Source organism: Tunturibacter psychrotolerans (genome assembly GCF_040359615.1).
Taxonomy (GTDB): domain Bacteria; phylum Acidobacteriota; class Terriglobia; order Terriglobales; family Acidobacteriaceae; genus Edaphobacter; species Edaphobacter psychrotolerans.
The window spans coordinates 4,255,797-4,313,467 of record NZ_CP132942.1 but is presented as its reverse complement, the minus strand read 5'-3'; the positions used below and the strand labels follow the sequence as shown (position 1 = coordinate 4,313,467).

The window sequence follows — 57,671 nt, the reverse complement described above, 5'->3', positions numbered from 1 at the left end:
GTAGGCGCGCAGGATGTCGGCATCTCCGTCCCTGAGTGGAGAGACCTCGAGAGTGCCGGGATATTCCAGTCCGTGTCGGTTTCCGGCACCGGCGCAGACGTGAACCTGACCGGCAGTGCACAGCCCGAACGTCTCAGCTATAAGCACGCTACGCCGAATTACTTCACGGTCCTCGGTGTAGACGCGCAGTTGGGTCGAACATTCGATCCGCACGATGCGACTCCCGGCTTCAACCTGGAGGCCGTGATCAGCGATGGGCTCTGGAGGAGGGAATTCGGAGCCGACCCGCACATTGTCGGCAAAGCGCTGCGCCTGGACAACGACGTTTATCACGTCGTGGGCGTCATGCCGCGCGGCTTTCGCGATTTGGGCTCAACCAGCGAGGAGCGGAATACGGAAGTATGGCTGGGAGCCGGCATGGCCGGTCTGCCGTTTCCGCCCCCACGGCGTGGTTTACGTCTGCAGAGTCGAGCGGTCGCGCGCCTGAAGCCCGGTCTCTCGATTGCGGCCGCACAGGAGCACCTCGATGCGCTGGTTGAATCGCTGAAAAAGCAATATCCGGAGGAATATCCGTCACAGGCTGCGTGGACCGTGCGCCTGACTCCGCTGAGCGAAAGCGTGGTCGGCAGCGTTCGACAATCTCTCATTCTGCTGTTCGGGGCCGTAGGATTGGTCCTCCTGATCAGTTGCGTCAACGTCGCCAATCTCTTGCTCGCCAGGGCCAGCGTGCGAGGCCGCGAGATCGCGGTTCGCCACGCTCTGGGAGCGCAAAGAACGCGCCTCATCCGTCAACTTCTGACCGAGAGTCTGCTGCTCTTCCTGCTTGGCGGGATCGCCGGTTGTGCGATTCTCTTCTTCACGAGGAAATTCCTGCTGCAGTTGGTTCCGGAGAGCCTCCCGCACATGAATGACATATCGATCAACTGGGGCGTTCTGGCGTTCGCTCTCGCAGTCTCCGTCGCGGCAGGAACCATCTTCGGGCTTGCTCCCGCCTGGCTTATGAGCAGTGTCGATTTGATCGGTACCCTCAGGCAGGAAGGCCGCGGCTCCGTAGGTTCACATGGACGCACACGCGCCCGCCAGATTCTGGTCATCAGTGAATTGGCGCTCTCGCTGGTGCTCATGGTCGCCGCGGGTCTTCTACTGCGCAGCTTTTGGGACTTGTTTAAGGTGCAGCCCGGTTTCAATCCTGACCGCGTTGTGGCCATTCAAACCTGGCTTCCGGGGCCTAACGATCCCAGTCAGGATATCTACCGAACCGCGACTCAGGAATCGGTCTTGCTGCGCGAGGTTCTTCGCCGCAGCCGAATCCTGCCGGGCGTAGAAGAGGCGGCCATCGGCGACGTGGATGCTCTTCCCCTGGGCCACAGCAATCCAGGCACGCTGCCATTGATCCGCGAAGGCATCGAGACGATGGACAATCAGGCTCCTGTGATCCATAGTCCCATCGTTTCGCCCGAATACTTCCACCTGTTAGGCATGCCGCTGTTGCGCGGACGCCTTTTCAGCGACCAAGACCTTGAGGACACGCCCCAGGTTGCGGTCATCAATCAGGCCGCGGCTCGCACCTACTGGCCAAACCAGGACCCGCTTGGCAAACGCGTCCGCTTGCACTTGGATGCCCGAGAGCTGTTGAACTCTGCCAAGCCAGCCTGGACCACGATCGTCGGCGTGATTGCGGATGCCCGCACGGAATCGTTGGCGGACGTGGCAACTCCGCAGATCTACCGCAGCGTATACCAGCACCCAGCCAAAAGCCTGGCCATCTTTCTTCGCGGACAACTCGATCCCAGCACCATCCTCGAACAGGAGCGAAGCCAGGTCCAAGCTGTCGATCCGGAACTTCCGGTCTTCCGTGCGGAGGCGCTGGGTGACGTGCTCTCCACCTCGCTCTCCGTTAGGCGATTCTCGATGGAAATGGTTGCGTTTTTTGCAGCGACTGCCTTGCTGTTAGCCGGGCTTGGAATCTACGGGACTATTTCCTATGTTGTGAATGAACGAAGACGTGAGATCGCCGTTCGTCTCGCGCTGGGAGCTCAAAGAGGCAATATCCTCAAGATGGTCCTGCGCCGTGGACTCGGTCTAGCCGCCGCTGGCGCCGGGCTGGGTGTGGCCGGTGCGCTCATCGTCTCTCATCTCATGACCGGACTGCTCTACGGCGTGTCGCCTACCGATCTGCCCACCTTCGCTGGCGTCACCCTTGTCCTTACCACTGTCGCGCTCGCCGCAAGTTATATCCCGGCGCTGCGGGCCATGCGCCTCGATCCAATCACTACACTCCACTCCGAATGACTTCTTGGCACTCCTCCGGACTTGTCTTCGCAGGACCTCGGCCGAGATGTCCTCAAGTATTGACGGGTATGCCATCGTCGCCTCGACGAGAGCCGGACATGCTGTCTTCGACAATCTGCTCTAGAATCTCTGGCGAAGGAGGACGAGCAGTCAGATTGCCACTGCCAAGGTCTTAAGAACGTTCTCACGATTGTCGTACGCATGAAGCTGTCCTTGACGCATCTCTTCAGGATTGCCCCGAGGCGTTGGCTTTGCAGGAGCCACTAGAATGAGGCCTGAAAGACCCTCCGGCCTCCGCGATGCGGCGAGCTACGCGACCTTGCCTCCCATCGAATGTCCAACCCGGACATATTGTTTGATTCCCAGCGCTTTGACGAGTGAGAGAGCTTCGTCCGCAAGATCTGCCAGTTTGTAGCCAGCTAAGGTCTTGTCGGACTTCCCCCAGCCACGCGCGTTATAGGCCACTGTCCTGAACTGTCCCTCAAGTTAGGCGGTAACCTCACGCCATGTGCGTGAAGAGACGAGCCAATTACGAGTGAAAGTTGCTTCATTGTTCTATGCATTCATTTTTCCTTGCCGACCGAACTGCGGTGCGGATGAGTTCGGCAGATGGAATGCCACTCCGTACCTCCGACATACATCAAACCAAAGTGTCGCCGGTTCGAAACCCCGGCTCAATATCGATGCCCACTGCCAGGGCTCTCAAAGTTAAGTGCTTCCTCAGCGGGGATGAGGAACGTCAATTTGTCGGTAGAATCTATTGACTGAATAAGTCCTAAGAATCTTCCTTCACGATCGACAAGGAGGTGCCGCTGGAGCCCAGCTCGATACCTGGCATTGAAACCGCAATGCGACTTAGGGATTCTCCCTGCGGGCCACGTTGCTCCATGACTCCGACAAACGTACCAAGCTGCAGCCTGAAGTTTCCATCGAGGTCATATAGTAACGCCACCACTGCGTCTCCAAGATCCGGCTTCGCGGGACTGAGATCGAGCGCGGCAAATGATTCTCCAGTATCGGTGGCGAGCATAGCCATATCGCTGACCGGGTCCGATTTCACAAGCTTTGCAGGCACCATTCGCCCACTTGGAGGAAGACGAGGCGACCCGCCTGATGTGTCCAACCTGCACCTTAGTATTGATCGATATTTTCGTCCAATAGATTTTATCGTCGCGCTTCTGTCGTAATCGAGTTGCCCGTGATCTAAGCAATGAAGATAGAGCGCCTGGAGATTTTGCCGACGCTTTTCGTCTTGCTCTTGGATCAAAGAGGAATCGAAGGAGGAACTCAATGAATGATCTCGGTTTGAATGATTCAGGTTTGAGGGAGAAGAAAAGATGTTGAACGGCAGGATAGTCATCTATGGGCGCGCGAATTCGGCCGCGGGTTACAAGATACGCGACTTCTTGACCCGTAACTGCACTGAGTATGACTGGGTCGAACTGAATACGGATGAGGAGGCCCGGAAGCTGGCAGGAATCTCAGGCGCCACAGACCCTCGACTTCCTGTCTGCGTTCTTAGTCAAAATACGAAACTCTATTGTCCTAGTCTGCGCGACCTGGCGATGGCTCTGGAGTGGTTCAAAGGACCTAAGTACGAGTGCTACGATCTGGCGATCTTTGGTGCGGGACCGGCGGGTCTGAGTGCCGCTCTGTATGGGGCCTCTGAAGGGCTACGCACGATAGTTGTCGAGAAGATCGCCGTCGGTGGGCAGGCTGGCAGCACCTCGAAGATTGAGAACTATATGGGGTTTCCGGATGGGATCAGCGGATGGGAGCTTGCAAGCAGGGCACGTCAACAGGCAATAAAACTGGGAGCAGAGATCATCGTAGGCCTCGAAGGAGTAGCAGGAGAGCATCAGGACGGCTGGCAGTTTAGCTGGTTCGCCAGTGGCGAGCAGATCGCTTCGAAGGCTACGATCTGCGCCACTGGCATCGAGTACTCACGACTTGGCCTTGAACGAGAGGATTATTTTCTGAATCGCGGTCTCTACTACGGTGCGGGCTCCAGCGAAGCTGAGATATGCAAGGGGCATGTGGTGATTGTGGGTGGTGGAAACTCTGCTGGGCAGGCTGCATTGAACTTCGCGCGGCAGACGCGGGTGACAATGCTCGTCCGAGGGGAGTGCTTGAAGGACACGCTTTCGACGTACCTGCTGGAGCGCATCGAAAACACCTCGTCGATTACGGTGCTGACAAGGACCAAGTTAACTAAGCTCGAAGGAGATGATGCGCTGGAGAGAATTATGTATCGCGATGAAGCTGGCAACACTGCATCCATCGAGACGAATAGCGTCTTCGTTTGTATTGGAGGCAAGCCTCGCCTCGACTGGGCAAAACCTGGGGTGCTCCATTGCGACCCAGCGGGCTACATTCTAACGGGCCCGGATCTGGACCGGTCGAGCCTGTCAGCGGAGATGTGGAGGGATGGTCGAGCGCCACTCTTCATGGAATCAAGCATTCCAGGCCTGTTTGCTGCCGGAGATGTCCGCCATAACTCTACGAAACGGTGCGCTGCAGCAGCGGGAGACGGTGCAGCCGCAGTTTCTATGGCTCATCAATTTCTGATCTCCGTGAAACACCAACCTCTAGGGCGATAGTGCGTAGTCTAATGACACATTAACTAACCAAGCCCTGAAATCCTTATACATCATGGGCATGATGATGATGTAGCAGTACTTTAACTCCGTGCTTCTAACTGCCTTCAGAAATCGGTCAGGCGAGGCGGGCTGGAGTTCCCACGGATTACGAGTGTAGGCGGCGTTGCTTCTTCCGACCAAATTCGCATTTCGAAACGGCAAGCATCGCAAACAGACCCGAGGGTTGAAGAAATTGTCGAAAGTATCCATAGTCAGAGTTTTTTCAATTTCGAACCGCGTCATTTCAATGGTTTAGAGCAGAGAAATATCCACAATAGTTGTCATTCTTAAGGCGCCACAATAGTGGCACGAATAGATATCTGGTGGCTCAAATAGATGTTCAGTGGCCCGAGTAGATGTGCGGGATCAAGCTGCAATCCGCCGCCTGTCACCGGCCCAAAGACCAGCATGCCGGAGGTCGAAGCCGAGACCGACACCAGCACATTGCCCGACGCCTGCGGCAGCGCCCGAAACGGACTGCCATAACCGCCAGTCGAATAAGTAACGCTGGAGGCCGTCACCACCGGCGTCGCCGCTCCTGAAGCCAACACCGTCACATTCGTGGTGCCCGCCGCGTTCAAGTACGAAGCCGTATTCGCAGGCGTGAAATTGGCCGTCAAGGTATCCGTTCCTGCCGTCAGCAGCCCCGCAGGCACGCTCACCACCGCCTGTCCGCCACTTACCAAAAAAGGAAACGAAGTGTAGTTTCCGCTGCTCAAAACCACCGAGCCCGCAGGCACCCCTGCACTCGACGCCACCGCAACCGAGACGCTCAGAGGCTGCGCGGTGCTGATGCTTCCTGAAGGCGACGCCGAGACTGTTACCGTCGGAGTCACCGCTTCCGTCATCGGTGGGGTTGTGCTGCCACCCGAGGAGGTTCCACTCGCGCAACCTGTTATGAGAGACAAACCGAGGGACACAGTTCCAAGCAGAAAAGCGCAGCGCCCCATTTTCGTCAGAAGATTATCTATGGCATTTCCGACCCGATTGTCACGAACTGCTTTAGGGGGAAGTGCACGCTGACCAACCAGAAGCCATGTCCAAGTCATAGGCGAGACACACGGCGAACAAACGCAGCAATCAAAAGCACGCATAGGACGGAGTGTGTAAATGAAGAACATAAAAGAGTCGTGTCGAGGGGGGCAGAAATGGCGCAGCAGACATCTCACGTTCGAAAAACCTCAGGGAACCGAAAATTGAAACGTAACACGCCTAAAGACAGGCCAAAGACAAGAAGTGGAAAACTGGGAGACGAACCCTAAAGTACACAACTCCCGCAAAAGTGCAAAGAGTCCGCGAACGATTTTTTGGGAAACAATTTTCACGCGTGATAATCCAAGGAAATATGTTACGGTCCACGGACATCACAGCTCTCTTCAACAATAGGTATTCCCAACAAGGGATAAACCCAACATTGCTGTCACCAGGGGCGATGGGGTAGTTTCCCAAAGCCCCGTAGCCGACGTTCCGCTCCGGATGGAAGGGAGCAAACAGGAGCAGCTCGTCCGCCTTTGTTTTGCTCCCTCATGACTGGCGCGGTTTAGAGATTCGGGTGTAGATCGCGCACAGGGCTAGCCTGCTCCAGAAGCGAAGCGATGTGAAGAATCGTGGACTCGGTTTGCCAGCTGCCGACGATTTGTACACCGATCGGCATTCCTTCCTTGCTCGTGCCGAACCGCATGGAAACGCCCGGCAGACCGGTAACGCTTAAGTGCGATGTGATATTCATGATGCCCATGGCGCCAATAGTCTGACCGTTGATCAGCAACTCTTCCTGGCCATGCTTAAAGGATGGAGTTGGAAGTACTGGGGTGAGCAATACGTCGTGCTTTTGGAAGTACTCGGCATAGCCATCCTTTAGCCGCTCCGCTCCCTGCACTGCATCGATGTAGTCCGCCGCCGGTGTATCGGGCAGCCCGAGCATGAATTTGGCCATGTAGGAGATCTCATCCTCGCTACGGCCGGCCGTAGCCTTCACGAATCCAGGCTTCATCTCCAGGACATGTAGACGGCTGAACACCTCGAGCCCAAAGTCGCGCTCAAGTGCAGGGATGCGTATGGACTCGACGGTGTGACCGAGGCCTCTGAGTGCTTCCGCGGCAGCTTGCACCGTTGAAGTAGTCTCCGGGTCGATCGGTCCAAAGCCGGGCTCTACAAGCCAGCCCACACGAAGAGGACGCTCGTTGGCAATACCAACTCCGGCATCAAATGGGACGGCGCTGCTGGAGTAGCCGTCCTGTCCGTCGGGCCCAGCGAGCTGCGAAAACGCCAACGACAGATCGCGAATACTCCGGGCCATCGGGCCCACATGCCAGAAGCGGCGCGGCTCACGCGGCCAGATGCCTGTCATGGGCACGCGTCCGTGGGTCGCTTTGAGCGACACAACGCCGGTGTGGGCAGCCGGACCACGGACGGAGATTGCAAGATCGGTAGCAAGACCAAGCGGAGACATGCCCGCCGCGATCGCCGCCGACTCACCACCGCTTGAGCCACCCGGCGTCAGGTCCAGATTCCAGGGATTCTTCGTCCGACCGGTGAGCAGGTTGTCGCTTTCAATCCCGTAGGAGAACTCAGGAAGGTTGGTCTTCGCAAGCAGAAGAGCCCCTGCTTTCTTCATGCGCGCGACGCTGGTCGCATCGGTCTCGGGCGTGCGTCCTTTGAAGATCGGCGATCCACGTTGGGTCAGTATCTTCGCGGTGTCGATCGAATCCTTCACAGTGAAGGGCACACCGTGAAGGGGGCCGAGTTCATCCCCCCGTAGTACCGCCGCTTCTGCATCTTTGGCGGACTTCAGGGCACCATCAGCAATCGTAACGATCGCATTCACCTTGGGGTTGACGGCCTCGATGCGATCAAGGTGTGCCTTCATGACTTCAACCGGAGAGACCTCGCGTGTGCGGATCAGTTCGGCCAGCTTCGTTGCGTCGGAATAAATCAGTTCAGTGCTCATTGTGTGCCCTCTCTACCTGCCGCTTGGTAGGTATATAGTTGAGATTCTACCTGCCACATGGTAGATTCAGAAATCGAGAGATTTTTTCAACTATTAGTGGAGGAGTGTGGTGAGTGCAAACGCTCGTGAAGACATCCTGGCCGCCGCGAAGCTTGTTGCTCAAGCTCACGGTTATGCAGGGTTGAACTTCCGTGATTTGGCTGAACAGGTCGGCATCAAAGCCGCAAGTATCTACTATCACTTCCCGAGCAAAGCCGAACTGGCTACGGCGGTGGCGAAGCGCTATTGGGAGGATGCTGCAGCTTATCTTGAGTCTCTGCTGCAGAACTCACCGAAGCCGCTGGATGCGCTGCGGCGTTATCCGGAGACCTTTCGCTGGGCTCTAGAGAACGACAATCGCATTTGCCTTTGCAGCTTTATGTCTGCGCAATTCGACGACCTGCCTGACGTAGTGAAGACGGAAGTTCAAGCTTTCACCGACGTCAACGTTGCTTGGCTAAGAAAGACATTGGTCGCCGCTAAGGTTGCTAGCCCCAAAGAAGCCGAGAAACGAGCACGTGCGATCTACTCTGGAATCGTTGGTGCTCAACTGATGGCAAGGAGCCGCGCAGATATCTCTCTCTACGACAGCCTGATTGACGGCTACCGTGCCGCAGGATTGCTTCCCGCGTGAAGGCACATTCGTACTGAGAAACGCGCTCGTGTTTAGTTATTGAATCGGAGTTCCCTAGAAGTCGGGTTTCGCATGTTCGATGGTTTAGGCGTTTCCGGGTCCACAGGACGTGGTCAGATCAGGCGCTGGAAGGGTAAGGTGCGGTACGCCAACAATCGCGTCGAAGCCTCGCATCAGCCGACGGGCCAACGGCACGGCCAATGCGCCGATTCAAATCTGCCAGGCACGCACAACGTTTTCTCTCCCTCCATGATGCCGTCCAAAATCTGTTCCGAGTGGGCCGACACTTATTGAGGTCTAGCAATCACCGGCTCCTGCGATCGCGATCATTCGCCGCGGCTTAAGCGAGCGCAAGACACGCAGCCTTCCCAGTTCAGGATGTCCCTCAACGTCTTAAGTTGACGATGCCCTCTGGATGAGTACTTTCACATCTGCGCGGCGGGATTATGGTGCGCCGCTTGCTCCTGCAGAGTGAACCTGACGGACTGCCGCAGTTTGTCGTGAAAGGAGCCCACGTTTTGCCACAATCGCCTACGCCCACGCTGCAATCAGAGATACCGACCGACGAGACCGCTGTCCGGCAGCCTGTGGAGCGTGTGCTTCAGCAGGCGATCGATCATCATCGGGCTGGCAGCCTCCTCAAAGCGGAGCGCTGCTATCGCGCCATACTCTCCCAATGGCCCGATCACGCGGATGCCAACCACAACCTCGGCGTTCTGACCATCGCGACCGGCCACGCCGCCGCGGCGCTGCAGTATTTCCAGGCAGCGATTCGGGCTGACCCCGGCCAGGGCCAGTTTTGGCTGAGCTGCATCGACGCCCTCATCCAAATCGGCCAGGCAGAAGCAGCACGACAGATGATGAATATTGGAGTGCGAAGCGGTTTGCGCGGCGACGCCGTCCACACGCTGCGCGACCGCCTGGAGCACATCGCGTCAGAGGCATCCGCCGGATCGGATGCAGCACCGATTGCCGCATTAGACGCTAAATCATCTGACGGGCCAGACCGAACACCTGCTGGTGGCAAGGGCGCAAGGGGACGGAGAGCCGCACAGTCCGCGAAGAACGGACAGAAAAAGGCCAGCTTCAATTCAGACGTTCCCGAACCGGCCGAGACCGCCTTGTTGCTCTCCCTCTTCGAGCAGGGCCGTGAGCAGGAGATGGAGAGCCTTGCTCGGTCGTTCACAGAGCGCTATCCGAAGTCCGGCTACGGCTGGAACATGCTTGGCGCGGTGCGGCAGCGAAAAAGCAACTTCTCCGATGCGGCGACCTGCTACCGGCGAGCCCTTGAGGCCGACCCCGATTGCGTCGAGGCCTGCTTCAATCTCGGGCGCATACTCCAGGAACACGGGGACCTCACAAAAGCCGAGGGCTGCTATCGGCGGGCGCTCGAACTCTATCCTGGCTTCCTCGCAGCCCACTACGGCCTCGGGGAAGTGTTCGATCTGCAGAGCCGCTTCGCGGAGTCGGAGGCGTGTTATCGACGGGTGATCGAGATTCAGTCCGACCTGGCGAAGGCGCACAACAATCTGGCGGTTGCACTCACGCGACAGGAAAGACCGGGGGAGTCGGAGGCCAGTAGCCGCCGGGCACTCGAACTGACCCCTCGTTTTGCGGAGGCCTTCTGCAATCTTGGAGCCGCGCTTCAGGATCAGGGGCGGCTGGCGGAGGCGGCAGACAGCTACCGCGGCGCGCTCGAGATCCGGCCCGATCTTCAGGTCGCACATCACGGCCTGCTCTTCTGTCTCAGCCACAGCGACGGGGTCGAGCCCGAGGCTCTCTTTGCTGAGCATCTTCGCTTCGCCGAACGCTTCGAGACCCCGCTGCGTTCCGCATGGCCGCGCCACCAAAACTCCCGTGAGCCCAACCGTCGTCTGCAAGTCGGCTTCGTCTCCGGCGACCTTCGCCAGCACGCTCTGGCCTACTTCATCGAGCCTCTGTTTTCACACTTGGCGGCCGATGACGGGCTGTCGCTCCACGTCTACTCCAATCACGCCGCCGAAGACACCGTCACCGATCGGCTGCGCGGCCACGTGCCCCATTGGAACCGGATCTTCGCCCTCTCCGACGTTGCTCTGGCCGCGAAGATCAGCGCCGACGGCATCGATATTCTGGTCGACCTGACCGGCCACACCGCCCGCAACCGCCTGTTGGCCTTTGCCCGCAAACCCGCGCCGGTGCAGTGTGGCTGGATCGGGTACCTCGGCACCAGCGGCCTCCGGAGCATCGACTACTACCTCGCCGACCGCGATTTTCTTCCACCCGGCGAGTTCGACCGCTACTTCACCGAGAAGATCGTCTACCTGCCGGCGGTCGCGCCCTTCCAGCCCAATCCGGACGCGCCTGCCGTCAATCCGCTCCCGGCGCTGGAGAGCGGCCACCTCACCTTCGGCAGCTTCAGTCGCCTCTCCAAGCTCAGCCGCCCCGTTATCTCTCTATGGTCGCAGCTGCTACGCGGCCTGCCGGAGTCGCAGATGCTCATCGCCGGAATGCCCCGCGACGGCCGCTATGAATCGCTCAGCGGCTGGTTCCATGACGAGGGCATCGCCTCCGAACGCCTACAGTTTCACCCGCGCTGCGACAGCCGGAGCTACTTTGCACTCCATCATCAGGTTGACCTCTGTCTGGACCCCTTCCCCTTTACCGGAGCCACGACCACCAGCCACGCCCTGTGGATGGGCGTGCCCACCCTGACCCTCACCGGCCAATCCGTGCCGGGGAGACTCGGCCCCGTTCTGCTTCACCACGCTGGTCTCGGAGACTTTGTCGCCCGCAGCCCGCAGGAGTTTGTGGAGAAAGGCATTTATTGGGCGCGGAATCTGGAATCGCTGGCCCGGCTCCGCGCAGGTCTGCGGGAACGCTTCCTCCAGTCGCCGATCGGCCAGCCAGCCATCGTCGCCCAGGGCCTCTCCGTCGCCTTTCGCCAGATGTGGCGAAGCTGGTGCGCCGCAGCGCTAGAACCGGAAACCGGGGTCCCATTGAACGAGGAAATCCGTTGAGCGCAGCTCCCTGAAAGTCGGGTTTCTATGAGCAGGTCACTGGCGTCAAGTGGTTTTTGTTTTTCCCTTCATAACGTCTTTGCCTTTGTTGTTGTTTGTTATGGTTGTTCCGCGTTTTTATTCTCCGCCGTGTTTCTATTCGCACTTTGAGTGAGCCGTTCCTGGCTCTGTGTCGGGTTGGGGTCGGAAGGAGAAGTCGATGCTGCCTGTTTTCGGCTTGCGTACCTTAGCCTGCAGCGGCGAAGATGGGACATCCGGTATTGGTGATTGGGGTTATAGGCTTGAGGTGCCGCGGTTGCGGTTCGATCAGTACGACGTCCGGTTCGCTCAGGAGAGTAAGGTGCGGTTTGCCGACTAACGCAGGAGTTGGTTACGGGTCCACGATAGCCGGTTAATCGCCCATGTGAAATGACGATTTGTAAACAAAAGCCGAGTAAGCCAGCGTAAGGCCCTTCTAACGCCGCGATTAGGGCGTGTTCCCCCTGCAAAGGGCTTCGATGATGAGGGCGAAGTTGAGGAATCCGAGGAAGAGGACATCGAGTTTCTGGAAGCGAGAGAAGGTCTGCGGAAGCCTTTGAGTCGATTTCGTTGCGCTTCTTGTAGAGAGCGCGGTCGTATTCCCCGGGCTCGATGCCGGAAAGCTTGCCGTTGTTGATGGATCGCGCCCACGAGGGGGGGACCAAAGCAGGCAACTGGCGCTTGGCATGGGCCCGGTCGTTCCGCCAAAGTCCAACCGCATCGGGCCGCAGTTCGGCCAGCAGAGAGCACCTTCGGGAACATCGTGCGCATGGCCGGGCACAGCGCGAAGGTCATGCCTTCGCGGCAACCAGATGAACCTTGGTGTTCCATCCGCCGCGCGACTTGCCCATGGCTTGAGATCCGTTTCCTTTAGAGCGCCGGTGCCGTCCGGATGCATCTTGATCCGCACGGTCTGCTCCGACTGCAACTGCCTAAGCGCACATTCCCACGCTGCACCGGCAAGCATTCTTGATCCGCTCATACTGCTCTTCTGTAATCTCCATCCTGTCTTGAGATCAACAAAAGATCCTTGCAAGAGTGTGACACGCCTTAGATTCGTCATTAGCTCTGCGACATTCGCGTGGTGCCACTGCGGTTCCATTCGCTAGATTGGAGAATGGCCTGTAATCTCCGTGGCCCTGCCGTTGATTTGTGAATAAACAAAGTAACAACGGTGTTTCATCTACAAACGAAAGAGAGCATATGAAAAGAAGCCGGTTGCGGTGGAAGTTTGTATTTGGATACATCTTCCTGATGATGGCCGACGTTATTATCCATTAACGAACGGTTTTTAATCGATTCGTTAGACCCCGTTTGGAAACGCTACGAACCATTCAAGTGGTGGCATCTGGTATCCGCAACTCCGTCCCATGGTTCCTGACGACTCTGATAGCGATACGTGCCTCGCACCATCCGAAGAACCCGGCAGGCATGTCGCTCGCTCGCCCGATACCGGTCGCGTAAATGATCGACCATCGGACGGCACCCCCGAGGGCTTCAGAACTTTTCTCAGCACATGCTGCAGCGTTGTCTTATCCAGGCTCAAATCTGCAACTAGTTGTTTCAACCGGCTGTTCTCTTCCTGCAGTTGCTTCATCTGCCGAGCCTGATCGGTCTCCATGCCAACGTACTGCTTCTTTCATCCACAAAAGATCTGCTCGCTGATCACAACCTTGCGAATCACCTCCGCCACAGGCACTCCCAGTTTTGCCTGCTTCAGTACGGGCACAATCTCTTCACCGAAAAGCTTCTTCTCATGCAAAATCTCCCTTGAGATTTTGCCGAAGACTAACATTTCTCCTGGCTCAAAATTACCGGGGCCGATCAAAAGAGGCCGCGAACGTGAAACGCAGGCGCGTAGGTTAGCGACTCTGAATTCCGGACTTAGATATCCGAGCGGAATGTCGAATTATCATCAGAACACCGCTATAGTTTTCCCATAGATCGCATCGGCATTCCCAGGCGACGCGTATATATATGTCTGGCGTCTGAGAACAACGCTACGACAATCCAAAAACCTGGTGCGGTAACTAGTAGATTGTGTAATCTTTTGCTTACGGAGTGACGTTTTTAGGTCGATCCCGTGGCCCTCTGCATTTCTGCCACTCGGAAAGAGGAATGGGCTTCGCTAAAAGTCAAAATATTGCGAACATTGGGAGGAATATGAAAGCTGGCCCTTGCACTTCCTCCTTCAAGAAGCACCGATCGAGTATCCTTCTCGTGTTCGTCAGCGCCCTTCTCTCTGCCTGCAATTCGAGTAGGGTACCTCCCAAGCCAAATGTTCAAATCACTCTAGTCCCCGCCGCCAATCCTGGAGGTCCGGTACAACTGGAATTCATTGAAGGACGGGCGAGCGGCGTGGAGCCCGGCCAACGAATCGTCCTTTACGCTCGCAGTGACATTTGGTGGATTCAACCTTTTGCGAATCAGCCTTTTACGGAAATTCAGCCCGACTCGACGTGGAGGAATTCGACCCACCTCGGCACTGATTATGCAGCCTTGCTAGTTGAGCCCGGCTTTCACCCTGCTACAAAGCTTCCGACTTTGCCCGCAGAAGGCAACGGCGTGATTGCCATCGCTACTTCGAAAGGTAAGTTTGTTGCACCTATCGTTCCTAAGGTCATTCACTTTAGTGGATATGACTGGAGGGTGCGTAACGCTGCAAGCGACCGAGGAGGGGAACCCAACTCCTATGATCCCTCAAATGTGTGGATCGATAAGAACGGCTATCTGCACCTTCGTATGGAAGAGCATGACGGCGTATGGACATGTGCGGAGGTGAGCTTAACCCGCAGTCTGGGTTATGGTTCGTACATCTTTGTCGTTCAAGATATTGGTCATTTGGGCCCGTCTGCTGCTCTAGGATTGTATACAAATGACGACTTTCGAACGGATGACATTCGCAGTGAACTTGACATCGAATTGAGCCGTTGGGGAATCGCAGACAATAAGAATGCACAATATGTTGTCCAACCTTTTTATATCCCTGAAAACGTCTCTCGATTCATGGCCCCCGCCGGAGTGCTGACCCATATGTTACGTTGGGAGTCCGAGCGCGCTTCCTTCAAGACGGTTCGCGGATCGATGGTCGGCCCAGGGTCAACCATCAGTGAACATATCTTTACCTCAGGGATTCCGATTCCCGCCAAAGAAACGGCTCACATGGGTTTGTACAGTTATCGACACTCGAAGAGCTCATCTCAACAACCGGTCGAGGTTGTGATTGAAAAATTCGAATTCCTACCGTGAAAATATGGTGCAGAGGCATCGGCTATTTAAAAGACTTATAACTGGAATCGCGCTCTTGTGTCTCGTGAATGCTGCTTTTGGATTAGACCCTGCCCGAAAAATCTCACAATACGTACATGACAAATGGGGAGAGGACAAAGGGTTCCTTGGAGGAAAAATCTACGCCATTCGTCAATCGGCCGATGGTTATCTGTGGATTGGAACCGAAAGAGGTCTGGTCCGTTTCGACGGGTCCAATTTCACCCTGATTAAGCGGCCTCTTCCGAACTCGCCTTTGATTAATCGCGTCCGCGGTCTTGTTACCGACGCCAGCGGGAAACTCTGGATTCGTCTCGAGGGCCCCCGCATGCTTCTTTATCGTGACGGGAGGTTCGAGGATCCATATGCGCGGTTCGATCTCCAGGACATCACCTTCACAGCGGCCATTTCCGACTATGAGGGCGGCGTCATTCTCTCCGGACTAGGGGACCGGACATTCCGATACCAGAATGGACGCATGGAGACGATAGTCAGCGCAGAGCAAAGTCCCGGCAATGTCATTTCACTTGCTGCAACGCGAGACCAGAGTATTTGGCTCGGCACACAAGACAACGGTCTGTTTCGCCTGAGCCAAGGGCACATTTCAAGGGTTGCCCAAGAACTCAAAGATTCTAAGATTAATGCCCTTTTGCCCGCGGAGAGCGGCGGCTTGTGGATTGGAAGCGACGATGGGATTCATTTGTGGGAGGGCGGCGTACTGGCCACGCTCAATCTGCCTTCTTCTCTTAAGCAACTCCAGATCCTGACGATGGCCAGAGACAGTGCCGCGAACATCTGGGTTGGAACGAACCATGGCATCGTGCGCATCACTCCATCCGGCGCTGTTTCGCTCGACCAACTCAACCCAAAACCTGGGTTCGAGGTAACAGCAATCTATGAAGACCTTGACGGAGATATTTGGTTCGGCGGCTCGCGAGGAATCGAGCGACTGCGAAATGGAACGCTCACGACGTATTCGACTTCTGACGGTCTTCCTTCAAGCGGTATTGGATCAGTCTATGCCGACTCTACGGATCGGATTTGGTTCGCGCCGCTCTCCGGTGGTCTCTACTGGATGAAGGAAGGGCAAGTTGGCCATATAACTGTCGATGGACTGGAGCACGATGTTGTGTATTCCATCAGCGGGGGCAATGGTGAAGTATGCGTTGGGAGGCAACATGGCGGTCTCACGGTGCTGACCGGAAAAGGCGATTCATTTACAGCCCGGACCTATACACAGGCGGATGGCCTTGCGCAGAACAGTGTTTATTCCGTGCACCGTGATCGCGATGGGACGATCTGGGCTGGGACTGTGAGCGCTGGCGTAAGTAGACTGAATGGCGGGAAATTTACCAACTATTCGGACTCCAGCGGACTCCCGTCAAATGGTGTTAATTCCATAGTCGAAGGTTTCGATGGGACAACATGGGTGGCTACTCCAAGCGGTCTGGCTTCGTTCGCGAATGGACATTGGAAAAATCGCACAGCTAGTGATGGCTTACCCTCGTCAATCGTAAGAACGATTTTTCAAGATACAAAGCATGTTCTCTGGATCGTAACCTCCGACGGTCTGGTGTACCTATCCTCTGGAAAGATCAGAGTTCCAGTAAGGCTGCCGGAGGCATTACGGGAACAAATTCTGGGAGTTGCAGAGGATGGGATGGGTTCGTTGTGGTTCATCACTTCCGATCATGTACTTCGGGTGAACCACGATCGGCTTCTGAGCGATTCGCTTTCTGAAACAGATGTTCAAAGCTACGGAATCGACGACGGCCTTCCGGGAGTGGATGGCGCGGGTCGCGACCGCCCTGTAGTGGCAGATCGTGAAGGCCGCATCTGGATCTCAGGCAAGTCGGGCTTGTCCATGGCCGATCCGATCGTTATCTCCAAAAATTCGACTCCAGTCACGGTGCGAATCGAATCTATGTCGGCCGGCGGAAGTCCGGTGAATGCGCAGAACTCCATCAAGATTCCCTCTGGAGTTCAGACCATTACCTTGAACTACGGGAGCACGAACTTGGCTGTGCCGGAGCGCATCCGTTTTCGCTATAAGCTCGATGGCTCCGATCAAGGTTGGAGCGACTCCGTTGCGTCTAGGCAGGTTGTCTATAAAAATCTGGGTCCTGGTACATATCTTTTCCGTATTGTTGCTTCGAACAATGTCGGCCTGTGGAATGGCCCGGAGACGTCAGTACCTTTCGTCATCGAACCCGCGTACTGGCAAACGTGGTGGTTCCGAATTGCTTGTCTTGCAGGATGTTGCCTGATGATTCTTGCCGTTCATCGTTTGCGTATTCATCACTTGACGAAACGATTGAATGTTGGTTTCCAAGAGCGGATCGCTGAGCGTACGCGGATTGCGCAGGAGTTGCACGACACGCTGCTGCAAGGTGTTTTGAGCGCCTCTCTCCAGCTTGATGTAGCGGAAGATCAACTCCCAGAGGATTCTCCTACCAAACCCCTCTTGAAACGGATTCTGCAGTTGATGGGTACAGTCACGGAGGAAGGTAGAAATGCGCTGCGCGGGCTACGCACAACGGAGTCGCCCGACCAGAACCTTGAGACGGCCTTCTCCCGACTGCGGCAGGAGTTCCCCCTCGACGGAAACACTAACTACCGCGTTATCGTTGACAGTGTTACGCGTCCTTTGCGGCCGCTAATCCGCGATGAAGTCTACCGCATTGGCCGCGAGGCTCTATTGAATGCATTTATGCATGCGCATGCGAACCGTATCGAAGTCGAAGTAGAATATGCGAGCAGACATCTTAGAGTATTGGTGCGCGACGATGGCCGTGGAATCGATTCTCGGGTGCTACATTCAGGTCTTGAGGGGCACTGGGGACTCGTCGGCATCCGAGAGCGCTCGAAAAGAATTGGCGCTAATTTAAGACTTCGGAGCCGTATTGGCGCAGGAACTGAAGTGGACCTGACCGTTCCAGGCTCGATCGCATTCGAAAAAGGTTCGAATGACCCTATATCGCGGTGGTTCCGTTGGCTCAGCCGAGAGAGGCTCGAGACGCCGAAGCATGAAAAAGAGAAACGAGTACATAAATGAGCGCGCCCCCCAGAATTCGAGTCTTCTGCGTTGACGATCATCCTCTCATGAGGGAAGGCATTGCGACCGTCATCAGAAATGAACCCGACATGCAATTGGTTGCGGAGGCGTCAACTGGACACGATGCCATCCGGGGATTTCGTGAACATCGGCCTGACGTGACACTTATGGATGTCCGGATGCCGGATATGGGGGGCATCGACGCATTGCACTCCATTCGCACAGAGTTCGCGAATGCCCGTGTGATCATGCTCACGACGTTTGAAGGAGACGCCGAGATTAAACGCGCTCTGGAGGCGGGAGCGCAAGGCTACATGCTCAAAAACATGCCCCGAAAACAGCTCGTAGATATGATCCGCAAGGTGCATGCGGGGCAGAAACAGATCCCTACCGAGGTCGCAGTTCAGCTCATTGAGCATCTTGGGGCTGAAACGTTGAGCAAGCGAGAGGTTGAGGTCCTTCAGAAGGTCGCCGGAGGAAATCGAAACAGCGACATCGCAGCACTCCTTTTCATCTCTGAGGAAACAGTAAAGGGACATATTAAGCACATCATGGAAAAACTCGGTGCAAGCGATCGCACCGAGGCCGTCGCTATCGGAATTAGACGCGGAATAATACATCTCTAGCTAAACCCACACTCCAGAAAGAAAGTACGAAGAGTCTGCGAGTAGTCCAAGAAAAGCACTCGATCTGGGGGTCCAATTCGCGGCGAAAGAAGCTAGTCTCTTTGCTGGCACGTTTTGTGTCCCGAGGAGGCATCCGCTGCAAAGACTCTTTTCCAGCTTCCCGGAGGGTTGGCCAGGCATCGGTCTCATCTTTCTGCGGCTTACAGTTGCTGTCAATGCAATCATTTTCGGAATTGACGCGCTCGATGGACCCAACAGTCACTCGATTAGCGTTTGGGCAGTTGGATCGCTCGCAATCGCTGTTGGATCGGCGATTTTCGTCGGCTTTCTTACACCTGCTGCAAATGCCGCGGCGACAGTTGGTTATCTCATGACGGGAGGTTCTTCATTTTTGATGACTAAAGCCAACAACCACCACATCAGTGCGTTAGCTGCCTTCAATCTGGCTGCGATATCCGCCGCGCTTGTCTTGCTTGGCCCGGGCGCCTTTTCACTTGATGCGCGGCTCTTCGGTCGTCGCGAAATCATTATTCCTGAGGGCCGCGTTCACCTCGTCCATGATTCCAACGAAGATTCCGCACTTCATTGAGATTGCACGCAACAGTTGTGCATACCCTTGGGGCATTAAATCCTCCCTCAATAGTGGTGTCGGATGCGGACCAGTTACTAGCGTTGAAAATACCTTCCTTTGCGGGATGCAATCATCCGAGTCTTCCTTCATAGTCACTTCAACAGGATCGAGCACGGAAGACGGATCAGAGACTTACGAATCACTAATTCTCTGAATCGGAGGAAGCTTCAATGGGAGGTTCGGTTTTTGCGATGTTCCATTTGGGCTATCTTTCTTGTTTCCTCACCATCCTAGCGACAATCTTGCTCGCGCGAAAATCCTGGATCGGACTCCTTGTCGCAATTGTCAACAGCTTGATCGTCTGTGCAATCGGATTGCGAACGTCACAGCTTGGCTTTATCCGGCAAACTTGTTTTGCATCTGCGTATACGCGTTCAGCATGCGGCCGTGGTTCAAGGAACAAATACACACAAATCGAGATCAGGCGCCGAGACAGGATAGTGGTTCGGTCGCGGACGGCCCTCGGATGAGCCCTGCTATGCAGCATCCTACCGCTGCTGCTGGTATAAGACGCTTCCCAAATGATCTCGGCAAATCTATTGGAATAAACACGGCGGTAGACGGGTTTACTTATCTCGACCCCACGCAGTTACATGATTACTTTGCAGCCGATCTGCCTGTTGAGCCGGCTGCCTTTATGGTCTCGAACGGTGGCCTGTCGTACGAGCCGGAAGCCACACAATTGAAGTAGTAGGCGCCAGTCCTTCGATCTACGTTTTCAGATCATAGGGGTAACAGTGAGAACACACCGTAGGAAAACAAAGGTTCAGGCCGCGGCAATATCCTCACGTTTGAAAAGGGTGTTGATTTGGATGAGAGCCTCATCAGCAGTGACGGTTCTTGGCCTTTGAAACGCGCTGCGGAATTACAAAGCTAGGAGTGACAACCATGGTAACTTCATTCGCATCTGTATCATTTACCCCATCACCGCGAAGCGCATCATGGTGCTTCCTGCTGCTCGAGCACTTGGATGAATTCGCGACGCTGGCATGGTATCTCGTAGCAGATGGCAAGCTCGTCGAAGATACGCTCGTGCGCACGATAGCGAAGCTTTATATGACTGCATTTGAATCTTCCATTCCCGCACTCGCTTACAGTCAAGCTAAAGATGTTCTCATCGCGCAGGCGATTGCTGTACTGTCGGACGCGCGCAGAGAGGAAAATGAGAACCGTTTTTTTCGGCCGGAGCCCTTTGGCAGTTTGCCCGATCACCCCCGCCTGGCATTCATGCTGAGATTGATAATCCGTTCATCTGAAGCCGAGGTTGCAAAGTTTCTCGGCGTATCACCATCTGAGGTGAAAGGACTTGTCAAACATGCGATTGATCGTCTCAGCGTTGTTCCGCCTATCTCAGAAGCGACAGGTTGTTATGACGCATAGGTATCTTTAGTCTGGGAGAATCGCCAGAAATAGTACAAAGACCCGCGAATTTCATGGTGGCCCAGCCACGGATAAGATTGCGCGAGCTTGTATTTGTAGCCGATTTGCTTGTTGAATCGGCCGTCTTTATGACACGAAACGCAGGTATTCAACGCAGCTAGCAATTTTAAAGCAGTCATGACTACGCCTGCGTGGAGGAGCAAGCCGAATTAGATGGTTGTAGCGAAAAAAGATAGAACGGTCGACCCGACCTTGAACGGTGGCCGCACGCGCCGGGAGCCTCACAATGGAAGTCGCAGGCGCCAGTCCTTCGATACCTATGTCACTAGAACGCAGGGGGAACAGTGAGAACGCATCGTAGAAAAACAAAGAGTTCGGATCTCGGCAATGAGAAAGACGTTGATCTGGACCTGCGAGACGACCCTCAGTGGCGTGCACCAAGCCAACCGATAGAGGCAGAGAGGATGTCGGCAATCGGTAGGATGGCGTGTTCGATATCACACGATATGCGCCACGCGCTCGCGGCGATCTACGCGAACGCCGAGTTCCTCGAGCGCCACGATATCTGTGCGAGTGTGCGGGCCGATCTGCTGCTCGAAATTCAAGAAGCAGTGCTCGAGATGACAGAGCGCATTGATTCACTACTGCAATTCGGTAGTAGCGGACGGAAAAGCCCGCTTGTCCATGAGCGCGTTTCTCTGGTTGTTGATAGAGCCGTTGCGGCAGTGAAGTTTCATCCAGATGGGCGGAACGTGTCCATCACAGTCGGCAAGTTCCCGCCGGCGGAAGCAGACATCGATACGAGGAATCTTGAAAGTGCCATCTATAATTTGCTGCTCAATGCCTGTCAGGCTGCGACACACTCGACTCGCGTGCCTGAGGTGAAGGTCCACCTTACGGAGGTCGATGAACGGATCTACGTCACAATTGTGGACAATGGCCTCGGTATACCTGCCTCTGTCCGGAGGACGTTGTTCGAGCCGTTCGTGACCGCAGGAAAACCGAACGGAACAGGCCTTGGGCTCACCCTCGCTCGTCGAGTGGCTGAAGAGCACGGTGGCAGCGTCCGCCTCGAGAAATCAAATCGAGAAACGACAGTATTCACGCTGACCCTAACGAAAAACAGATCTTTAATTTTAGAAGACCTAAGAGTAGTAGAGCCGGCTTCGAGATCTGTGGCAATGGATCTGCGAACTGCTCATAGATAGGCGCTCCTGAAATGTCTGGAGGCAGAAATATCCAACATTCAGGAGGCGGCTCTATGCCATTGTTTACCGTAATGATGAAGTCCAACGGATCAACCAACGAGAAAGACCTCCTTTCCAGAGCCATCCATGCTGCAAAACATTGCTGTTGGATATCCAAAGGACGACCTTTTCCAAATTTTCCTTTCGTTGGGAACAAGCAACTTCAGAGTTGATCTGTCCCATCCCAAACGGCGCAGCGACTGCTTTCATGCGCGATCGCAGCTACCCAACGCCGCGGACAATTTCAAGGCAGTCATCACCTCCCCTGCATGGAGAGAAAAACCGAGTTGCATGGTCGTCGCCGGGGCGGATAGAGCGATCAACCCCGACCTCGAACGATGGTAGCGTTACACATCGTCTACACCTAAAGAGTTCCAGAACTCTTGCCCCGCATTCGCAGACATCCTTGCTGGGCTGAGCGAATGGCCCGGTAACTACGTCTTCGATCTCGCTGGCGCGGTTGAGGCTTCGGCGGCGTAAAGTTGTCCGTCAGGGTCAAATTCGAGGCCACGCGGCCCGTCAATCCGGACGCGTAGACCTGGAACTTGGAGGAAAGCTGCGCGTGGGACCCTCGCCGGCACTATACTGGCGAGGCCTGCGGCGCAGGCGACAGCCAAACAGCGCTCTTGCCGAGATCCGCTATGCAATTTATTTGACTGTAAGAACTCGCACTGAGGAGGCCATTGCCCACATGCGAAAGGCAGTGGAATTGGATCGGCTATCATTCTTTGCAAACCGGTACCTGGGGAGTACGCTCTATTACGGCCGACACTACGACGAAGCGCTGGCAGCGCTAGTGCGCGCAAGTGAAATAGCGCCAGACGGGGTGAGTAACGTTCAAGGCTGGGTGTCCTACGTTTATGAAGCTGAGGGCAAGTACGATCAGTCGGTCGCTGCTGAACTCAAGGGAATCGAGACGCATGCCTCTCCGCAGCAGGTCCATCTTTTGCGCTTGGAGTACGAGAAGAACGGGTGGAAGGGCTATCGTGAGGGCCACCTTCAGTATTCACTCTCACATAATGGCTATCCCTGCACTTTGTATGACATTGCAGAAGACTATCGGGTAGTACTTGGCAGGGTGAATGAGGCGTTCGATTGGTTCGATCGTGCATTCGAGAAGCGCTGCATCTTCATGATGACACTGAACGCAGATCCGAGACACGACGAAATCCGTAGCGATCCTCGCTTTCACGAACTTTTGCGGCGGATGAATCTAGTGCAGTAGACCCTTGGCATGGATTCTGTCCATGGAACGCGAGATGCTTCGAAGGGCGTAGTTCTGTGATGCGGCATCTGCGGTCAGGGGTCCCCGGACGGCAATCAGCCGGAAAGGCCCAAACCGCAGATGAGGACTTACCAAAGCCTACCTTGGGACATCGACACGAAGAACCTGACCCTTCCCTTGGTCCAAGGTCGCCATTGTTCGTGATATACAGCGAGTAGTCTGGACCGAAGGCCATGCTTCCGGGCAGGGTCAGACCTGTGACCACGGTCTGGATGCTGCCATCGGCGTTGATCCTCAGGACCTTGCCGTCGCCGGGATTCGGAAAACCCCCGGGAGTGTCGGAGAGCTCCAGGGCATAGAGCAGGCCATCGGGGCCAAGTTTCAGCGCGACGACGGTAGTAGATCCTGCCCGGGATCCTGCGATACGGAGCTGATTCAGGCCCTCCGGTCTGTTGCCCAGGCCGGGTGTCGGATCGTGGAATCCGATATCCCAGGACAGCGTGGTGACGCGTTCCCACTGGGAGGTGATGGGAAATTGCCCAAGGTTGCCGATGAATAGACTGTTTTCATTGGCCGCGATCGATGTGGGAACGACATGTCCGAAGGTCGCTGTGATCGTGCCATGGTTGGATTCAACCACGCCATCAAGCGCGACCTCCGAACCGGCATGCGCAGCGCGGACAGCAACTGGGACTTCTGGACAAACCTTCCGGAGGCTCTGCATCAGGTCACCGTTGTCATGAGCGATCGTGGAATCCCACGCTCCTTCCGCCATATGCACGGCTTTGGCAGCCACACGTATAGCTTCATCAATTCTGAGAGCAAGCGCTTCTGGGTGAAGTTTACTTTCAAGACCCAGCAGGGCATCCAGAACCTCACGGATCAGGAAGCCGAAGCCCTGATGGGCAAGGACCGTGAGACTCATCAGCGCGATCTGTACGAGGCAGTCGAGAGGGGCGACTTCCCCCGCTGGACGCTGTATGTGCAGATCATGAATGAGGAGGATGCGAATACCTACCACGTCCATCCGTTCGATCTCACCAAGGTCTGGCCTCACGCCGACTATCCTTTGATCGAAGTCGGCGTCCTCGAACTGAATAGAAATCCCGAGAACTTCTTCGCGGATGTCGAGCAGGGCGCCTTTGCTCCAACGAACATCATCCCGGGAATCGGCTACTCACCGGACCGGATGCTTCAGGGACGCCTGTTCTCGTACGGCGACACACAGCGCTACCGCCCGGAGTCAATCACTCTTTGATTCCGGTCAGCGCGCCCAAGTGCCCGTTCCACTCCTACCATCGCGACGGCGCGATGCGCGTCGACGGAAACTATGGCGGCACCACCAGCTACGAGCCCAACCGTCATAGCGAGTGGCAGGAGCAGCCCGATTACTCGGAGCCGCCATTGGCCATCAGCGGAGACGCACAGAAGTTTGATTTTCGTGAGGACGATCACGACTACTACTCGCAGCCGGGCAACCTCTTCCGTATGTTCAGCACGGAGGAAAAGCAGCGTCTGCTTGAGAACACCGCTCGAGCTCTCGGTCCGGCCTCTAAAGTTGTCCGGGATCGCCATGTTGCGAACTGCACCAAGGCCGATGCGGCTTACGGCGAAGGTGTTGCAAGGGCTCTTGAAGCTTTCCTGGCGGAGCACAAGTAACGCGGCGGCGATCTCCTTTATCCGGTAAATTGCCGAATGTGGCTCCGTAACAAGTCTGTCGCGGAGCCATTATTCATTGAGATCTATAGCCTCGACGCGACTGCAGGCCTGCTCAAAAAAGTCTCGCGAGTTCCCAATCGCTAATTCGCCAAATTGCATAGACCGAGATCATAGAAATGCGATGGAACTCCAACAACTAAGGTCCTTTTGTTCGGTCGTTCGATATGGCAGCTTCACCAAGGCTGCGGAGCAGGAAGGGATAGCTCAGCCGACGCTCTCTCTACAGATTCGCAGATTAGAAAAATCGGTTGGATCTACCCTTTTTGTACGGCTGGTCAGGTCAGTACGGTTGACTCACGCCGGTGAAATCTTTTACTCGCACGCAAAGGAAATACTCAACAGATCCAAGATTGCTGAGTCGCAAGTTCGGCAACTGGAAGATGGCATCCGTGGACCGCTTCGGATCGGTGTTATCTCGACGGTCCTTCCATACCTGCTCGCGCCACGCCTTCCCGAATTCTGGATCCTGTATCCAGAGGTCGACATTGTTCTGACGGAAGACGTCACAATGAAGCTTGTCGATAAGCTCCGGGCAGGCGATATAGACGTGATCATTGTGAGCCTGTAGCGAATTATTACGTGAGCCACTCGTTCTTGTTGCTCCAAAGGACCACACACTTTGTCAGGCGCAACCCGCCACACTAGATCTTTCCGGTGAGCGGCTACTTCTTTTGAAGGAAGGTCATTGTTTCAGGGACGACATGCTGATCGCCTGCAGGAGAGGCCGCGCGAAGATGACACCCGTCTTCGAGTCCGATCACTTTGGATCCATCTTCCCTCTGGTAGCGTCGAGAGCCGGAATAACCTTCGCGCCACGAATGGCGGCAATCCATGCAGACCGCTGTGCTGTCATGCCATTGCCTAAGGAGCAATCGAGGCGCATTGGCTATGCACGCCTGAAGAGCAGCGCCAGGTTCAAGACGCTGATCGCATTTACAAAGTGGTTGCGAACCGTAGCGGAACAGATCGCAAAGCTAGACGCATAGAAACTAGCGTCAATTGCGCACTTCGCAGCTATTCTGAAAATGCAATATCAACTATAGTCCGCACGATCTACCTCTACGCTTGCTGAGACGATACGCTCAAGATGTTTCGTTGAACCACGCAGAGCCGACGCGAAAGTGGAGAATAGGATGAAGACAAAATTGGCGGTTGCACTTCTTTTTTCTGGAAGCCTCGTTTATGGACAGCAGCAGACTAAGACTCTCACCACAAACGCAGGCGCTCCGGTAGCTGATAACCAGGATTCTCTAACAGCCGGTGAGAATGGACCGGTCTTGCTGCAAGACCTCCATCTGATCGACAAGCTGCAAACATTCGATCGTGAGCGCATCCCAGAGCGCGCGGTCCATGCTCGCGGCGTTGGAGCACATGGTGTCTTCGTCTCCTACGGCGATCAGTCGCAGTACACGAAGGCCGCCTTCCCGAATCAAAAGGGCAAGGAGACTCCTGTCTTCGTTCGCTTCTCGACAGTGATGCCCGCCACCGGCTCGCCGGAGCAGGGCACTCGCGATCCGCGTGGCTTCGCGACAAAGTTCTACACCGAGCAGGGTAATTACGATATCGTCGGCATCAACCAGCCAGTGTTCTTTATCCGCGATGCGATCAAGTTTCCGGATTTTGTCCACGCGATGAAAGCTTCGCCGGTGACTAACCGCCAAGACCCGACTCGTCAGTGGGACTTCCTCTCGTTGGAGAAGGAATCGACCAACATGATGCCTATATGTACCTCGATAGCGGCACGCCGCAGAACTATCGCCAGATGGACGGATATGGCGTACACGCGTTCCGCTGGGTGAATGCACAGGGCAAGGTTATGTTCGTCAAGTACAAATGGACCTCGATGCAGGGGTATCTGAACACCAACCCGCGCACCGTTGCTGCCGAGTTGGTGAAGGACCCCAGGGAGCCACAGACAACCTATATCGCGAGGTCGGCAAGGGTAACTTCCCCGCGTGGGAGTTGAGCGTGCAGATCGTGACCCCGGATCAGCATCGGACCTAACTTCCAGCAGCTGCCGATCAGCCGGCCGGTCTCGCCGGTGAACAGCTACAACCAGAACGGACAATGGACACCCGCGAGACGCACGGAGAAGATAACTACCAGCCGAACCGCTCGCCGAACACGATGGTCGAGAACCCGGCTTTCGACTACTCGCAAGCGGCACTGGGCGCAACCACGGTGCATCACCCCATCCGCATCAGGGACGAGTATCGTCAGGCGGGCGATTTGTATCGCTCCGTCAGCAAGCAGGATCAGGACGATCTCATACGAATCTCTTAGGCGACCTGTCGCAGGTGACCAACCCAGACACTGTGTTGGAGATGGTGAGTCACTTCTACAAAGCGGATGTCAGCTACGGAACCCGCCTCGCCCAAGCTTTGCACCTCAACCTGCAACAGATTGAGGCGCGCGCCGCCAAGCTGTAGACCGAGTGGTGCGGGTTTCACATGGAACCCGCACCTCGCCTCTGGAGTATGTTATGAAGACTAAACTGCTGATTATTTTCGTTGCTGTGGCCAGCGCATTAAACTTAGCCTCCGCATAGACTCTCAACCTCTTTACTGCGGCGCGCCATAACGATGTGAATTTGGCGAAGGCGCTACTCAGTGCAAAAGCTGACGTGAATCAAACGGACGATGAGGGCTACACTCCTCTCATCCTTGCAACCTACAACGATAACTTCAAGGTCGCCCAGCTCCTTCTGAAGCACGGGGCGAACACAGATCAAAGACCACTCAGGAGGGACAGCTTTGATGGGTGCTTCCTTCAAGGGTAATGAGAGAGACGTCAGACTTCTTCTCGACAACGGAGCAAACGCCAATGCGGTCGATTCCAAGGGGCTGACCAGCGTGATGTATGCGGTCATGTTCGGGAGGATCTCGGTCATCCGTGTGCTTCGCGCAGGGGGGAGCGGCAAAGTCGACGACAACACAGGGTTCAAGTACCAAGTAAGAGTCGCAGCCAGAGGAGAATCTCACGATGAAAGTCAGACTAATTGCCGTCCTCTTCGTCATGATTGCGTTGACCTCGTTCCTGCATGGGTAATCTCAGGATCTCTATCACGCGGCGAGGAGCAACAAAGTCAAGATCGCCCAGACTTTGATCGACCAGAAGATCAACATAAACCAGAAGGACGAGCGTGGATATACCGCGCTCATTCTTGCGACCTACAACTAGAGCCCCGACGTCGCTGAGCTGCTGCTGAAACATGGCGCAGATGCTGAGATTGGAGACGCGACTGGCCGCACGGCCCTGATGGGTGCGTCGTTCCAGGGCGACGAGCAGTGTGCCGCCATCCTCCTCGATAACGGTGCAAAGATCAATGGCGGACGTGAATGGAGCAACTGCGCTCATCTACGCCGTGCAGTTTGGCCGCAAATCGGGGGTCAAGTTACTGATCGCAAGGAACGCCGATCCCAGCATCAAGGACATGCGGGGCTTCGACGCCTTCTATCTTGCCGAGCAATTAGACGATCCGGAGATACTCGGGATTTTGAAGCAGACCCCGAAGGCCGATTGAAGATGCGACTGTAGTAAACGGTATGCACCGAGCTCGTGGTGAAGGGAGTTGAGATGAAAAAGGAAAATGAAGCTAACGCTAAAGAAGCTGTCCTGTTGCTCGCGCACGGAACACCAGACGTGCTCGGAGAGATGGAAGAATACCTCCGTCTTGTCATCGGTGGACGCGGTGTTCCGCCTCAGGTAGTGCATGAGCTTCAGGAACGCTATGCCGCAATCGGGCTGCGTAACACACCCTCGATCGCAGGTCCGCATCTGACACGCTGGCCGATGCGGCAGGCAGGCCGTTTACGTGAGCGCATGGACTGCCCGGTATATGTAGGAATGCGGAATGGAAGCCGTTCATCCGCGACGTCGTCGATGACATTAGGTCGGTCGGGATCGAAAATATAACGGCGATTTGCCTGGCGCCTCAGAACTCGCGGACCAGTGTCGGTCTGTTCAAACGTGCAGTCGAGAATGCGGTTGCTGGATCGTTCCACGTCGACTTTGTCGCAGGATGGGCCGACCACCCGATGCTCATCAAAGCCTTCGCGCAGAGAATGCAGGCAGCGTTGAGTACCGCCCGATCGAAACGTAGTGGCCGTGTCGCCGTGTTGTTCATCGCGCACTCAGTTCCGGCGCGCACTATTGAACCCTCCGAGTCTCCAGTTGAATACCACGGGATGATCCTCGCGAACGGTCCCGACTGCTATGCGGATGACTGCAAAGAAACAGCACCGTTGGTCGCCGGAGAGTTGAAGGATAGCCTAAGCCCCGATGGCTGGTACTTTGCGTTCCAGAGTCAGGGCATGAGCGGCGGCCCGTGGATTGGTCCCACCGTCGAGGACACCTTGTCGCAGCTGAAGGCCGATGGTTATGGAACGGTTGTAATCCAGCCCGTCGGCTTTCTCTGCGATCACGTTGAAGCCCTCTACGACATCGACATCGCGTTCCAGTAGACAGCAAGAAACCTCGGATTGAAGTTGATTCGCGCTGAGAGCCTTAACGACTCCAGTCTTCTCATCGATGCGCTGGAGGACCTTGCGCTGCGCGGCAAGGATGATCCGACATTCCTCTGCCGAAATGCCAGTAGCCGCCGCTTGAATGAGCTCACTGCCTGACACTCGGGCAGCGGCCGAGATCTGAGAGATGCGACTTGGGCCGCACTCGAAGTATTTTCGGCCTCGCGTTTACAGTCTTCTGCGTGCGAGTGGAAGGCTTTAATCCCGGTCCAAGCGATCTGCACACCGGAAAAAGGACGACAAATGCGTGATCACCGTCATCCCCCGTTGCTCCTAGGATTCGCGCCAGCCGATCGGTAAATCCATAACAGAGCAAGATTCTGATCGCGATCAGAATCAATCCAAAGAGTGCCGCCAAGATTGTCAAAAGAATGGTACGGCTGATGGTGAGCCGCGTTCTCGCCCAGCGTAATCGCCGCGGAGATTGATCCAGGGCCTACGGTCAATGGCAATGTCAAGGGATAAAATACCCGGCGGATTGTGTCCTGTGGCTGGACGGCTTTCTGTACGTCCTGTTTTTCGTCGTCTCGCTGCTTTAGCAGCGTCCATCCTGTCGCAATGACGATCAGACTTCCGCCCACCTGGACTCCTGGCGGCGAAATCCCAAAAAAGGCGAGCACGTAAGTCCGGACAAAATACGTCGCAACCAGCAAGAAAAACTGTTGACGGCAATGCGCCAGGACAATGTTTTCGTGCTTCCGATGAGTATTCCCTGGTCAGCGCCAGAAAGAAAGGGTTGCCTCCGAGCGGGTCCACGATGTGCAGATGGTCGATTGTGGGCAACCAGCACGACTACGGCGAGGACGCTCTTGGCGTATCCAGCCTCACCCGGTTCCATACCGACGACAGCGTCCAGTAAAGTACTACCAGAGCACCAAATCATTTATCAGCATGGCAGCCGCATCCCTCACCGGCGACGCGGGTTGCGAGAGCGGCGGAGTCAGTTGTTTCGGCAACGGCAAGTCCCACTCAGCTTGGTGATCTCCTTTATCAAGAGTGGCTTCAGGTAAGCGTAGTTGCAATGCAGCAGAAGCTAGGTTTCCTCTACAATCGGCATTACTGACGAAGGGTCGCACAGAAGGATATCCAAGATCACGCGAAGATTAATTGCTGTGTTCGAGGTCAGTTGTTGGTAGACTGACGATCTCGACCCGAAGCGTAAGCAGCTGGATGACTTCTCCCTAAGGCCGAACGACGGCTCAGATGATCGAGAACGAGACCCGCCGCAATCTTGTAATTCTGCTCGGCCCGGTTGGGCAGCAACATGGCTTCGACAACGTCATCCACGGGATAGCCCCTCGAGATGAGATAGTTGCTGTGACTCTCATGCTGGAGCGGACGTTCTTTCTCCTCGGTTACTTCGCTCCGATCTGCCGCAAGAGCTGCCAGCATATCGGCAAACGTCACCAAGCCAGCAGCGAACCATACTCATCTACGACAAACATGTGAGTGGTTGTGCTCTTCAGCCGCTCAAAGAAGCGCAGCGCGCTGGCGTTCTAGGCGACATACCTGGGATTCTGCATCATGTTCAAGGCCAAAAACTCGCCTTTCATTCAAACTTCTTACACCATCTCCCCGCTCCGGCGAAGGCTTCCCGCGTCAAATCCAGCTTCAACCCCGCACCTTGAAGCTCCGTGTACTTCGCGCGCACCTGATCCAATCTCATTGCAACTCCCTGCAATCTAAATTCACCTATTGGGTCCTTTCTATTCTCGCCCAAATGCCAACCTAACCCGAGGTTGCGACCTAACTCGTCAGATAATCCGACAAGCGGTGCCTAATTGATGCGGCATTTGCCGAACGCTAGTCATTTTGACGCAGATGCAGCACTCAGACCGCCTGAAACAGCCAAGGCAGTGTACGCGAGGCTTCAATGATCGGCGGTTGCCTCCTGTCCTGAAGGCTGCATATGCAGAAGGGCTACCCTGTGGTAGCCCCCTTTATTTGCGGAGTTGAGGTACAACCGACGAACTACGCTTTGCGCAGGTCGTAGCGGTCGAGGTTCATGACCTTGTTCCACGCACTAACGAAGTCCTTCACAAACGATTCCTTCGAGTCGACCGATGCGTAGACTTCTGCCAGGGCCCGCAGCTGAGAGTTGGAACCGAAGATCAAGTCCACACGGGTGGCAGTCCACTTGATGTCCCCGGTCTCGCGATCTAAACCGTCAAACAAGCCTTCCGAAGTAGAAGATGCCTTCCACTCCGTCGCCATATCGAGCAAGTTCACGAAGAAGTCATTCGTCAGAGTCTCCGGCTGAGTGGTAAAGCCACCATTTTTCGAGCCTCGAAAGTTAGCGCCGAGAACACGCAGGCCACCAACGAGAACAGCCATCTCAGGAGCGGTCAGAGTCAGCAACTGGGCGCGGTCGACGAGCAAATCCTCGGCTCGCACGGTGTGGCCGAGACGGAGGTAGTTGCGAAAGCCGTCGGCGGTCTGTTCGAGCGGCGCGAAGGAGGCAATATCGGTCTGCTCCTGCGAAGCGTCCGTGCGGCCTGGCGTGAAGGGAACAGTAACGTCGTATCCAGCCTTCTTCGCAGCCGCTTCAACCGCAGAGCAACCGCCCAGAACGATCAGATCGGCGAGTGATACCTTCTTGCCTGTCGCGTTGAAGTCCTTCTGAACTCCCTCGAGCGTGCTCAGAACCTTCGCGAGCACGAGAGGTTGATTCACTTCCCAGTTCTTTTGCGGTTCGAGGCGAATACGTGCACCATTCGCTCCACCACGCTTATCAGAGCCACGGAAGGACGACGCCGCTGCCCAAGCAGTCGAGACGAGCTGCGAGATTGAGAGACCTGATGCGAGGATCTTCTGCTTCAGTGAAGCGATTTCAGCTTCGCTGATAGGTTTATGATCGACAGCGGGGACGGGGTCCTGCCAGATCAACTGCTCCTTGGGAACCAGAGGGCCAAGGTAGCGAACGAGGGGACCCATGTCGCGATGTGTGAGCTTGAACCATGCGCGAGCGAAGGCATCGGCGAACGCGGCGGGGTCCTTCTGAAAGCGCTTGCCGATCGTCTCGTAGGCGGGATCGAACTTGAGCGCGAGGTCCGAGGTGAACATCATGGGTAGGTGCTTCTTATCCTTGACGTGCGCGTCGGGGATGTTAGCTTCCTCGTTCACGGCGTACCACTGCCAGCCGCCGCCGGGGCCTTTCTTCAGGGCCCAGTCGTAGTTGTAGAGGTTGTCGAGGTACTCGATGTCCCACTTAGTGGGGTTGCTGGTCCAAGCGCCCTCGAGGCCCGAAGAGATGGTGTCTTCCGAGTGTCCCTTGCCTTTGCCGTTTTTCCAGCCGAGCCCCTGCTGCTCGATGGGTGCGCCTTCTGGTTCGGGGCCGACGTTAGGACCGGGGTCGTATGCGCCATGGCCTTTTCCGAAGGTATGGCCGCCGGCGATGAGGGCGAAGGTTTCTTCGTCGTTCATGGCCATGCGACCGAATGTCTCGCGGATATCACGCGCGGAGCCGACCGGGTCGGGCTTGCCATCGGGGCCTTCCGGGTTTACGTAGATAAGACCCATTTGCACGGCGGCGAGAGGATTGTCGAGATTACGCTCCCCCTGGTAGCGATCGCTACCGAGCCACGTGTGCTCCGAACCCCAGAAGATATCTTCCTGTGGAACCCAGACGTCAGCTCGCCCGCCGCCGAAGCCAAAGGTCTTGAAACCCATCGAGTCGAGCGCGACGTTGCCGGCAAGGATCATGAGATCGGCCCAGGAGATCTTCTTGCCGTACTTCTGCTTGATGGGCCATAGCAGGCGGCGAGCCTTGTCGAGGCTGACGTTGTCCGGCCAGCTGTTGAGGGGCGCAAAACGCTGCGTTCCCATGCCTGCTCCGCCGCGGCCATCATGGGTGCGGTAGGTGCCGGCGCTGTGCCATGCCATGCGGATGAAGAACGGGCCATAGTGTCCGTAGTCCGCTGGCCACCAACTCTGCGAGTCAGTCATCAAGGCATGGAGGTCTTTGATGACGGCGTCGAGATCGAGGGTCTTGAACTCGACTGCGTAGTCAAAGTCCTGGCCCATGGGATCGGCCAGCTTGGTGTTCTGGTGCAGGACGGCGAGGTCGAGGCGGTCAGGCCACCAATGCTCGTTGCGCGTGATCTTGCGTGAGTTGAGAGTTACGGCACCATGCATGGGCGAGGCCGTCTCTGTACTGGTGGATGGGTTGCCGCCGTGCGGCACTGGGCATTTCGCTTCATTCGACATTTCCACTCCTTCGTTCTCATTGCCGGGGAAACCTATCCCCGATTGGGCCGCGCAGGCCGACGGTTGGCGAGTTCTGTTTGTCACACCTAGGGGCAGGTGTCGGTTGTCAAATATTTCTTTTGTAGTATTCGCACATCGTGCAACTTATCCAGTTCGGTTAGCGAGTGGACGGTGTTAGCTGCGTTCTGCTTTCTGACACGCGGCACAGATTCCAATAACGTCGATAGCGTAGCGTTCCACCTGAAAGCCCCCGGGCAACCGTTGTAGTGTCGGGAGGACGCCAAGATCCTTTTCCCTGATGTCGGTGATGGCCTTGCAATGCGAGCAGACCATGTGGTGGTGGGGATGGTTATTCAACTCGACTCGAAGGGAACCGTGATGCATGCTGACTTCTTTTAGCACGCCCCGTTCAACGAAGAGATGAATGTTTTTGTAAACCGTCGCGAGGGAGATTGCGGGTATGCGCTTTTTGACTCGCACGTAGACCTCTTCCGGGCTGGGGTGGCCAGGCATCGTCTGCATGACCTCGTAGAGAACTTGGCGCTGATGGGTCGCGGTAAGCCCATGATCCGCGCAAAGTTCACGGAAGGGACGAGTCTCGACGCTGGGAGAGTGCTGCATCAAGAACTAGTAAACGATAATAATTCTCGTTCGTCAAACGGCGAAAATTTGGAATGGAAGGGACTTTGCGCATCCGGTCATTGAGCGCGCTATCAAACTCTCGCACTATTCTGCGTCACTCAGTAAATATCACACTTGCTAGCCGCTGCCATATCTCCAGCTTGGAGACTTAGAGGGCAAAAGTCGTAACACGATGGATGCGTTACGTATTTAAGAGCTACCAACAAAGATCGCAACTTAGTGAGACCTTTGAAAGCTCGGAAAGGTTAGCTAGTTTTATTAGGAGTTGTTAGTCGAGTAAGAACCAAAAGTGAGAATGGCCATGTCAAAGTAATCCAACGTGGACCTGTGATTTCGCGGAGACTGCTTCTAAGGTTGATTCGTGCTTATCGAGAAAAGAGTCTCTCGCAAAAGCACTGAGGATATTAACTATGAAACGCAGTCTGATGAACCGCATAGGCCAGTGCGGACGCGCGATGTTCGAGAAAGGAAGCCGATTAGGTTTCCTACTAACATTTTCATTACTCTTCACAATTCCCGCTGTAGGACAGCTCACAACCGCCGACATTCTCGGAACAGTGACTGATAGCACTGGCGCTGTTGTGCCAAACGCAACAGTGACCCTGAACAACCTCGGTACAAATGAAAAGCGCACTACACAGTCGAACAGTTCTGGCGATTACAACTTCACGCTCCTTCCAGTCGGACATTACTCCGTCACCGTAAAGGCAGGAGGTTTTCAGGTGTCTATCACCAGAGATCTGGCAGTGGAAGCGGGCGACCGCGCACGTGAAGACGTTCATCTACAACTCGGATCAGAATCGACCACTGTCGAAGTTACCGCCAGTACTCCGTTACTCCAGGCTGATAACGCAACAGTCAGTTCGACCGTTACTGCCAAAGCGGTGCAGGACCTCCCACTCAATGGCCGTAACTTCGTTCAGCTCGTTCAACTTGTTCCGGGCGCTAACGAAGGTCCAGGTAATGGGCTGAGCAGCGGTGGCCGCCCTGATGACCGCCGAACAAATGCTGCCGGTCTTTCCGTTAACGGTCAGGACGATACCCTCAACAATTGGGTGGTCGATGGAGTCGATGACAACGAACGCATCATAGGCACTATCGGAGTCAAGCCGAATGTAGAAGGTATTCAGGAGATCACTGTTCAGACGAATAGCTACGCTGCAGAGGCTGGACGTACTGCCGGCGGTGTCATCAACATCGTCACTCGCTCTGGGACGAACCAGTTTCATGGCTCCGTATACGAGTATTTTCGTAACGATATCTTTGACGCTCGCAATTTTTTTCAGTCGACAGGCAACAAACCCGAGTTGCGCCAGAATCAATATGGTGCCAGCATTGGCGGCCCAATATTCCGGGACAAAACTTTCTTCTATTTTGATTACGAGGGATTTCGGCAGGTTTCGGGTGTGACCGACACCGGCACCGTTCCGAACATTACTGCGTACGATGACATCAACAGTTTGAACGGCGGTTCGCCTCAGGCATTGCTCTCCGCGAGTAACGGCACGGTTGGCCGACCGATCAATCCAATCGCATTAAACTACTTAAAATTATTCCCAGCTCCTACGAACACAAATCCTTCTGTGCTCAGCAACAACTTCACCATCAGTCCAAACAAGACCCAGAATGCCAACACGTACGATGCCCGAATCGACCACAAGATCAACGATAGAAACCTTCTCTTCGGCCGCTTCTCGTACAACACTGTTGATACTTTCACGCCGCCAAACTTTGGGGTTGTGAATGGTCTGGAAATAAGCGGAGGCAGGTTTAACTTCGACGGACCGGCGACCGATGTGGCTCAACAGTACGTATTGGGTTACACGCATATCTTCACTCCGAGCCTTCTGCTCGATCTAAGAGCAGCGTTCACTCGTATCAACAATCTCTCTCTTCCACTCAACTATGGGAAGAATGCCGATCAGGCTATCGGCTTTCCTGCGAGTATGACCGCGTTCAGTCCTTTTGCCGACTCTTTAACGCCGATCAATGTTGGCCCCTTCGGCGATATCGGAGATGGCGCGTTTGTACCTCTGCAGGACATTGACAACACCTTCCAGTACTCCGGTACGGTTAGCTGGACCAAAGGAAATCACAACATCAAAGCCGGCTTAGCTTTTCTTCGCAGACAGGCTCGTAATGTTCAAAGCGCTTCTGCAGTCGGTTTCTATCAGTTCAATCTGCCAAGCGATAGTTCTCCTGACCCATTGACGCAACAGAACAATAACCTTGCCTCGACTCTAGTCGGCGCGTTCGCAGGAGAACAACGAAACTTCAACCTCTTCCCACCCGACTACCGCAGCTACGAGCCAAGCGGCTTTGTACAGGATAGTTGGAAGGTGAACCAAAGGCTTACGGTACTCGCTGGAATTCGTTATGACGTCTTTACTCCCTTCACCGAAGCACACAATCACATCTCGAACTTCGACTATCTGCAAGCGCTCACGTCTAGTCCCGCTACGGTTTCCAGCGCGCTGAAGGTAGCTGGCGTCAATGGTGTCAATTCGCAAGTGGACATCCCAACTGATTATTCCAATGTCGCACCACGCATTGGTTTTTCAATCTTGTTGAGACCCACCACTGTTCTGCGTGGCGGATATGGATTAAGCTTCTTCCCCGGCAACTACACCTCAAACGCAGACCTGAAAAACGCACCTTTCACCTCTGTCTTCACTCCCTCCTGTCAGTCCTCCATTGCAGTGGAGATTGAAGCCACTGTGCCGGGCTCGAGCACAGGCCAAAATCCTGACTGCGCGACGCAGGGAGCACCTGCGACATTAAACGAAGGGCTGCCAACCCCCGTGCCACCCACCCCAGCTCAACTCTCAAACCTGGCCACCATCCCGGGGTTGGCGTTTGTAGCTGAAGCTACTCACTTCAAGTCGGCTCTCATTCAGCAGTTCAACCTTCAAGTCGAGCAACAGTTCGGCGCGAATGTCTTTACTATCGGCTACATTGGCAACATCGGCCAGCATCTACCGGAGTCGATCAACAATATCAATCAACCTGCACCGTTCAATCCCATCACAAATCCGACTGCAGCAGCTCGTCCTCTGGACCACATTTTCAACCCTAATCTTGACCCGCTTCATCCGAGCTCTAATCTGGGTAACATCAGCTATATCGCCAGCGAAGGCATCTCGAATTACAATTCGTTGCAAATCTCCTTTCAACGTCGCTTCACAAAAGGGTTGGCATTCGACGCGAACTATACCTGGGCTAAGGGGCTAAGCGATATCACAGGCTTTTCTCAACAAGGGAACAACCAAGGGTGGAGCAATGCAGATCCAACCCATATTCGTCAAATAGAGTACGGCATTGCGGAGAACGATATCCAGAACCGCTTTGCCCTCTCCCTGAACTACGAAATCCAATACGGAAAGCAGTTCACCGGACTGAAAAAAGCAGCTTTGTCAGGATGGCAAGTCAATACGATTACCGCGTGGCAGAGTGGGAAGCCCTTCACCATTACCAACACAGGTGCCGCTGCGGACAATCCGATCGAAAGCGACGGAGTAGCACATGGCTACAACAATCGTGCGACGCCGCAAAACTCCGTCGGCCAGGATCGTCCCAACCAACTTGGGGATGCTCGGATAAGTCACAAGACCCTGGCTCACTTCTTTGACACGACCAAATTTGCTCCTCAACCGCTTGGAACCATTGGGACGGCCCAGCGCAATTCGCTGTTCGGCCCCAACTTTCGCCACGTAGACCTCTCTCTCTTCAAGAACTTTCCCATTGGGGAACGGGCCAACCTCCAGTTTCGCGTGGAAAGCTTCAACATCTCGAACACGCCTAATTTTTACTTACAGAACGGTCAACCAGGCGATTCATTTGGTAACTCCGCCTTCGGATCGATCGCTCAAACTGATCCCAATTACACCCCGCGCCAATACCAATTTGCTCTCAAAGTGATGTTCTGATGAGGGTATAACTCGGGGGCGACGATGACACTTTGCGGATGTTGCTAAGGCGATTGATCGCAAATCCTCTGCGCCGCTCCCTTTATTTTTTCTTTCGCTGATTGGCTTCATTGTCTGCCTCATTCGGCGCAGATGGCAGGGACTCGCTTGCTCAGCTCTAGTAGCAGCTGTCAGTTTAGGCTTGTGTTCGGTGCTTGGACTTCTGATATGTGGCCTAGTCAGCTCAAGATTGGCGTTCAGAGGCTTCCATCGAGTACGCTCGGTTGCAAATCTGATGTGGAAGCGTCGCCTGTTATCTGAGCGGCAGTATGGAAGTCCCTCAATCTCGGGACGTGGACAACGGAGCAACCAATCATAAACGTCGCACACGGAGACAGACTTGCCGTTTGGAACGGTCTTCAATTGCCGAGCACAGGAAGGCGGTGATGAAGCGTTTCGATCGCAAGGTGGGAAGCAAAGCCGCGGGCGCGTCGCCTCCCTAGTGGTAACGACCCGACTCTTTCTTCCTAAACACCCTCCACGGCCTCCGGTCCAACTGGAAAACGAGCGCTTGGGTGCTCTGGTTTAGAACCGGCGTACCGGCGTTCTCAGCTGTCTCAAATGGGTGCGGATCCCCGTTCGCATTTGGTTCGCCCCCCAGTACGAAAGTAGACGAAAGTTGCAGAAAAGACACGAATATTCGCTAAAGGGCACACCTGTGAACCTGCGCCCAAACCAGCCTAATCTGCTGGTTTACTTGACGTTATTAAGGAAAATTTTGGAGGCGCGGGTCGGGATCGAACCGACGCATAAAGGTTTTGCAGACCTCTCCCTTACCACTTGGGTACCGCGCCTCGGGTGGGCTATGTGATTCTGCCCTGCTGGATTGTAGAAGAAGTGTACCGCAGGCAGGATTCTATTTGGAGCGGGAGACCGGGGTCGAACCGGCGACATCTTCCTTGGCAAGGAAGCACTCTACCACTGAGCTACTCCCGCTCTACAGGTTCAAGTATAGCGGCCATGTTCAGTATGGTCAACGCGGTGTGGCGTGTTGTCATAACGGCGATTCTCTTCTCTGAGTGACATGAGTGGCGAAAACCTGCATCTCATTTGTTGACTGGCACGGAGTTAGCGAAGGTGCTGGATCGGAATGAGGCCAATGGGGCAGTCATTACTAAAGAACGAAGGGCAAATGCAGCATTGGCAAGCGCTGCTTGATTCTGCCGGAGAGGGCATATGGGGACTCGATCTGGAAGGGAATTGCACGTTCGTTAATCGGATGGCAGTGAATTGTTTCGGCTTTGCCAGCGAGGAATTGCTGGGCAACAATATGCACGAACTCGTGCATCATCACTATCCGGATGGGCGCCATTTTCCGGGCTCTGAGTGCCCGATTTATGACGTCGTGCGGAAGATTAAGGCTTTGAGGCAGTTGACGGACACGATGTTCCGGAAAGACGGAAGCAGTTTCGTTGCAGAGCTTTCTGCGCAGCCAGTGCTTGTAGAAGGATGCGTTGTTGGAGTCGTGGTGACGTTTCGCGAAGTGACCGAGCTGCGACAACAGCAGGAAAATCTGCAGAAAGCTTATGAATTAGCGGAACAGAAGACGGCCGAGCTGGATGCCGTGATCGAGAGTATGCCGCAGGGGGTCTATATCGCGACGGCTGATGCAAAACTTCGCTGCAATCACGTGGCGAAGATGATGAGCGGTGGGAAGTTTCCTGAGGGGTTGACGACGCTCGAGACGGCGCTTGCCGGCGAATGGTCGACCGAGACGGTTCGGACTTCGGATCGCTGGATTCGCAGTGTTGCTGCGCCGATTTTTCTGAATGGAAAGATACTTGGTGGCGTAGCCGTGAACACGGATGTGACACAGGCGCGGCTGCAGGACGAGGCGTTGAGGAAGTCGGAGAAGCTGGCAGCGGTGGGACAACTGGCTTCATCGATAGCCCACGAAATCAATAATCCATTGGAGTCAATTACGAACCTGCTGTATCTGATTCGACAGTCGGATTCGATGGAAGACATGCAGCACTACGCGGCGCTGGCTCAGGGGGAGTTGTCCAGAGTCACGGAAATTACTTTGCAGACGCTACGCTTCAACCGGTACCAGAGCAAACCAACCGAGGTGGATATGGCTGAGCTGCTGCGTACGGTAATGGCTCTCTATACGGGACGGACTTTGGTTCGGAACATTGAGATCGATTTGAAGCTTGCGGCGACTCCACCTGTGAAGGTGCTGGAGGGAGAGATTCGCCAGGTAATCAATAACCTGGTGAGGAATGCGCTGGATGCCATGAGTAGCGGAGGGCGGTTGAGCATAAGGTTGCATCCGCAGAGGGATTGGCATAGCTCTGTTCAAGGGGTGCGCCTGACGGTGGCTGATACAGGAGAAGGAATCAGACCCGAGATGCAGGAGCATCTTTTCGAAGCATTTCAGACGACCAAGGAGCTTACGGGAACAGGACTTGGATTGTGGGTGAGCAAGGGGATTGTTGAGAAGCACGGCGGCCGAATCCGGGCCAGGACTCGGCGAGACTATGGACATGGAACCGTGTTTACTGTTTGGCTACCTGTGTGTGGTGTTACTAGCCAGGCGGCTCAGGTAAGTTGATCGCGATTCTGGGACCGACAGTGATGTTGGACCGACGACGGGTGATGTGGGGAGTGACAAGCAGAATGAGATCGCTTGAGTCAGTCTCTGTCAGACGAGTTGCTGTGGCGGTTTGAAAACCGGGCAGCTCACTCAACACGGGATATCCGCTTAGGCTGGCGGATTCGCTCTTTGTGAGGCTGCTGACCATGAGCGCGGTGTCTCCGTCGTCGAGGGTGACATCGGATGCGAACTGCTCGCTGTTGAGGACGGGAATGTTGTTCAGAGAGGCGCCGTTCAAGGCTTCAATTTTGAGGTCGATGTGCATCTTGACAGCGCCTGACTTCTGTACTGTCGGCGTAGCTTTCAGAGTCAGGCCGAGATCTTCATACTGAATCTGCGGGATTGTCGCTGTGCTGCCGACTGCTGAGTTGAGCAGGCTGGCGACCGAGACCCCGTTGATGGTCGTATTGGGAGGGACGGAGGAGGAGCTGACTCCTGAGGAGTAGGTTGCGGTGGTGATGGGGTAGCGTTCACCGATTCGGAAGGTGGCGGTCTGGCGATCGCCGACTCGAATCTGAATGTCGTTGAGAGCGCGGGTATCGCTGGAGGAGAGCGAGAGGTTGAAAGCGGCGAATTGGTTGACGGTAACGCCGGTCGCGGTGAGGCCGCCGCCAAAAAATCCGACGGTGTTGGAGAGAAGAGTACTTTGGACGAGGCCGGAAGCGATGAGCGCAAGAGCTATGGTGATGTTGCTCGCCCCCGCCGGGACGAGGCCCTGAGCGATGGCCTGGTTGACGAGGGTTTGATTGGAACTGACGATATTTTGCGCCGCGGAGGAGACGTTGTAGATACCGGCCTGCTGCGGAAGCTGCGCGCCGATGTTGCGCTGATTGGTGGTGTCGACGGAGTAGAGCTGAAGGTCGATCAGGACCTCGCTGCCGCCGTCGATGAGATCGGCAAGAGTGAGATTGATGTAGGTCAGGGTCTCCTGTGGAGCGCGGAGAACGAGGGTGCCGGAGCTCTTTCCGACGGTAACTTCTTTGATATCGAAGATATTTTTTATGAGGGTACCGAAACTATCCAACTCCTCGTTGGTCATGCCAGGGATGTAGATCGTCTCTTGCAGCTGACGCTCGAGGCGCTGGCGGTTCTCTGGGGTATCTTTGGCGATGAAAACGCTCTTGGCATCCAGCGGCACGGCGAAGAGGTGGGTGACGTTGAGAAGGACGGGGACGGCCTGCTGATAGGACGATTCGTCAAGATTAAAGCGCAGATCGTCTTTCTGGACGGACTCATCGAACATCGGACGGATGCCGTAGCTGGAGAGTACCTGGCGGATAACATTCTGCTCATCGGAATGCAGGTGGAAGCTCTTTTGAGCGGGATCGGGCTCAAGGGTGACAGGACCCTTGATGGCTGGATCTTCGCGAATCCACGGCTCGATCTCCGGGTGGAAGGCCTTGGGCAGTTCTCCGTTGTCGACTCGAGGGCCAACGATACCATTCTCAGGATCGAGGAGGCGAGCTTCAGCCAGGAGGGTCTCGGCCTTTTCATGTTGCCCAAGGAGGCGCGCTTTACCGGCTTGCTGGATGAGTTCGGTGACGTGCCGCTCGTGGGTAAGGCTGAGCGCCAGGGCGTAGTCACGGTTGGACGAGTTGAGGGCGACCGCTCTGCGGAACTTCAGTTCGGCGCCTGTGAGATCGTTGTGATCCAGTAGACGCGCACCGGATAGGTAGGCGTCTTCGGCAGCCCGAGGATTTTGTTTTGGGGAACCCTCGGAGGTGGCGTTGGCGTTTGGCCCCGGATTTGTCTGGGCGACGGCGGCAAAGGAGACAGTGCCGATGACGAGCGCAGCCGTGAATTTTGCAATTGTGATGGCGCGGGGTTGTAAGACGGGTTTCATCGACTGCGGATTAGACGGAGCGAGGAAGCTAACGGGCGCTGGCAATATTCTGAATGTGGGGGCGCTCGCTTCTGGGTGGGCGGCGCATGCCGTTGCGGATCTGCGCAGTGTCCATGTCAAGCTCAGCGAGGGTGCGGCTGAGGGTATTGCGGTGCATGCCGAGCTCGTCGGCTGCCTTGCATTGGTTACCCTTATGGTGCGCCAGTACTTCGAGGATGTAGCGCTTCTTGAACTGACGAACGGCCTCCGAGTAAGGGATGCCGGCGCTGTGCATCTGCATGATCAAGCCGTCCATTTCGCGCTTCAAGGTTATTCCTCGCTGGCGGCTCCTTGATGGAACCACTCTCTCATTGTGCCTCTACCGCAGCGGTTTGATCCAATAGGGCACGTTGTGCTTGAGATGCTCGGCGCCGTCCAGAATCTTATGCTGAAGGTCGTAAGGTACAACGAAGGATACCGCATGTGCCCCCGCAAGGAAATAGGAAGATAGTTGTGAATTTTCTATCCATGTGGAATGAGGGATGAAGGCGGCGATGGCCATGAGGATGGCTACTCCGAGGAGGCACCCGCGGCCGAAGCCGAAGACGGCGCCAAGGATTCGGTCGAAGAAGCCTAGCCCGATAGCGTGAGCGGTGCGGTTGAGGGCTTTGCCGAGTAGTGCGCTTAGCACCATGACTCCGATGACGAGAAGGAGAAAGGATAGAATCTCTGCCGTTGCGGGTGTGGTGATGAAATGCTCAAGGTACGCGGCGAGGCGGCCGTAATTCCAACTGGCGATCAAAATTCCGGCGATCAGGCCGCCCAAGGAGAAGAGCTCGAGAATGATGCCGCGCATGAAGGCGACGATGGTTGAGTAGGCCAGAATTGCGATCAGGAGGCAATCGAAGAGTTTCATTCGCCTTAGAGGTTGGTACGGCCAGTGAGCGAGCGATAGGCCTCGAGGTATTTCTCGCTGGTCCGGAATACGACCTCCTTTGGCAACGCTGGAGCAGGCGCCTGCTTGTTCCAGTGGATTGATTCGAGATAGTCGCGGACGAATTGTTTGTCGAAAGAAGGCTGCGGCCGTCCGGGATTGTAGGAATCTGCCGGCCAATAGCGCGATGAGTCGGGAGTCAGTACCTCGTCGGCGAGAACGATCTGATCGTTTCCCGATTTATCGGTTGTAAGGCCAAATTCGAACTTGGTGTCGGCGAGAATCAGCCCTTTACTGGCAGCATGCTCCGTTGCTTTTTCATAGATCCGGAGTGTGAGTGTGCGTAGCGCATCGGCGTAGCTTTCGCCGATGGTCTTCTGGACCGTTTCGTAAGAGATATTCTCATCGTGTCCGCCTGTGTTGATCTTTGCGGCGGGCGTGAAGATGGGCTCAGGCAGGCGGTCTGACTCGCGAAGGCCCGCAGGGAGTTTGATTCCGCAGACCGAACCGGTTTGCTGGTAGTCCTTCCACCCGGATCCGGAGAGGTAGCCACGAACGACGCACTCGACGGGAAACATCTTGGCTCGCTTGACGAGCATGCTGCGGCCTTCGAGTTGGTCGAGAAACGGTTCGAGTTCCGGAGGGAAGTGTGCCGTGTCGGCCGTGAGTAGGTGGTTTGGGACGATCGGTTTGAGGAGATCAAACCAGAACAGTGAGAGCCGAGTGAGGATCTTTCCCTTGAAAGGAATGCCACTGCCAAGGACATGATCGAACGCAGATATACGGTCGCTAGCGACGAAGAGGAGTTGGTCGGCGGAGAGGGCGTAAATATCGCGAACCTTACCGCGTGCGGTCAGAGGGAGCGATCCAAGGTGGGTCTCTAATATGATTGCTGGCATTGGTTCGACGGTACCACCTTTTGAAATTTGCGATCAGGCCGCAATCTCCAGTAACAGCCTAAGATAAAGGGAAAAGCTTGTCGACAGTTCCTGCGGACTCTGAGGACCAACCCGGACAGCGGCCAAGGACTGTTTTCGTAGAAGGAAAGGGTATGGCAACGGCTGCGCTTGAGTTGCACTCGCCGTCGTTGAAAGGAATGATTCGGATTTTGTGCCGGAGAAATGGGGCGATGGGTGGCCGATAAGAGACGATAAGATCGGCTCCCGTTCTGCCGCCGCCCGTGTTGCCCCACGGTTTGACTTCATAAAAAAGATTGTCACCGACGGGCACTGTCTTGTAAGAGGGAGGGTCGAAGAGCTCGGTAAGCGGTAGAACGATACTCGATGCAAAGACGGGGATTAGCAGGATGGTAGCGCTGAGCGTGGTGAGCCACTTCGGAGACAGTCGCGAGAAGAAAAGAACCAGGAACTCATAGGCGGCAACAGCCAACCAGAATATAAAGATGTTCAGCCGATCGGAGATGGTTCCCCATTTGGTAGCTGCGAAGAACGCCTGTAGCAGAACCAGTGCGATGGACACCGTGACGATGCCAAATCTGAGACGAGGGGAGCCCCCGTTCCAGAAAAACCGCAACAGAAGCATTGCTGCCGTCAACAGAGCAAGGACGGCAGTTGTGAGCGCTATATGCATGCCATTTTAGATTAGCTGCTTTTTGCGGACGAGCGGAGAGGGCTTATGGATTTCTGCCACTTCGCCGGAACGGATTTGGTCCGACAGGACAGAAGATTTCAACGATGCTAAAAAAATGCTGGAGCGAGTGGTGAGCCGCTCCAGCTGCGCAAAGGGTTTGACGATTCACGTGTCGAGGTATCAGGCGACGGCGCGGCGGTTGTCTGTGGAGTCGCGGCGGTTGAGGTTGACGCTGACAATCTTTGAGACACCTGGCTCCTGCATGGTGACGCCATAGATGACGTCTGCCTGGGACATAGTGCGTTTGCTGTGAGTGATTACGACGAACTGAGTGGTTGCGCTCATCTCGTGGATCAGTTTTGCGAAGCGCCCTACGTTGGTTTCATCCAGTGGTGCGTCGACTTCGTCGAGGATGCAGAAGGGGGCGGGCTGGAACTGGAAGATTCCGACAAGGAGCGAGAGGGCGGTCAGCGCTTTTTCTCCTCCGGAGAGCAGTAGGATATTTTGAAGTTTCTTCCCCGGAGGAGAGGCAACGATGTCGATGCCGCTCTCGTTGGAGTTTTCGGCATCGGTGAGTTTCATAAAGGCCTGACCGCCACCGAAGAGTTTGGTGAAGGTGACAGAGAAATTCTCGTTGATGACCTTGAAGGCCTCGTCGAACTTGAGACGGGAGACGTCGTCAATCTCCTTGATGGAGGCTTGTGTGTTCTCGATGGAATCGAGCAGATCTTTGCGTTGAGTTTCGAGGAAGCTGTGACGGGTGACTGTCTCGTTGTACTCATCGAGGGCCATCATGTTGACCGGACCCATCGCTTCAAGTTTTTGCTTGAGGGCGCGAGATTCTTCCTCTTGCGTGTGAAGATCGGCGCCTTCGATGCGGACGATGGTCTGGTCTTCGCGAATTGTTATGGCTTCGGCGCCAAGGTCGTTGAGGCAGGTGGCATCGATGTGCTCGATGTCGGAGGTGAGCTTTGCGGCGCGTGCAGTGAGTGTTGCGCGCTGCTCGCGAAGGGCTTCGGTTTCATGACGAAGTGTGCGGAGACGCGTGTCGAGTTCGGACATAGAAGCACGGAGTCCGTGGGCCTCTTCCGTAAGCCGAGCGCCTTGAGCTACGGCATTGGCACGTACCTCTGAGAGTTCGGCATGCTGGACCGTGAGCGCGGCGGTTTCTTCCTCGCGGCGGAGTTTTTCTGCGCCGGCGGACGAGATTTGCTGATCGAGCTGCTGGATTCGCTGGTTTTGGCCGTTGTAGAGCCGCGTTGTCTGTTCGAAGTTTGCGGCTGCGTTGCGGCGACGCTCCTCTAACCCAGCGAGTGCGGCTGAGGCTGCTGCTGCGCCCTGTTGAAGCTCTTCACGGCGAGCGCGTAGCTCTTCGAGTTGCTCTTGAAGTGCGGCTAAGCTGGCTTCCAAAGTGCCGCGCTCGTTCTCGAAGGCTGCTGCCTCTTGCTGACGACGCACGATCAGGTCAGCTTTCTGATTGCGGGCTTCCCGATTGCGTTCGCTGGTGAGTGCCCAGTCCTGCAGACGGCGTTCAATGCGAGCGACCTCCGCCTCCATTTGCCGTAGAGCTGCTCCGGAGTTTGCGGACTCGCGCTCGGCGTCACGTCGTTCGTGGGTTTTGCTTTCAATCGTCGCGCTGAGGGCGGCAATCTGGTGCTGCAGTTCGATTGTCGCACGGTCGGTCTGGGCCAGATCGTGCTCGGCCTTTTCCAGCTTCTGCTGCACCTCTGCGAGTTCGCGTTTGAGTGCCAGGGGGCCCTGCGTGCGGGGGCGTCCGCTGGTGACTGTGACGTTGTGGAAGGTCTCGCCGCTGGGAGAGAGGAAGAATGCTTGGGGGTTCGAGAGGGCGAGCGAGCGGGCGGTGTAGGAGTCTGGGGCCACGAAACCTTCGCGGAGCTTGGGCAGAATGACCTCGAGGGATTTACCGAAACCGTCGAGAACACGGACGCACTCTTTGAGAGGAACGACTCCTTCGATTCCCTCGATGTTGGTCTGGGCCACGCTTTGCATGCCTTCGGCAAAGGCGAAGTTGGCCTGGGAGTCGTTGGGATGTACGAGGAAAGTGGCGCGGCCTGTGACATCGGTCTGCAGGAGATGCATGCCTGCGTTCGCGGCGTCCCAGGATTTGACCACGACGTAGTTGAGCTCGTCGCGGAGGAATTCGTCGACAACGTTTTCGTACTTGCCGTCTACTTCGAGGAAGTCGGCGAGAGTGCCGACAGCGGCCATGCCATCAGCGTTTTGTTTGTAGGCGTCGGTCTTGAAGAGGTTACGAACGGTGTCGGTGGAATAGCTGTGCTCGCGAATGAGGGCTTCGAGAGAGGTGCGGCGGCCGGTCAGGGTCGCGACTTCGCCTCGTAGCTGATCGCCTCGGCGTTTGGACTGAGACTCCTCGTTGCGATTGGCCTCTATCTGGAGACGGAGTTCAGCGATCTCAGCTTCAAGACGCTTGAGGTGTTCGGTAACGGATTCGAAAGACATTTTGACCTGGCCACGCTGAAGGCCGAGAGTCTCGAGTTCTTGCTTAGCGATCTCGGATTCGGAGAGAAGACGCTCGGCTTCGCGGTCGAGGCCAGCGAGGGCTGCGGCAGCTTGAGCCTCTTCGTTGCGAGTCTGGGCTATGCGCTGGACGAGTTGCATGGTTGAGCGGCGGTTTTGTTCAGCCTGCTGCTCGGCTGCGGCGACGCCACGGACGGCCTCTTGAGCCTGAGCCTGATGGCTCTGGGCTGCCTCTCGTGATCCGGCAGACTCGGCTGTGGCGCTGTTAAGAAAGCTTCGATGCTCTTCGAGCTCGGCGGCGAGGCTGGCGAGCTGTTCGCGGGCCTGCGCGAGGTCGTCGGCGCCGGTTGCGAGACGGTTGGTGAGTTCGGCGATGCGGTCGGCGTTTGCGGCGGAACGGGCTGTGATGCGCTCGAGGTCGACAGCGGATTGATTGGCCTGCGCCCCGGCCTCGCGGATCTGCTGGTCGAGGCTGTAGCCGGAGTTGACGCCCTCAGTGTGCTCGGCGTCCATCGCTTCGACGGTGGTGGCCTGAGCGTCGATCTGGGAGGCGAGCGCGGCGATCTTCTCGGTGGTGGCGGCTTGCTCGATGTCCAACTGTTCCATGCGGCTGGCGAGAACAACTCGGAGGCGGGTGCGGAGTTCGTCACGAAGCGCACCGTAACGCTCGGCCTTTGCGGCCTGGCGTTTAAGGGTGGTCATCTGGCGGGTGACCTCGTCGAAGATGTCGTTTACGCGGGCTAGGTTCTGGCGGGCGGATTCGAGACGCAGTTCGGCAAGGCGCTTTTTCGTCTTGAAACGAGTGATGCCTGCGGCTTCTTCGATGATGGATCGACGATCGTGCGGCTTTGCGGAGAGGAGCTGGCCGATTCGCTCCTGGCCGATGATGGCATAGGACTCGCCTCCTAGGCCAGTGCCCATGAAGATGTCCTGAATGTCGCGCAGGCGACAGATCTTGCCGTTGAGAAGGTATTCGCTGTCGCCTGAGCGGAAGAGGCGGCGAGTTATGGTGAGTTCGCCGGCGCGGACGGGAGCGCGGCCGAACTTGCGGCGACGAATCTTGAGGACAACATTGTTTGGGTTGGCGAGTTCTGCCGCATCTGCGTCGGTTGGAGGTTGAACGATTTGGGGGCCATTGGCCTCGCCCTCGACGACGGTGCCGGGTTGGGCTTCGGCGACAGCTTCCTCGGTTTCGTCGGCGCGTTGCTGGCGGAGGGTGGTCTCATCCCAGTCTGTGGGGAGATTTTCGTCAATGACGATTTCAGGGTCGTCCTGGAGGTTGGCGCCGTCGTAGACCTCAGGGTCGACGAGGGTGAGCGAGACCTCGGCCATGCCGGTGGGCTTGCGGTCTCGGGTGCCGGCAAAAATGACGTCCTCCATCTTGATACCGCGGAGGCTTTTGGCGGACTGTTCGCCCAAGACCCAGGTGATGGCGTCGGAGATGTTCGATTTGCCGCACCCGTTGGGGCCGACAATGGCGACAATGCCCTCGCCGGAGAGCTGAACTTCAGTGCGATCACAGAAGGATTTGAAGCCGAGGATCTGGACTTTTTTGAGCTTGAGCAAGTGCACCTCTGCGGGGCGGACCGATATGAGTGTTCGGGAACTCGCCTCAGTCGAATAGGACTGGTTCAACTGTAGCTGCGGTTGGGTGCGGAATCAACGGGTACAACACCACCTGTTGTGGATAAGACGGGCAAAACACCATAAATGGGTAGGTTGAGCAAGAGAGTCACAAGAATGAGGTGAACGAGTCCCTTGAACTTCAATTCTAGTGTTGATGGGATGGTAATCGCGAGAATCGCGCAGATATTAACTGGCATAGATGCATGTAATGGGAACGGCGCATAGCTTCGCGGGAGGAACAAAACGGACGGTTCCAACAAGGAGATTTTATGGCACACGACGCGCACAAGAAGGCAGCGGGAGCATCACGAGCATGCAGCAAAGGCTGACCATGCCGCAGCTGAGCACCAGGCAAAGGGCGATCATGAAGCCGCCCATGAGCATCTGTGAAGGCGCATGAACACTCCACCCAGGCGCACGCTCACTCGACCGAAGCTCATCAGAAGTAAGTCGCACATCAGTAGCTCATTCTGGTAAAACAGACACCCTGCTGACGCGAGTTGGTCAGGGTGTCTCTGTTTCCGTTGGTTTGTGTGTGGTTCCAGGTTGCAATTGTTCGTGTATAACACTTTTATTGCTCCTAATGGTTGAAGTCGGCTTGCGTTTCGAACAACGTCGTTTCTATAATCCGCATCATCATCCCGAGATGCCACGAACACTTCAACCGCTTGGCCGAAGGGTTAGGCGCAGCGAGGGTAACGCCGAAGCACCAGGGAGCGGTCTGTGCTTCGTTTTATTTCCAAGTGACCCCGGAAGCATCGGTGACACATTTGAAAGAAAGCTTTATTGAGGAGTGTGGAATGAAGAAGGTAGTCGTTGCGTCTCTCCTGGCGGTCGCCAGCATGGCAGGTGTCTCTGGACCTCTTGTGGCACAAACCCAGGTCAATCTTGGTTCCAACGCGCAAGCCACGAGCGGCGGCGTACAGATGTCCCCTGCCGAATACAAGGCCTACAACGACGCAATTAGCCAGTCGACTCCGCAGACTAAGGCTCCTGCGCTTGAGCAATACCTGACTGCTTATCCCCAGTCTTCGGTGAAGGCATCTGTATTAGAGCAGTTGATGCTGGCCTATGCCGGATTCGATCCAACGAAGACGCTCGATGCAGCGGACCGCCTGTTGCAGGTCGATCCGAACAACCTACGAGCGCTGACCTTCGAGGTCTACTTCCGGAAGCAGCAGGGAGAACAGGCGACCGATCCGGCGGCGAAGCAGGCGGCATTGGACAAGGCTGCCGAGTTTGCGCAGAAGGGACTCGCGGTGACCAAGCCGGCAGATATGAGCGATGCGGACTTCTCCAAGGTAAAGGACGCTGCTACTCCAGTGTTCGATAGCGCCATCGGGGAAGATGCCTTGAACAAAAAGGATACAGCGACCGCGATCACGGAATACAAAGCTGAGTTGGCCAGTGTTCCAGTTGCGCAAACGCAAACACCCGGCCCGTTGCTGCAGGACACTTTTATTCTGGGCCAGGCTTACTATCAATCAACTCCACCGGACTATGTGAACTGCACCTGGTACGCTACCCGGGCTGCAGCGTTTGCTCCTGAACCTTACAAGAGCCAGATGCTACCGCTCGCGAAGTTCTGCTACAAGAAGTACCACGGCGGCGACGATGGCTACGATGCAGTCACTGCTGCAGTGCAGACGAATCTAGTCCCACCTGCTGACTTCAAGATCAAGCCTGCGCCTTCGCCGGCTGACATTGTCGCCGGAGTTATCTCGAGCACTCCAGACCTCTCCACTTTGGCGATCAGCGACAAGGAGTTCATCCTCGCCAACGGTAAGCCTGAAGATGCGGCAAAGGTCTGGGACACGATGAAGGGCAAGTCGGTCCAATTCCCGGATTCGACCGTGATTGCCGTCTCCGATACCGCACTCCAAGTTGCGGTTTCGGATGATGCGGTGCAGTCGAAGACGGCAGACTTCACCTTCCAGTTGGCTGCGCCATTGAAGACACCACCAGCCGTGGCCGCGAAGGTCACAGTTAGTGGTACTTATGCTTCCTACACACCCAGCCCAATCATGATTACGATGAGCGATGGAGCCATCGTGGAGCCGAAGAAGACTCCGGCGAAAGCTCCTGTGCATCATACTGCTCCCCATCACTAGACTGCTGTAGATTCACAAAAAAGGCAGCCCATGTGGGCTGCCTTTTTTGCGTTTGACGAAGATTCAGATTCATTCGGTTCGCGATTCGCAATGCACTGCGGGCCTCTCAGCAAAGATACGGTTGGAGGTTTTCCAGCTGTAGCACCGGGTGGGTTATCGCTTTTCGATGGGTGTGTAAGTCGCAGGGTAGGAGGGCCCGGTGTAGTCTGCTCGCGGGCGTATGAGGCGGTTGTCGTCGTGTTGTTCGATGACGTGGGCTGCCCATCCGGAGATGCGGCTGACGGCGAAGATGGGGGTAAAGAGATCGATGTCGATACCGAGCGTGGTATAGGTTGAGGCGGAGTAGAAGTCGACGTTAGCGTTGAGTTTCTTTTCCTGTTTCACAAAGAGCTCGATCTTGCGAGACAAGTCAAACCATTTGGTGTTTCCTGCGACCTTGCCCAGTTCTTCGGACATGCGGCGGAGGTGAGTGGCACGTGGATCTTCAGTGTGGTAGACGCGGTGGCCGAAGCCGGAGATCTTCTTTTTGTCTGCGAACATTTGTTTGACGTACTCGACGGGGTCGGCACCGGCTTTGTCGATGGCATAGAGGAGACGCATGGTGGCCTCGTTGGCTCCACCGTGAAGCGGGCCTTTGAGGGCGCCGATGGCACCGGTGATGGCGGAGTGGATGTCAGCGAGCGTAGCTGCGATGACGCGTGCGGCGAAGGTGCTGGCGTTCAGCTCATGGTCGGCATGGAGGATGAGTGCAATGTCGAAGGCGCGTGTAGCGGTTTCGGAAGGCTCTTCGCCGTTGAGCATCCAGAGGAAGTTGGCGGCGTGGGAGAGAGATTTGTCGGCCTCGACGATGGATTTACCCTTGCGGATGCGGTCGAAGATGGCGACGATCATCGGGATCTGGGCGGTAAGCCGGTAGGATTTGCGGACGTTGGCGTCGTGGCTGCAGTCTGCCTCGTCAGCGTCGTAGATGCTGAGAAGAGAGACGGCGGTGCGGAGGACCTGCATGGGTGTGGCGTCGGCGGGAACGCTGCGGAGGAGGTCAACAACCTTTGAATTGAGTTCGCGTGCGGCGGAGAGATGCCTGGTGAATTCAGCAAGCTCGGTGGCGGTGGGGAGTTTGCCGAACCACAGGAGGTAGGTGCACTCCTCGAAGGTGGATCTCTGTGCGAGTTCGTGGATATCGATGCCGCGATAGGAGAGGACGCCGGCGTCGCCGTCGATCCAGCAGATGGAGGACGTGGTGGCGACGATGCCTTCCAGGCCCTTTGGTGCGACAGCGGTAGACATAAGGTGCTTCTCCAGTAGCGAATTCGATGTTTGACCAAACTAAGTACATCTGGTTATAGCGCAGCGGAGAAACGGTTGTCACGAACGATTGGCCGAATATCGGTGCTGTTGTGCGACTACGGTGATGGGAGCTCTGATAAGAACCGGTTTGGAGAGAAGGAAGTCAGTTCGGTGGCGGAGGTTTCACCGAGGATAAGTTGCGCCATAACTTTAGCTGTGGCCGGGGCCAGGAGAATTCCATTTCGATAGTGGCCGGTGGCAATGAAATGATTCGGCCGACCCGGGAGAGTGCCGAGGATGGGAAGACCATCCGCGGTCGCGGGGCGAAGGCCGCACCAGGCTTCAAGTTGTTGAGTGCTGGCGAGGATGGGAAGAAGAGTGATTGCGAGTGAGCGGAGATGGTCGATGTCGGATGGGTGGACGATCTTGTCAAAGCCGATGTCTTCGACGGTGGCGCCGACGATGGCGCGGCCGGCGGAGGGGCCGGTGGTGCGAGGGACGACATAGATGTCCGGTGTGCGGACGACGAAGTGCATCGGGAGAGAAGGAGGAAGGACGACTGAAAACATCTGTCCTTTCTTTGGTGTGACCGGGATGCCGGGCTGGTGCGAGGAGGCAGCCGCCCAGGCTCCGGCGCAATTGACGAACTGTGCTGTTTGCATGGTGCCGATGGGGGTTGTGATCTCGACTGCGTTGCCGACGGGGCGAGTAGAGAGGATCGGAGTGTGCGGTTGGAGGTCGATGGTGGTGGCATGGATGGCGGCAAGAAGCGCTGAGGCGAGTTGGCGGGGGTCGAGGCTGTGCTCGTCGAGGAGGATAAATCGGTGCTTTCTGGGCACGAGCGCGGGAAACAGATGGGAGAGATCTTTGGCGGTGAGTTCGGAGCTTGTAGCAGCGGTGCGGGTGGGAACGGACTGCAGGGTCGTGTGAGTCTGGAAGGGAACGCGGATTCCGGAGAGAGAGTGGATACGGTCGAGGTAGTTAGGATAGAGCGACAGGCTGAGGGTCGCCAGAGGCAGGAGTTGGGATGGGTTGTCGGGATCGTAGGCAGCCAGCATGCCTGCGGCCGCAGAGGAGGATTCGGCGAGTGGATCGCCTTGGTCAAATACTGTGACGCGGTAGCCGCGGTGGTGGAGTTCAAGGGCGAGGGAGAGTCCGATGATGCCGGCTCCAGCGATGCAGAGGTCGGGGTGATGCATGGAATTAGTTTAGTTCGCTTAAGGGAGAGGTTATAGTTTGGATGTGTCTGTTTTACGCGACTGATCGGTTTGTGACGTTTGGGCTCGCGATGGGTCAAATGAAGAGAAGCATTAGGAGAGAGTGATGAGCGAAGAGTACGTGGAACAGAGGTCGGTCTCGGGAGCACTGCTTGGAGTGGTAGCGGCCGCGTTGCTTGCTGCACTGGGTGGTCTGGTGTGGTGCTATGGTCTGCAAAATCATCTTGCCGCCGCTGAACAGAAGATCGTGGCAGCTGATCAGAAAAATGCGGAACTGACGGAGAAGCTGGAGGCAACTAACGCACGGCTGCGGGCGACCAGCGAGACTCTGGGCCAGAGCGTGGGGGTGGCCCAGAAGCAGATTGAATTGCGGACACAAAGCATCATTGCCCAGCAGAAGATTGCGACTGCGAAGCTTGAAGAGGAGGCGGCGAAAAACTCCAAGCAGATTGGGGCAGTGTCGACCGATGTTGCTAGCGTAAAGACGGACGTAGGCGGCGTGAAGACCGACGTTGCAACGACGAAGTCTGACCTCGAGGCTACCAAGACCCAGTTGAATCGGGTGGTCGGGGATGCGGGTGTGATGAGCGGTTTGATTGCGACGAACCATGACGAACTGGAGATCCTGAAGCACAAGGGAGACCGGAACTACCTGGAGTTCACGTTGCAGAAGGGAGCCAAGCCAACGCTTTTGTCGACGATCAAGCTGCAGTTGAAGAAGGCGGACGAGAAGCATTCGCGCTACACCTTGGAAGTGAGCTCGGACGACCGCACGATCGAGAAGAAGGATAAGGGATTGGATGAGCCGGTTCAGTTTTATAACGGCAAGGATCCCGTGCTGTATGAACTGGTGGTCAATGTGATCGATAAGAACAAGGTGTCGGGTTATCTGTCGACGCCGAAGAATGCGACGACGCGGGCGACAGCGACCCAATAGCGACGGGTTATTTCAGATGCAGAAAGGGGGACGCTTATCGCGTCCCCCTTTCTGTTTGCCTTGGTTGGATTACTTTTTGGTTGCCTTTTTTGCTGCCTTCTTCGCTGGTGCTTTTTTTGCGGCTTTCTTCGTTGCCATGTGCCTATTCTCCCTAGTGATTAGACATTGACTCTACAACTAGCTGCATTGCAGCTAACGAAGGTATAGATTTACGAAATTTAACTGTCAAGCAAAAAATGCAATGAAGGCAAATTCTTTTTTGCGTGGAGAAGCGCCGAGAGACGCTGTTTCATTGTCGAGGTGATCGTTTTGGAGTTCGAGGGAGTGATGATCCATCGCAAAAAAGTGTTCAGCGTGAGATTGACTACGACCTTTGTGTGATCAGCGTCCTGACAATCGCCTAGGTAATAAAAACTCTTTGCGGTAAAAGGCTGACGTGTTTGAGGGGGATAATCTACGAGCGATGGATCTTCTTTTATTCAATGTCTCTGGATGGGCAGAAGAGACGCGTCAAGAAAAAATGGTGAATGCGAAACGTATCAGCTGTTGAAGATTCAACGATGTCGGTAAAGGCGTTCGCCTAGTGTGAAGGGGAGACGATGGAGTAGAGTTTGATCGAGGTATTCGCTCGATGAAGGAAGTTGTGATTGTTACTGCGGTGCGGACGCCGGTGGGTAAGTTTCAAGGGGCGTTTGCAGAGATGACAGCGGTAGAGCTTGGCGCGGTTGCGGTTCGCGAGGCTGTAAAACGGGCCGGAATCGATGCTTCGAGCGTGGATGAGTGTCTGATGGGTTGCGTTCTGCCGGCGGGGTTGGGACAGAACCCGGCGCGGCAAGCGGCGTTGAACGGCGGACTGCCGGACACGGTTTCGGCGATGACCATCAATATGGTGTGCGGGTCGGGCCTGAAGGCGGTTGCGCTCGCAGCGCAGGCCATCATGGCGGGCGATGCGGAGATCGTGGTGGCGGGCGGGATGGAGTCGATGTCAAACGCGCCATATCTTCTGCCGCAAGGACGTAGAGGATTCCGGATGGGGGACTCAGTCGTGGTGGACTCGATGGTGAAGGATGGGTTGTGGTGCGCGTGTGAGGGCTACCATATGGGGATCACGGGAGAAAACGTCGCTGAGAAGCATTCGATTACGCGCGAGGAGCAGGACGCTTATGCGCTGGCCTCGCACCGTAAGGCAAGCGCTGCGTGGAAGGAGGGACGGTTCGACGCGGAGGTGGTGCCGGTGAATGTTCATGGGAAGAAGGGTGCAGTCACCGTGGTTTCACGGGATGAGAGTGTGCGGGAGGATGCGTCGATGGAGGCGCTTGCTGGCTTGAAGCCGGCGTTTAAGAAGGATGGGACGGTGACCGCAGGAAATGCACCAGGAGTAAACGATGCGGCTGCGGCGGTGGTGGTGATGTCGGCGGAGCGGGCGAAGGAACTGGGCTTGAAGCCGATGGTGAGGATCAAGGCGCAGGCTACCAGTGGCGTGGCGCCGAAATGGGTGATGCTCGCTCCGGTGACCGGGGTGCAGCTGGTGTTGAAGCGTGCAGGATGGGAGAAGGGTGACGTGGACCTGTATGAGTTGAATGAGGCGTTCAGCGTGCAGGCGTTGGGAGTCATGAAAGAACTGGGACTCGATGGTTCGAGGGTGAATGTTAATGGTGGTGCGGTGGCGATTGGGCACCCGATTGGGGCTAGTGGGGCGCGGGTGCTGGTGACGCTGATCCACGAGATGATGCGGCGGGATGTGAAGAAAGGCGTTGCGGCGCTTTGTCTGGGTGGAGGGAACTCGGTGGCGTTGGCGGTGGAACGGTAGGGCACTGGTGAGCGTTTCAGGCGTGCGTGCATCCAACGTGTGTATGAGCGAGAATACCGAGCGGTTTACCGGACGAGTTAGAGACTACGAACGACATCGGCTTCGCTACCCAGGGGCAGTCATCGAGATTCTGGTGCCACGGTGCGGGCTGAGACTCGATCACCTTGTGGCCGATGTTGGCGCAGGTACAGGGATGTTGGCGGAGTTGTTTCTGGAGCATGGGAATGCGGTGATTGCCATCGAGCCGAACGACGATATGCGTGAGGCTTGTGAAAGGCTGGCGTCAGCATGGCCGGGACTGATGGTAAAGAAAGCTACGGCGGAGGATACCGGCCTCGAAGAAGACTCGGTGGACTTGGTTGCAGTGGGAAGAGCGTTTCACTGGTTCGACGTCGCCCAGACCGCGAAGGAGTTTCGGCGGATTCTGCGACCGGGGGGATGGGTGGTAATCGCGAGCAACAGTAGAGTTCGAGATGATTCGCCGATGTCGATGGCCTATGAGGATCTGCTACGGCAGCATGGGACGGACTACGAGGCGAATCAGGAGAGATATGAAAGTAGCGGTCGGGTGACGGAGTTCTTTGCGGGCGGTGAGTTGTTTCGGGAAGAGATCCGTGGAGAACAAAAACTGACATTGGAGGAATTATTGGGGCAGACGCAGTCGCTGTCGGTTACCCCGGAGCCGGGGCATGCAAAGTATGAGGGGATGCAGGAGGCACTGCGGGCGTTTTTTGCAAAGTGGCAGGTGGATGGAATCGTTGAGATGAAGACCGTTTGCCGGGTCGCTTGCGGGCGGTTTGGCAGTTGAGTGTGTCTCTGATTTTGCATCTAACTGGTATTGCCGCCGTTCGTGGTCAACCCGGAGGAGAATTGGTGGGTAGATTTCTATCTGCATTGACCGTGTCTGTGACTGTATGCGTCCTTTGCGTGCCGATAGTTGCGCAGCAGGACAGGCCAAGAGCATACGATGCGATTCGCAGCAGTGATTCGTATCGGCACGCGGTGTTAGGGGTGTATCAGGATTATGAAAGCAGTCTTTCTACACATTGCGCGAAGATCGAAATCAATATGAATACGAGTCAGCCGAAGGTGTATGGATCGATTGAAACCGACCCAAACGGCAATATCGTGAATGCGCACTGGAAAGAGATTACCGAAGGGGTTGCTTGTGGGGAGAAGCGA

At 55.8% G+C, this 57,671-nt stretch carries 47 protein-coding genes, 2 tRNA genes and 5 pseudogenes (2 of these 54 cut by a window edge); 36 read left to right on the top strand and 18 right to left on the bottom strand.

Annotation, left to right across the window (positions count from 1 at the left end; genetic code table 11):
* A protein-coding gene (locus RBB77_RS18145; protein WP_353063133.1) for an ABC transporter permease crosses the window boundary here: on the top strand, positions 1 to 2,292 show its 3' portion. Its footprint begins 429 nt before the window's first position; only the last 2,292 of its 2,721 coding nucleotides appear in the window; its start codon lies beyond the left edge, outside the window; it ends in the stop codon at positions 2,290 to 2,292.
* A 309-nt stretch (positions 2,293 to 2,601) separates the two neighbouring features.
* On the opposite strand, the gene RBB77_RS18140 is transcribed toward RBB77_RS18145, so the two are convergent.
* Together RBB77_RS18140 and RBB77_RS18135 are read right to left on the bottom strand one after the other, a co-directional pair.
* Complete coding sequence (locus RBB77_RS18140) at positions 2,602 to 2,757, bottom strand: alpha/beta fold hydrolase (protein WP_353063132.1); 156 nt, start codon at positions 2,755 to 2,757, stop codon at positions 2,602 to 2,604.
* A 310-nt stretch (positions 2,758 to 3,067) separates the two neighbouring features.
* On the bottom strand, positions 3,068 to 3,352 hold the full coding sequence (locus tag RBB77_RS18135) for a hypothetical protein (protein ID WP_353063131.1): 285 nt from the start codon (positions 3,350 to 3,352) through the stop codon (positions 3,068 to 3,070).
* 277 nt (positions 3,353 to 3,629) lie between these two features.
* Here RBB77_RS18135 and RBB77_RS18130 point away from each other — a divergent pair, with 277 nt between their 5' ends.
* A complete protein-coding gene (locus RBB77_RS18130; protein WP_353063130.1) occupies positions 3,630 to 4,892 on the top strand; it encodes an NAD(P)/FAD-dependent oxidoreductase in 1,263 nt (420 codons plus the stop codon).
* A gap of 326 nt (positions 4,893 to 5,218) precedes the next feature.
* On the opposite strand, the gene RBB77_RS18125 is transcribed toward RBB77_RS18130, so the two are convergent.
* Complete coding sequence (locus RBB77_RS18125; protein WP_353063129.1) at positions 5,219 to 5,839, bottom strand: hypothetical protein; 621 nt, start codon at positions 5,837 to 5,839, stop codon at positions 5,219 to 5,221.
* 632 nt (positions 5,840 to 6,471) lie between these two features.
* On the bottom strand, positions 6,472 to 7,881 hold the full coding sequence (locus tag RBB77_RS18120) for an amidase (protein ID WP_353063128.1): 1,410 nt from the start codon (positions 7,879 to 7,881) through the stop codon (positions 6,472 to 6,474).
* Between the two features lie 109 nt (positions 7,882 to 7,990).
* On the opposite strand from RBB77_RS18120, the gene RBB77_RS18115 reads away from it, so the two are divergent.
* From RBB77_RS18115 to RBB77_RS23740, 4 genes and pseudogenes are all read left to right on the top strand, one after another.
* Positions 7,991 to 8,554, top strand: a complete 564-nt coding sequence (locus RBB77_RS18115) for a TetR/AcrR family transcriptional regulator (RefSeq protein ID WP_353063127.1) — start codon at positions 7,991 to 7,993, stop codon at positions 8,552 to 8,554.
* Positions 8,555 to 9,072: 518 nt separating this feature from the next.
* The gene (locus tag RBB77_RS18105; RefSeq protein ID WP_353063126.1) at positions 9,073 to 11,553 is read left to right on the top strand and encodes a tetratricopeptide repeat protein; all 2,481 of its coding nucleotides are present in this window, start codon (positions 9,073 to 9,075) and stop codon (positions 11,551 to 11,553) included.
* A 199-nt stretch (positions 11,554 to 11,752) separates the two neighbouring features.
* The gene (locus tag RBB77_RS18100) at positions 11,753 to 11,911 is read left to right on the top strand and encodes a hypothetical protein (RefSeq protein ID WP_353063125.1); all 159 of its coding nucleotides are present in this window, start codon (positions 11,753 to 11,755) and stop codon (positions 11,909 to 11,911) included.
* A 266-nt stretch (positions 11,912 to 12,177) separates the two neighbouring features.
* Positions 12,178 to 12,299 (top strand): annotated as a pseudogene (locus tag RBB77_RS23740) (IS5-like element ISCARN85 family transposase); the annotation flags it as partial.
* A 911-nt stretch (positions 12,300 to 13,210) separates the two neighbouring features.
* Here the strand turns inward: RBB77_RS23740 and RBB77_RS18090 are convergent.
* On the bottom strand, positions 13,211 to 13,366 hold the full coding sequence (locus tag RBB77_RS18090; RefSeq protein ID WP_353063124.1) for a hypothetical protein: 156 nt from the start codon (positions 13,364 to 13,366) through the stop codon (positions 13,211 to 13,213).
* 323 nt (positions 13,367 to 13,689) lie between these two features.
* Here RBB77_RS18090 and RBB77_RS18085 point away from each other — a divergent pair, with 323 nt between their 5' ends.
* From RBB77_RS18085 to RBB77_RS17985, 22 genes and pseudogenes are all read left to right on the top strand, one after another.
* Positions 13,690 to 14,820, top strand: coding sequence for a glycoside hydrolase family 16 protein (locus RBB77_RS18085; protein WP_353063123.1), 1,131 nt, complete (start codon positions 13,690 to 13,692; stop codon positions 14,818 to 14,820).
* A gap of 4 nt (positions 14,821 to 14,824) precedes the next feature.
* Positions 14,825 to 17,893: a sensor histidine kinase gene (locus RBB77_RS18080; protein WP_353067661.1), complete on the top strand. Its 3,069-nt coding sequence runs from the start codon at positions 14,825 to 14,827 to the stop codon at positions 17,891 to 17,893.
* Positions 17,890 to 18,519 carry a response regulator transcription factor gene (locus tag RBB77_RS18075; RefSeq protein ID WP_353063122.1) on the top strand — a complete coding sequence of 210 codons (630 nt, stop codon included), beginning with the start codon at positions 17,890 to 17,892 and terminating at the stop codon, positions 18,517 to 18,519. Before RBB77_RS18080 ends, RBB77_RS18075 begins: the two co-directional genes overlap by 4 nt.
* 394 nt (positions 18,520 to 18,913) lie before the next feature.
* Positions 18,914 to 19,108 (top strand): hypothetical protein, encoded by a 195-nt coding sequence (locus RBB77_RS18070; protein ID WP_353063121.1) that lies wholly within the window; start codon positions 18,914 to 18,916, stop codon positions 19,106 to 19,108.
* A 520-nt stretch (positions 19,109 to 19,628) separates the two neighbouring features.
* Complete coding sequence (locus RBB77_RS18065; RefSeq protein ID WP_353063120.1) at positions 19,629 to 19,841, top strand: hypothetical protein; 213 nt, start codon at positions 19,629 to 19,631, stop codon at positions 19,839 to 19,841.
* 197 nt (positions 19,842 to 20,038) lie between these two features.
* Positions 20,039 to 20,530 (top strand): hypothetical protein, encoded by a 492-nt coding sequence (locus RBB77_RS18060; RefSeq protein WP_353063119.1) that lies wholly within the window; start codon positions 20,039 to 20,041, stop codon positions 20,528 to 20,530.
* 344 nt (positions 20,531 to 20,874) lie between these two features.
* On the top strand, positions 20,875 to 21,738 hold the full coding sequence (locus tag RBB77_RS18055) for a sensor histidine kinase (RefSeq protein ID WP_353063118.1): 864 nt from the start codon (positions 20,875 to 20,877) through the stop codon (positions 21,736 to 21,738).
* A gap of 730 nt (positions 21,739 to 22,468) precedes the next feature.
* Positions 22,469 to 23,002: a hypothetical protein gene (locus RBB77_RS18050; RefSeq protein ID WP_353063117.1), complete on the top strand. Its 534-nt coding sequence runs from the start codon at positions 22,469 to 22,471 to the stop codon at positions 23,000 to 23,002.
* Between the two features lie 595 nt (positions 23,003 to 23,597).
* Positions 23,598 to 24,260 carry a catalase gene (locus tag RBB77_RS23735; protein ID WP_434557075.1) on the top strand — a complete coding sequence of 221 codons (663 nt, stop codon included), beginning with the start codon at positions 23,598 to 23,600 and terminating at the stop codon, positions 24,258 to 24,260.
* On the top strand, positions 24,257 to 24,661 hold the full coding sequence (locus RBB77_RS23730) for a catalase-related domain-containing protein (protein ID WP_434557074.1): 405 nt from the start codon (positions 24,257 to 24,259) through the stop codon (positions 24,659 to 24,661). The genes RBB77_RS23735 and RBB77_RS23730 overlap by 4 nt, the downstream gene beginning before the upstream one ends.
* Positions 24,662 to 24,842: 181 nt before the next feature.
* Entirely contained in the window at positions 24,843 to 25,289 is a 447-nt protein-coding gene (locus tag RBB77_RS18040; RefSeq protein WP_353063116.1) for a LysR family transcriptional regulator, read from the top strand.
* Between the two features lie 55 nt (positions 25,290 to 25,344).
* A pseudogene (locus tag RBB77_RS18035) lies at positions 25,345 to 25,707 on the top strand (LysR substrate-binding domain-containing protein); the annotation flags it as partial.
* Positions 25,708 to 25,854: 147 nt separating this feature from the next.
* Positions 25,855 to 26,687, top strand: a pseudogene (locus RBB77_RS18030) (catalase).
* A gap of 101 nt (positions 26,688 to 26,788) precedes the next feature.
* Positions 26,789 to 27,004, top strand: a complete 216-nt coding sequence (locus tag RBB77_RS18025; RefSeq protein WP_353063115.1) for a hypothetical protein — start codon at positions 26,789 to 26,791, stop codon at positions 27,002 to 27,004.
* A gap of 14 nt (positions 27,005 to 27,018) precedes the next feature.
* A complete protein-coding gene (locus tag RBB77_RS18020) occupies positions 27,019 to 27,150 on the top strand; it encodes a hypothetical protein (RefSeq protein WP_353063114.1) in 132 nt (43 codons plus the stop codon).
* 155 nt (positions 27,151 to 27,305) lie between these two features.
* Positions 27,306 to 27,500, top strand: a complete 195-nt coding sequence (locus RBB77_RS18015; RefSeq protein ID WP_353063113.1) for an ankyrin repeat domain-containing protein — start codon at positions 27,306 to 27,308, stop codon at positions 27,498 to 27,500.
* Positions 27,478 to 27,918 carry an ankyrin repeat domain-containing protein gene (locus RBB77_RS23725; RefSeq protein ID WP_434557073.1) on the top strand — a complete coding sequence of 147 codons (441 nt, stop codon included), beginning with the start codon at positions 27,478 to 27,480 and terminating at the stop codon, positions 27,916 to 27,918. The genes RBB77_RS18015 and RBB77_RS23725 overlap by 23 nt, the downstream gene beginning before the upstream one ends.
* A 1-nt stretch (position 27,919) precedes the next feature.
* Positions 27,920 to 28,009 (top strand): annotated as a pseudogene (locus RBB77_RS18000) (hypothetical protein); the annotation flags it as partial.
* Positions 28,010 to 28,055: 46 nt separating this feature from the next.
* The gene (locus RBB77_RS17995) at positions 28,056 to 28,244 is read left to right on the top strand and encodes a hypothetical protein (RefSeq protein ID WP_353067659.1); all 189 of its coding nucleotides are present in this window, start codon (positions 28,056 to 28,058) and stop codon (positions 28,242 to 28,244) included.
* Positions 28,245 to 28,297: 53 nt separating this feature from the next.
* A complete protein-coding gene (locus RBB77_RS23720) occupies positions 28,298 to 28,636 on the top strand; it encodes a ferrochelatase (RefSeq protein ID WP_434557072.1) in 339 nt (112 codons plus the stop codon).
* On the top strand, positions 28,549 to 29,184 hold the full coding sequence (locus RBB77_RS17990; RefSeq protein WP_434557119.1) for a ferrochelatase: 636 nt from the start codon (positions 28,549 to 28,551) through the stop codon (positions 29,182 to 29,184). The genes RBB77_RS23720 and RBB77_RS17990 overlap by 88 nt, the downstream gene beginning before the upstream one ends.
* Positions 29,185 to 29,202: 18 nt before the next feature.
* Positions 29,203 to 29,346: a hypothetical protein gene (locus RBB77_RS17985; RefSeq protein WP_353063112.1), complete on the top strand. Its 144-nt coding sequence runs from the start codon at positions 29,203 to 29,205 to the stop codon at positions 29,344 to 29,346.
* Positions 29,347 to 29,504: 158 nt separating this feature from the next.
* Here RBB77_RS17985 and RBB77_RS17980 read toward each other — a convergent pair.
* Positions 29,505 to 29,939, bottom strand: a pseudogene (locus RBB77_RS17980) (MarC family protein); the annotation flags it as partial.
* A gap of 511 nt (positions 29,940 to 30,450) precedes the next feature.
* Between RBB77_RS17980 and RBB77_RS17975 the strand changes: the two are divergent.
* Positions 30,451 to 30,696: a hypothetical protein gene (locus tag RBB77_RS17975; protein ID WP_353063111.1), complete on the top strand. Its 246-nt coding sequence runs from the start codon at positions 30,451 to 30,453 to the stop codon at positions 30,694 to 30,696.
* Between the two features lie 522 nt (positions 30,697 to 31,218).
* Here the strand turns inward: RBB77_RS17975 and katG are convergent.
* Positions 31,219 to 33,453 carry a catalase/peroxidase HPI gene (gene katG, locus RBB77_RS17970; RefSeq protein WP_353063110.1) on the bottom strand — a complete coding sequence of 745 codons (2,235 nt, stop codon included), beginning with the start codon at positions 33,451 to 33,453 and terminating at the stop codon, positions 31,219 to 31,221.
* Between the two features lie 174 nt (positions 33,454 to 33,627).
* Entirely contained in the window at positions 33,628 to 34,074 is a 447-nt protein-coding gene (locus tag RBB77_RS17965) for a Fur family transcriptional regulator (RefSeq protein WP_353063109.1), read from the bottom strand.
* Between the two features lie 431 nt (positions 34,075 to 34,505).
* On the opposite strand from RBB77_RS17965, the gene RBB77_RS17960 reads away from it, so the two are divergent.
* The gene (locus RBB77_RS17960) at positions 34,506 to 38,021 is read left to right on the top strand and encodes a TonB-dependent receptor (RefSeq protein ID WP_353063108.1); all 3,516 of its coding nucleotides are present in this window, start codon (positions 34,506 to 34,508) and stop codon (positions 38,019 to 38,021) included.
* A 758-nt stretch (positions 38,022 to 38,779) separates the two neighbouring features.
* Here the strand turns inward: RBB77_RS17960 and RBB77_RS17955 are convergent.
* Positions 38,780 to 38,854: transfer RNA gene (locus RBB77_RS17955), tRNA-Cys, on the bottom strand.
* A 67-nt stretch (positions 38,855 to 38,921) separates the two neighbouring features.
* Positions 38,922 to 38,996: transfer RNA gene (locus RBB77_RS17950), tRNA-Gly, on the bottom strand.
* Between the two features lie 196 nt (positions 38,997 to 39,192).
* Here RBB77_RS17950 and RBB77_RS17945 point away from each other — a divergent pair.
* Positions 39,193 to 40,614: a PAS domain-containing sensor histidine kinase gene (locus tag RBB77_RS17945; protein ID WP_353063107.1), complete on the top strand. Its 1,422-nt coding sequence runs from the start codon at positions 39,193 to 39,195 to the stop codon at positions 40,612 to 40,614.
* On the opposite strand, the gene RBB77_RS17940 is transcribed toward RBB77_RS17945, so the two are convergent.
* The 6 genes from RBB77_RS17940 to smc form a co-directional block, all read right to left on the bottom strand.
* Positions 40,589 to 42,499, bottom strand: a complete 1,911-nt coding sequence (locus tag RBB77_RS17940; RefSeq protein WP_353063106.1) for a hypothetical protein — start codon at positions 42,497 to 42,499, stop codon at positions 40,589 to 40,591. The two genes, RBB77_RS17945 and RBB77_RS17940, sit on opposite strands and share 26 nt — an antisense overlap.
* A gap of 28 nt (positions 42,500 to 42,527) precedes the next feature.
* Positions 42,528 to 42,806, bottom strand: coding sequence for a helix-turn-helix domain-containing protein (locus tag RBB77_RS17935; RefSeq protein WP_353063105.1), 279 nt, complete (start codon positions 42,804 to 42,806; stop codon positions 42,528 to 42,530).
* Between the two features lie 51 nt (positions 42,807 to 42,857).
* Complete coding sequence (locus RBB77_RS17930) at positions 42,858 to 43,394, bottom strand: CvpA family protein (RefSeq protein WP_353063104.1); 537 nt, start codon at positions 43,392 to 43,394, stop codon at positions 42,858 to 42,860.
* Between the two features lie 5 nt (positions 43,395 to 43,399).
* Positions 43,400 to 44,311: a phosphoribosylaminoimidazolesuccinocarboxamide synthase gene (locus RBB77_RS17925; RefSeq protein ID WP_353063103.1), complete on the bottom strand. Its 912-nt coding sequence runs from the start codon at positions 44,309 to 44,311 to the stop codon at positions 43,400 to 43,402.
* A 58-nt stretch (positions 44,312 to 44,369) separates the two neighbouring features.
* The gene (locus RBB77_RS17920) at positions 44,370 to 45,002 is read right to left on the bottom strand and encodes a hypothetical protein (protein ID WP_353063102.1); all 633 of its coding nucleotides are present in this window, start codon (positions 45,000 to 45,002) and stop codon (positions 44,370 to 44,372) included.
* 180 nt (positions 45,003 to 45,182) lie between these two features.
* Complete coding sequence (gene smc, locus RBB77_RS17915; RefSeq protein ID WP_353063101.1) at positions 45,183 to 49,067, bottom strand: chromosome segregation protein SMC; 3,885 nt, start codon at positions 49,065 to 49,067, stop codon at positions 45,183 to 45,185.
* An 860-nt stretch (positions 49,068 to 49,927) separates the two neighbouring features.
* On the opposite strand from smc, the gene RBB77_RS17910 reads away from it, so the two are divergent.
* The gene (locus tag RBB77_RS17910; RefSeq protein ID WP_353063100.1) at positions 49,928 to 51,238 is read left to right on the top strand and encodes a hypothetical protein; all 1,311 of its coding nucleotides are present in this window, start codon (positions 49,928 to 49,930) and stop codon (positions 51,236 to 51,238) included.
* 153 nt (positions 51,239 to 51,391) lie between these two features.
* Here the strand turns inward: RBB77_RS17910 and RBB77_RS17905 are convergent, their stop codons facing one another.
* Both RBB77_RS17905 and RBB77_RS17900 read right to left on the bottom strand, forming a co-directional pair.
* Positions 51,392 to 52,525, bottom strand: a complete 1,134-nt coding sequence (locus RBB77_RS17905) for a citrate synthase (protein ID WP_353063099.1) — start codon at positions 52,523 to 52,525, stop codon at positions 51,392 to 51,394.
* Between the two features lie 116 nt (positions 52,526 to 52,641).
* Positions 52,642 to 53,724, bottom strand: coding sequence for an NAD(P)/FAD-dependent oxidoreductase (locus RBB77_RS17900; RefSeq protein ID WP_353063098.1), 1,083 nt, complete (start codon positions 53,722 to 53,724; stop codon positions 52,642 to 52,644).
* Positions 53,725 to 53,848: 124 nt separating this feature from the next.
* Here RBB77_RS17900 and RBB77_RS17895 point away from each other — a divergent pair, with 124 nt between their 5' ends.
* The 4 genes from RBB77_RS17895 to RBB77_RS17880 form a co-directional block, all read left to right on the top strand.
* Positions 53,849 to 54,679 carry a hypothetical protein gene (locus tag RBB77_RS17895; RefSeq protein WP_353063097.1) on the top strand — a complete coding sequence of 277 codons (831 nt, stop codon included), beginning with the start codon at positions 53,849 to 53,851 and terminating at the stop codon, positions 54,677 to 54,679.
* Between the two features lie 631 nt (positions 54,680 to 55,310).
* Positions 55,311 to 56,489 carry an acetyl-CoA C-acetyltransferase gene (locus tag RBB77_RS17890; protein ID WP_353063096.1) on the top strand — a complete coding sequence of 393 codons (1,179 nt, stop codon included), beginning with the start codon at positions 55,311 to 55,313 and terminating at the stop codon, positions 56,487 to 56,489.
* Between the two features lie 43 nt (positions 56,490 to 56,532).
* Positions 56,533 to 57,297: a class I SAM-dependent methyltransferase gene (locus RBB77_RS17885; RefSeq protein ID WP_353063095.1), complete on the top strand. Its 765-nt coding sequence runs from the start codon at positions 56,533 to 56,535 to the stop codon at positions 57,295 to 57,297.
* A 260-nt stretch (positions 57,298 to 57,557) separates the two neighbouring features.
* Positions 57,558 to 57,671, top strand: partial view of a hypothetical protein gene (locus RBB77_RS17880; protein WP_353063094.1) — the start only. 324 nt of this gene lie beyond the right edge of the window; the window shows 114 of its 438 coding nt (coding positions 1–114); it begins with the start codon at positions 57,558 to 57,560; its stop codon lies beyond the right edge, outside the window.

Excerpts from the sequence above, each read along its gene's own strand:
- RBB77_RS18130 (WP_353063130.1), top strand. The coding sequence starts at position 3,630 with ATGTTGAACGGCAGGATAGTCATCTATGGGCGCGCGAATTCGGCCGCG.
- RBB77_RS18120 (WP_353063128.1), bottom strand. The coding sequence starts at position 7,881 with ATGAGCACTGAACTGATTTATTCCGACGCAACGAAGCTGGCCGAACTG.
- RBB77_RS18100 (WP_353063125.1), top strand. The coding sequence starts at position 11,753 with ATGCTGCCTGTTTTCGGCTTGCGTACCTTAGCCTGCAGCGGCGAAGAT.
- RBB77_RS18090 (WP_353063124.1), bottom strand. The coding sequence starts at position 13,366 with ATGTTAGTCTTCGGCAAAATCTCAAGGGAGATTTTGCATGAGAAGAAG.
- RBB77_RS18085 (WP_353063123.1), top strand. The coding sequence starts at position 13,690 with ATGGGCTTCGCTAAAAGTCAAAATATTGCGAACATTGGGAGGAATATG.
- RBB77_RS18080 (WP_353067661.1), top strand. The coding sequence starts at position 14,825 with ATGGTGCAGAGGCATCGGCTATTTAAAAGACTTATAACTGGAATCGCG.
- RBB77_RS18075 (WP_353063122.1), top strand. The coding sequence starts at position 17,890 with ATGAGCGCGCCCCCCAGAATTCGAGTCTTCTGCGTTGACGATCATCCT.
- RBB77_RS18070 (WP_353063121.1), top strand. The coding sequence starts at position 18,914 with ATGACTAAAGCCAACAACCACCACATCAGTGCGTTAGCTGCCTTCAAT.
- RBB77_RS18065 (WP_353063120.1), top strand. The coding sequence starts at position 19,629 with ATGCAGCATCCTACCGCTGCTGCTGGTATAAGACGCTTCCCAAATGAT.
- RBB77_RS18060 (WP_353063119.1), top strand. The coding sequence starts at position 20,039 with ATGGTAACTTCATTCGCATCTGTATCATTTACCCCATCACCGCGAAGC.
- RBB77_RS18050 (WP_353063117.1), top strand. The coding sequence starts at position 22,469 with ATGCGAAAGGCAGTGGAATTGGATCGGCTATCATTCTTTGCAAACCGG.
- RBB77_RS23735 (WP_434557075.1), top strand. The coding sequence starts at position 23,598 with ATGTCCGAAGGTCGCTGTGATCGTGCCATGGTTGGATTCAACCACGCC.
- RBB77_RS18040 (WP_353063116.1), top strand. The coding sequence starts at position 24,843 with ATGGAACTCCAACAACTAAGGTCCTTTTGTTCGGTCGTTCGATATGGC.
- RBB77_RS18025 (WP_353063115.1), top strand. The coding sequence starts at position 26,789 with ATGGACACCCGCGAGACGCACGGAGAAGATAACTACCAGCCGAACCGC.
- RBB77_RS23725 (WP_434557073.1), top strand. The coding sequence starts at position 27,478 with ATGGGTGCTTCCTTCAAGGGTAATGAGAGAGACGTCAGACTTCTTCTC.
- RBB77_RS23720 (WP_434557072.1), top strand. The coding sequence starts at position 28,298 with ATGAAAAAGGAAAATGAAGCTAACGCTAAAGAAGCTGTCCTGTTGCTC.
- RBB77_RS17975 (WP_353063111.1), top strand. The coding sequence starts at position 30,451 with ATGATCGAGAACGAGACCCGCCGCAATCTTGTAATTCTGCTCGGCCCG.
- katG (WP_353063110.1), bottom strand. The coding sequence starts at position 33,453 with ATGTCGAATGAAGCGAAATGCCCAGTGCCGCACGGCGGCAACCCATCC.
- RBB77_RS17965 (WP_353063109.1), bottom strand. The coding sequence starts at position 34,074 with ATGCAGCACTCTCCCAGCGTCGAGACTCGTCCCTTCCGTGAACTTTGC.
- RBB77_RS17960 (WP_353063108.1), top strand. The coding sequence starts at position 34,506 with ATGAAACGCAGTCTGATGAACCGCATAGGCCAGTGCGGACGCGCGATG.
- RBB77_RS17945 (WP_353063107.1), top strand. The coding sequence starts at position 39,193 with ATGCAGCATTGGCAAGCGCTGCTTGATTCTGCCGGAGAGGGCATATGG.
- RBB77_RS17940 (WP_353063106.1), bottom strand. The coding sequence starts at position 42,499 with ATGAAACCCGTCTTACAACCCCGCGCCATCACAATTGCAAAATTCACG.
- RBB77_RS17930 (WP_353063104.1), bottom strand. The coding sequence starts at position 43,394 with ATGAAACTCTTCGATTGCCTCCTGATCGCAATTCTGGCCTACTCAACC.
- RBB77_RS17925 (WP_353063103.1), bottom strand. The coding sequence starts at position 44,311 with ATGCCAGCAATCATATTAGAGACCCACCTTGGATCGCTCCCTCTGACC.
- RBB77_RS17920 (WP_353063102.1), bottom strand. The coding sequence starts at position 45,002 with ATGCATATAGCGCTCACAACTGCCGTCCTTGCTCTGTTGACGGCAGCA.
- RBB77_RS17910 (WP_353063100.1), top strand. The coding sequence starts at position 49,928 with ATGAAGAAGGTAGTCGTTGCGTCTCTCCTGGCGGTCGCCAGCATGGCA.
- RBB77_RS17905 (WP_353063099.1), bottom strand. The coding sequence starts at position 52,525 with ATGTCTACCGCTGTCGCACCAAAGGGCCTGGAAGGCATCGTCGCCACC.
- RBB77_RS17900 (WP_353063098.1), bottom strand. The coding sequence starts at position 53,724 with ATGCATCACCCCGACCTCTGCATCGCTGGAGCCGGCATCATCGGACTC.
- RBB77_RS17895 (WP_353063097.1), top strand. The coding sequence starts at position 53,849 with ATGAGCGAAGAGTACGTGGAACAGAGGTCGGTCTCGGGAGCACTGCTT.
- RBB77_RS17890 (WP_353063096.1), top strand. The coding sequence starts at position 55,311 with ATGAAGGAAGTTGTGATTGTTACTGCGGTGCGGACGCCGGTGGGTAAG.
- RBB77_RS17885 (WP_353063095.1), top strand. The coding sequence starts at position 56,533 with ATGAGCGAGAATACCGAGCGGTTTACCGGACGAGTTAGAGACTACGAA.